This window comes from Roseovarius ramblicola, assembly GCF_042430665.1.
Classification (GTDB): Bacteria; Pseudomonadota; Alphaproteobacteria; order Rhodobacterales; family Rhodobacteraceae; genus Roseovarius; species Roseovarius ramblicola.
Genome location: NZ_JBHMEC010000008.1, coordinates 222,453 through 277,518, shown reverse-complemented (window position 1 = coordinate 277,518; position 55,066 = coordinate 222,453). Strand labels below are relative to the sequence as shown.

The following is a 55,066-nucleotide window of genomic DNA, read 5'->3' as shown; positions in this document are numbered from 1 at the left end:
CAACTCGATCGAGCAATGGGTGGCGGACGGATCGAAGGAGATCACCGAACGCGCCCTCACCCATGCGCGCCGGATGCTCGACGCCTACGAGGAACCGACGCTCGACCCGGGCGTGAACGAGGCGTTGCTCGATTATATCGCCCGCCGTGAACGAGAGATCCCGGCCGCCGACGCGCTCAACCAGGACTACTGAGGCATCCTCCCTGACCTGGCCCGCCCTTCGGGGCTTCATCTTGCCTGAAATATCCCGGGGGAGACGCGCCGAAGGCGCGGCGGGGGCAGCGCCCCCTCTTTCACTCCGCGCCCGCCCGCCATTCCTTCCAGCGCAGCAGCGCATTGGCCCCGATCTCGCGAAAGGGCTGCGGCGGCAGGCGCTTGGGCTCTGCATGGTCGGTGAAATGGCGGGTGATGGGGCTGCTCTCACCACAGGCAAGCTCCGCCGCACCCATCCCCGTCAGCGTGCCGCGCGCGGTGCCCAGCCCATTCTGCACGCAGGCGCTGAATAGCCCCGGCTCGATCTCGCGCATGACCGATACGCCATTCAGGCTCAGGCACAGGTGCCCGGCCCAGGCATATTCCATCCGCATGCCCGCAAGCTGCGGGAAACGCTGGTCGAACTTGCACTGCATCACGCGGACGGCGCGGGTCATGTCCGGGCCGGTCGCGCGCATCCCCGGACGCAGCACGGCGCAGGTGCGGGTGACGATGCGGTTGCCGCCCTGCGCGCTGTCGATCCGGCGCATGGTGGTGCCCATCGGGTCCGACGGCGTGACGCCCCATCGGGATTGGCCACCGAGGCGCGCGAGCATGTCGGTATCGAGGTCGGGCGTCATGGTGGCGAACAGGAAAAGCTGCATCAGCCGCCCGCGCGCGATGCCGAAGCTTTCGAGGTGGCCGTTGACGGTCAGGATCACGCGGCCCGCGCTCAGCCGCCCCTTCGGTGTCTCGACCTGCCACGCCTCGCCCTGACGGCTGAGGGCGGTGACGGGGCTGCCCTCATGCAACGCCACACCCGCGCGTCGCAGCCCGTCCGCCAGCCCGCGCACATAGCCCGCCGGCTGCAACATCACCGTGCCGGGGGTGTAGAGGCCCGAACGGTAATGCGCGCTGCCGGTCAATTGCTGCATCGCCTGCGCGTCGAGCATCTCCGAGGGTTCATCGAGGCTGGCGAGGTGGCGGGCGTAGCTTTCGTTATGGGCATGCGCCACCGCGCTCGCCGCGCCGTTGACCTTGCCTGCCGGGTCGAAATAGGCGGGGTCGATGCCATAGTCCTCGACCGCCGCGCGCCCGAACGCCTGCGCCATGCGGTTGAGCGCGATCATCGCGCGGTCGTCGCCCGTCCCGGCGTAATCCTCGCTGGTCAAATCGTGCGGCAGGTCGATCATGAAGCCGGAATTGCGCCCCGCAGCCCCCTCGGCCACGCCCCCCGCGTCGAGCACCGCGATGCGCGCGCCCGGGGCAAGCTGTGTCAGCCGCCGCGCCGCCGAAAGCCCGGCAAAGCCCGCGCCGATCACCGCGAAATCGGCGGTGGCGTCGCCGTCAAGCGGGGTCGCCGGGTCTTGGGCGGGGAGGATGGCGTTCCACGCCGCTGGCCCAAGATGCGCTGGCAGCCGTCTGGCGCGGTGCGCGTTCATGCCGGTGGCAATCCCAAACGCTCACGCAGGCCGTCGAGGCCCTCCAGAAGCGCATCGGGCGCACCGGCCTGCGCCATGGTGTTGCACAGGCTGTCGTTCAGGCCACCTTCGGTGCCCAGATCGGCCATAAGCGTGTCGATGCCGCCGGACCCGTCCTTGCGCATCGCCGCAAAATAGGCCCCGAACATCGCGGTCACGTAAATCTCGGCCCCGGCCCGGTCCCCGGTCTGCGCGGCGAGCCAGTCGACCCCGGTACGCAGCAACGCCATGACGGGAAGCGACACGGCGCAGGCCCCGAAATGCGCGTTGAGCGCCGCCTCGCTCTCGACGGCGATCACCGGGTTGCGGTCTCCGAAGACCGCCCGCACGCTGCCGGTATCTGGCCAGACCGGCAGCGGGCAGCCGCCCGTCGCGATTGACGGCAGGGGGATGGTCAGGCTCAGATCGGCAACATCCGGGATCAGCGCCGCCAGCCTGTCGCGCGGCATGTCTGCCATCACCGAGATCACCTTGTGACCGGCGCGGAACGGCAGGTCCGGCAGCACCCGCTCGGCGATGCCGGACATCAGGCACAGGATCACGATATCCGACTGCGCGACCACCTCTGCATTGGCAGCGACAGACACACCGGCAAAGTCACGGGCGAGCCGCTGCGCCGTCGCCGCGTTGCGTTCGGACACGAGGATGTCGTGCCCGAGCCCGTCCAGCCCGCGCACCATCGCCTCTGCAATGGCACCCGTGCCGAGAAATCCGATCCGCGCCATCAGGACACCGCCTCATCCGCATCATCGGCCAGATCGAGCCAGATGGTCTTGAGCTGCGTATACTGATCATGTGCATGCAGCCCGTTGTCGCGCCCGCCGAAGCCCGATTGCTTGTAGCCACCAAACGGCGTCGAGATATCGCCCTCGCCAAAGCTGTTGACCGTCACCGTGCCCGCCCGCAGCATCCGCGCGCCGCGGACAGCGCGCTTGGCATTGGCGGTGAAGAGCGCCGCGCAGAGGCCGTAATCGGTGTCATTGGCCACCGAAATGGCCTCGTCAAAGCTGCTGACCTCGATCACGCTGAGGACAGGGCCAAAGATTTCCTCGCGCGCAAGCGGGTGGTCGTTGCCGGGCAGCATCACCACCGTCGGCGCGACAAAGCCCTTGTCAGCCGTCCCGCCGAACATGATATTCTCCGCCTGATCGAGATAGCCGCAGACCTTCGCAAAATGCCCCTCGCTCACCAGCGCGCCGACGCGGGTCTCGGGATCGAGCGGGTCGCCCACCACCCATTCGCGGGCATGCGCCTCGATCCGTGACAGCAGCGCCTCCTTGACGTCGCGATGCACGATCAGCCGCGAGGTGGCCGAGCAGTTCTCGCCCATGTTCCAGAACGCGCCCTGCACGATATGCGCGGCGACGCGGTCGAGGTTCTCGGCGTCGTCCATGACGATGGCGGGGTTCTTGCCGCCCATTTCGAGCACGATTTCCTTGGCATTGCTCTCGCCCGAATAGCCCAGGAATCGCTTGCCGGTGACGGTGGAGCCGGTGAAGCTCACCATGTCCACGCCCATGTGACGGCCCAATGGCTCGCCCACCTCCGGCCCGCCGCCGGGCAGCACATTGAGCACCCCGCGCGGCAGCCCCGCCTCATGCGCCAGTTCGGCCACGCGCAGGGCGGTGAGGCTGGTCTCCTCCGCCGGTTTCACGATCACCGAACAGCCCGCCGCCAGCGCCGGGCCGATCTTCCACGCCAGCATCAGGAGGGGGAAGTTCCATGGCAGGACGAGGCCCACCACGCCGATGGGCTCGCGCAGGATCATGGCGATATGATTGTCCGAGGCGGGAGCGACCTGATCGTAGATCTTGTCGATCGCCTCGGCGTGCCATTTCAGACAATGGATGGTCTCGGGCACGTCGACCGTCTCGCAATCGTAGATGGTCTTGCCCGAATCGAGGCTTTCCATCACCGCCAGTTCGCGCGCGTTGCGGGTCATCAGCTTGGCAAACCGGATCAGCACCTCCTTGCGCGCGGAGGGGTGCAGGCGCGACCAGCGGCCATCGTCAAACGCCTCGCGCGCCTTTGTAACCGCGAAATCCACGTCCTCGGCGCCACAGGCGGCGATTTCCGCCAGCGTCTCGCCGGTGGCGGGGTTCACGGTGGAAAACGTCTTGCCCGAGATCGCCGGGCGGTAGCCGCCGTCGATGAACGCCCCGGTGGGCAGGTCGAGCGTCGCGGCGATGGCCGCATATTCGTCGCGTGTCAGCAAGCTCATGGCTCAGCCCTCCGCCGTGATGGTTGCGATGGTGGTTTTCAGCACGCGCACCACCTGTTCCAATGCGCGCTTGTCGTCCTTGTTGAGCGATTTCAGGGGCGGGCGCACGGCGCCTGCGTCGATGCCCGCCATGGTCACGCCGTGCTTGATCGTCTGGATGAACTTGCCGCCCTGTTCGAGCACCCGCATCAGCGGCAGCATGGCCGACATGATGCGCCGCCCCTTGGCGAAATCGCCCTCGATGACGCAGGCGTTGTAGAGCGCGATATGCTCTGCGGGCAGGAAGTTGGAGCCACCGCAGACCCAGAACGGCGCGCCCCAGGCGAAGAATTCGAGCGCCTGATCGTCCATGCCGCAGCCCATCTGGATATGGGGGTAATCGCGGGCCAACAGGTGGACGCGGTTGATATCGCCCGAGCTTTCCTTGATGCCGCAGAAATTGCGACTGCGCCCGACCCGGTCGAGGAACTCCTCGCCCATCATCGTGCCGGTGCGGTCGGGGTAGTTGTAGAGCATCACCGGCAGGTTCGCCGCGCGGTCGATGGCGAGCGCGTTGAGGGCGTTTTCGCGATCCGTGGGTACGGCATAGGGTGGCGAGGCCAGCAGGATCACATCCGCCCCGATCTCGCGCGCGGCGTGCGCCAATGCGATGGAATCATCGGTCAGCATCGCGCCCGTGCCCATCACCAGCGGCACGCGGCCCCGGATCATGTCATGCGTGAGCCGCGCCAATTCCACCCGCTCGGCCGCGGTCTGGGCATAGTTCTCACCGGTCGAACCGCCGGTGATGATCCCGTGCACGCCGCTGGCGATCAGGTGCTCGATCACCGCGCCTAATGCGTCACGGTTCACCGTGCCATCCTCGTGATAGGGGGTGATGACCGGGGTGTAGATCCCGTCAAAGCGAAAAAGTGGGGTCATGGCGGTCCTCATGCGGGGCTGGAGCGGGAGAGGCGGCCCATCGGCACGTCGAGGGCCGTGGGCATCACGAAACGTTCGATCTCGTGGCGTGAGAGGTTCCAGTGTTCCTCGGCCAGCCCTGCCGCCGCGCCCTCGTCGCGGGCGGCGATGGCCTCGATGATGGCGTCATGCTGACGGCTGGCCTCGGCCACATTGTCGGCCATGGTGGCGTTTTCCGGGCGGTAGAAGGTCATGGAAATGCGCGCGTGATCAATCAGCAGGCGATGGAACGACGGCAGGAGATAGATATTGCCCGCCATTTCGCCGGTGATCTCGTGAAACCGGTTGTTGGCCAGCGTGCGGTCCGGGGTCGATCCGTCGCGCAGGGCGGCACGGAACCTGTCTTGCGCGGCGCGCAGCGCCTGTATCTGCATGTCGGTGGCGTTACGCGCGGCAAGCCGCAGGATCGCGCCATAGATCATCGGCGCGGCGAGGAAGAAATCGCGCAGCGTGGTGTGCGACAGGTCCGCCACGCGCGGCCCGCGATTGTCGCGCAGATCGACATAGCCAAGCCCCGCCAATTCACGGAACACCTCGCGTACGGGGGTACGCGAGAGGTCGAACTCGGCGCAGATCGCGGCCTCGTCGAGATCGGCACCGGGCTGCCGCGCGGTGGTGAGAATCGCGTGTTTGAGATGCGTTGCGAGCGTGCTCTTGCGGTCTTTGGCGGCCATGCCGGGGCCTCTCTCGGTGTGAATTATCGCTTGCCTCTTAAAGAATACAAATTGTATACGCAATGGATAAATCCTGACTCCCAGATCTTCCAGTGCGGGCAGGATGCCTTTCGCCGATGGACCCGCCATGACAGCGACGCAGCATTTCACCTTTGTCCTTGTCGAGGAGTTCTCGCATCTCGCGTTTTCCTGCGCGGTGGAGCCGCTGCGGATCGCCAACCTTTTGAGCTGCGAAACGCTCTATCGCTGGTCCTTCGCCTCGGAGGACGGGACGAGCGCCACCTGCTCCAACGGGTCGGTGACGCTGGTGCATCACGGGATCGATGACCTGCCCGGCTGCGACCGGCTGTTCATCCTGTCGGGGATCAACATGCGTCGGCACGTCACCCGCCCGCTGCTGTCCATGCTGCGGCGCGCGGCGCGGCACGGCACGCCCATCGGGGCGCTGTGCTCGGGCGCGTGGGTGCTTGCCGAGGACGGGTTTCTCGATGGGATGAAGGCGGCGATCCACTGGGAATTCCACGACAGCTTCATGGAGCGGTTTCCCGAGGTGAACCTCGTGCGCAACGTGTTCGTGGCCGATGAACGCCACCTCACCGCCTCGGGCGGCACGGCGACGGCGGACCTGATGCTGCACCTCATCGACCGCGACCACGGCCATGACCTGTCGATGGCGGTGGCCGACCAGATGGTCTATAGCGCGGCGCGTGAGGCGACGGCGGCGCAGCGCGTGTCGCTGCAATCGCGCAACGGCATCCGCAATGCGCACCTCACCCACGCGATCGGGCGGATGCGCGAGACCATCGAGGAGCCGATCAGCCCTGCGGCCATCGCCGCCGAGATCGGGATCTCGACGCGCCAGTTGGAGCGGCTGTTCGGCAAGTTCCTCAACACCTCGCCCAAGAAATACTACATGGAGTTGCGGCTCGATCGGGCGCGGCACCTGCTGATCCAGACCGAGGCGTCGGTGATCGACGTCGCGCTCGCCTGCGGCTTCGAAAGCTCCGGCCATTTCTCGCGGGTCTATCGCGCCGCCTATGGCGTGGCCCCCACGCAGCAGCGCGGACGGCTGAGCTGACTCAGATGTCGTAGTACTCCCGGTACCAGTCCACGAAACGCCGCAGCCCCTCGCGGACCGGGGTCGCGGGGCGGTAGCCGGTGAGGGTCTGCAGCAGCGTCGCATCGGCCCATGTGGCGCGGACGTCGCCCGTTTGCATGGGCATGTGGTTGCGGATCGCCGGACGCCCGGTGGCGGCCTCGATGGCGTCGATGAAGTCGAGCAGCCGCACGCTGTCGGAATTGCCGATATTGACCACGCGAAACGGCGCCGCCGGGCTGAGGCTGTCGCCCGCCACCGCCGTCTCCGGCCCGCCGGGCACTGCGTCGATCAGCAACCGGATCGCGCGCACAAGGTCGTCCACGCAGGTGAAATCGCGCCACATCTCGCCGTTGTTGTAGACGTCGATGGGCCGACCTTCGAGGATCGCGCCCGTGAACTTGAAATAGGCCATGTCGGGCCGCCCCCACGGCCCGTAGACGGTGAAGAACCGAAACATCGTGACCGGAAGGTCATGGATATGCGCCCAGGCATGGCCCATCGCTTCATTGGCCTTCTTGGTGGCCGCGTAGATGGTGAGCGGCGTGTCGGCCTTCTGCGTCTCGACGAAGGGCATGTCCTCGCCCGCACCGTAGACCGAGGAGGTCGAGGCCATCAGCAGGTGCCGCACGCCCGCGGCGCGCGCGGCCTGCATCACGTTGAGCGTACCCACGACATTGGCATCGACATAGGCGCGGGGGTTCTCAAGGCTGTAGCGCACCCCCGCCTGCGCGGCGAGGTGCACGATCACATCGGGGGCGAAGGCCGAGACCGCAGCGGAGAGCGCGGTCTCGTCCTCGAGCATCGCCTCGGTGGCGGTAAAGCCCGGATTCTGGTGCAGAATGGCGTGTCGGCGCTGTTTCAGGCGGACATCGTAGTAATCCGTCATCCCGTCGAAGCCGGCGACCTCGTGCCCCTCGGCCAAAAGCAGGCGCGCAAGGTGAAAGCCGATGAACCCGGCGGTGCCGGTGATGAAGACGCGCATCAGCGCCCCACCCCCTCATACCGCTCGAACCCGGCGCGGCGGGCATCCCGCGCGGAATAGATGTTGCGCAGATCGGCCATGCGGGGCGTGGCCATCTTCTTCGCCAGCTTCTTCAGGTCGAGCGCCCGAAACTCGTTCCACTCGGTGAGGATCACCAGCAGGTCGGCGTTGTTCGCGGCCTTGTAGGGATCGTCCGACCAGACCACACCGGGCAGCAGCGCCTCGCCCTCGCGGCGGCCCTGCGGATCGACCACGCGCACCTTGGCGCCGCCGCCCACCAGAGCGGGCACGATGGTCAGGCTGGGGGCGTCGCGCATGTCGTCGGTGTTGGGCTTGAAGGTCACGCCCAGCACCGCGACCGTCTTGCCGTTGAAGCTGTCGCCGCACATGTCGCGCAGCTTGCCGATCATCCGCGCCTTGACGCCCTCGTTGACGCGGATCACCGTCTCGACGATGGTCTGTGGCACGGCATGTTCCTGCCCGATCCGCGCCAGAGCCGAGGTATCCTTGGGAAAGCACGAGCCGCCATAGCCGGGGCCAGCGTGCAGAAACTTGTTGCCGATGCGGCCATCCAGCCCCATGCCCCTGGCCACCTCCTTGACATCCGCGCCCGCCCGCTCGCACAGCGCGGCGATTTCGTTGATGAAGCTGACCTTGGTGGCGAGAAAGGCGTTGGCCGCGTATTTGATCATCTCGGCCGATTCCAGGTCGGTGTAGACGATGGGAAACTCGCGCAGGAACAGCGGGCGATAGACATCGGCCATCACCTCCTGTGCGCGGCTCGATTGCACGCCCACCACAACGCGGTCAGGCTTCATGAAATCCTCGATTGCCGCACCCTCGCGCAAGAACTCGGGGTTCGATGCCACGTCGAACTCGGCCTCGGGGTTGGCCTTGGCCACCGCCTGCTTGACGCGGCGGTTGGTGCCCACCGGCACGGTGGATTTGGTGACGATCACGGCATAACCGGTCAGCGCGCGCGCCACCTCTTCGGCGGCGGCCATGACATAGCTGAGGTCGGCATGCCCGTCGCCGCGCCGCGTGGGCGTGCCCACCGCGATAAAGACCGCGTCGGCCCCGTCCACCGCTGCCGCGAGGTCGGTGGTAAAGGAAAGCCGCCCGGCCTCGACATTTTTCGCCATCAGCGCGTCGAGCCCCGGCTCGTAGATCGGCACCTTGCCGCGCTCCAGCATCGCGATCTTTTCGGGCATCCGGTCGACGCAGATCACGTCATGCCCGAAATCCGAAAAGCACACCCCCGAGACGAGCCCGACATAGCCCGTGCCGATCATCGCGATTTTCACAATCCTGCCTCCCCGAAATCCGCACCAGCCGGAAAAGGCCCGCCGCGACAGGGCCTGTCCCGTGTCTTACACACCCGTCCGGGGCTTGAGAAGGCAGGAGGGGCGCAGGCCGGCACAAATGCGGCCCGGCGCGCGGCTCAAAGACCGAGTCGCGCCGTCACGATCTCGTTCACCGCCTTGGGGTTGGCCTTGCCGCCGGTGGCCTTCATCACCTGGCCCACGAACCAGCCTGCGAGTTTCGGGTTGGCTTGTGCCTTTTCGACCTGCGCGGGGTTGGCGGCGATGATCTCGTCGACGGCCTGCTCAATCGCGCCGGTGTCCGTCACCTGTTTCAGACCTTCTCGAGCCACCACTTCTCGTGGAGTTCCCCCATTGAAAAAGGAGATTTCAAACACCTCTTTCGCGATCTTTCCCGAGATTTCATCAGACGAAGTCATCTCTACAATCTCAGCATTTGCTGAAGGCGAGAACGAAGAATAGTGAACGACGTCTCCGCTCGGAAGTGTTGCGGTACTATCATACGACAGAATGCCGCTTTGTACCGCATCGATAGTGTTTTTTGAGCCAAAGTGCTTTGTTAGTTTTCCAAAAACTTCATTGATTATCCAATTGGCCATTTGTTTTCCGGCCTTTTTATTATTCGCTGCGGTGCCGGATTTCATTTGTAGCTCTTTAAGAGAATCCTCAAAATAATGTGCAATCCATACCTCTGCGGTCAGCACGCTGGCGTCGTATTCGCTGAGGCCAAACTCCAGCACGAACCGCGCCTTCTTGGCGTCGGGCAGTTCGGGCAGGTTGGCCTCGATCCCGTCGACCCATTCCTGCTCGATTTCCAGCGGCAGCAGGTCGGGATCGGGGAAATAGCGGTAATCATGCGCCTCTTCCTTGGAGCGCATGGAGCGGGTTTCGTTGCGGTCGGGGTCGTAGAGACGGGTTTCCTGCACCACTTCGCCGCCGGATTCCACAATCGCGATCTGGCGGCGCGCCTCATAGTCAATCGCCATCTGGATAAAGCGCATGGAGTTCATGTTCTTGATCTCGCAGCGGGTGCCAAGATGCGCGAAATCCTGGCTTTCCATGTATTTCTCATACTGCCCCGGACGGCAGACCGACACGTTGACATCGGCGCGCAGGTTGCCGTTCTGCATGTTGCCGTCGCAGGTGCCCAGGTAGCGCAGGATCTGGCGCAACTTGGTGACATAGGCGGCGGCCTCTTCTGGCCCGCGAATGTCGGGGCGGCTGACGATCTCCATCAGGCAGACGCCGGTGCGGTTGAGATCGACAAAGGACATCGCCGGGTCCATGTCGTGGATGCTTTTCCCCGCGTCCTGTTCCATATGGATGCGTTCGATCCGCACCAGCCGCGCGATGCCCGGCTCCATGTCGACAAGGATCTCGCCCTCGCCCACCAGCGGGTGATAAAGCTGGCTGATCTGGTAGCCCTGCGGCAAGTCGGGGTAGAAATAGTTCTTGCGATCAAAGGCCGACCACAGGTTGATCTGCGCCTTCAGCCCCAGCCCGGTGCGCACCGCCTGCTCGACGCAGAATTCGTTGATCACCGGCAGCATCCCGGGCATCGCCGCATCGACGAAGGCGACGTTGGAATTGGGCTCGGCCCCGAAGCGGGTCGAGGCACCGGAAAACAGCTTGGCGTTTGATGCCACCTGCGCGTGCACCTCCATGCCGATGACGAGTTCCCAATCGTGCTTCGCCCCGGCGATCACCTTTGGTTTGGGCGCTTCATAGGTAAGGTCCAGCATGGCGCGGCTCCGATCTCTGCATCGGCCTGCGTTCTACGCGGCGGGCCGCGGCGGGGCAAGAGGGCCTAACGCCCGAAGCCGAGGCCCATGTCCCAGAACCCCACCTCCAGCCGGGTCGCGGTGGTGAAGCGGTGGCAGAGCCGGTCCCATCCGGGGGTGGCCGTCGGGTTGTTGCCCAGACGGCGCGCCACCGCCCCGTCGAAAAGCGCACCCGCATCGCGGCAGACCTGTTGATAGTCGTCGCCCGCGTAGATGGCGATCCAGTCTGCATAGGGGTGATCGTCGGGCACCGGCCCCAGCCGCGCGCCGATCTCTCCATATCCAAGGACGCAGGGCGCGAGCGCCGCCAGCAGATCGAGGAAATCGCCCGAATGTCCGGCATCGAGCACGTAGCGCGTATAGGCGAGGTTGGCGGGGTGTTCCTCGGCATTGAAGAGGTCTGCCTCGCTCAGCCCAGCCTCGGCGCAGGTCTTCACATGCAGGCTGAGTTCGTGATTGACGAGAGCGTCCACCGTGGCGGCACAGGCGCGCATTTCCTCCAGCGCGTCAGCCTTGGTCACGGCCAGCGCCCAGGCCCGGGCGAAATGGATCAGGAACACGTAATCCTGTACGAGGTAGCCGAGAAACGCCTTGCGCGGCAGCGTGCCGTCGCGCAGCCCCTCGACAAAGTCGTGATGGGTGTAGTCCGTCCAGACCGTCCCCGCCGCATCGCGCAGGCGGGGGAAGGTGGTGCCGTAGCCCTCCGTCATCGCGCGTTCACGTCGACGGCAAGGCCTGAAACGGGCGTCCCGGTCTCGATCAAGCCCGCATCCAGCAGGAAACGCTCGAACGTCCGGTAACGCGCGTGATCGAGCGCGGCGGGCCGCGTGGCGAAGCGCGGGAAGGTATCGACCCAGGCTTTCTCGTTCAGCTCGTCCTGCAACTCGGCCGAGGTGCCGGCGAAAATCTCCCAGCTCTCTTGCGGATGGTTCATGATGTATTGCACCGCACGCTCGGTGGCGTGCAGGAAGCGGCGGATCATGTCCGCATTCATCGTCTCGGGATTGGCCACGTAGATCAGCTCGTCATAGGCGGGTACGCCCTCTTCCTCGACATAGAAGCAGCGGCCCGGCACGCCCTCGATCTGCATCTGATTGAGTTCGAAATTGCGGTAGGCCCCGATGACGGCATCGACCTGCCCCGACATGAGCGAGGGCGAGAGCGACCAGTTGACGCTGACCAGCTCGATATCGTCGAGCGTCAGGTCGTGCTGCCCGAGGATGGCCGACAGCAGCGCCTCCTCGACCCCGGCGACGGAAAACCCGATCTTGCGTCCCTTCAGGTCTGCGGTGGATTCGACGGGGCCATCCTCCAGCACCAGCAGGCAGTTGAGCGGCGTGGCGATAAGCGTGCCCACCCGGCGCAGCGGCAGGCCCTCCTCGATTTGCAGGTGAAGCTGCGGCTGATAGGCGATGGCGAGGTCGGCCTTGCCGGCGGCGACCATCTTGGGCGGATCGCTCGGGTCGGCGGGGGCCACCACCTCGACCTCCAGCCCGGCGTCGTCGAAATAGCCCAGCTCCTCGGCGAGGATGATCGGACCGTGGTCGGGGTTCACAAACCAGTCGAGGATCAGGGTCATCTTGTCCTGCGCCATGGCCGGGGCGGCCAGAAGCGCGAGGATCAGGGTCAGGGTTCTCATGGGTATGTCTCCTGTTGAACGTCGCCCAGGGCGATCAATGCAATCTCTCCGTCCCAATGGCCGCGAAGCCGTGTCGCGGCCTGCCAAGAGCGCAGACCCGAGCGGCAGGCCAGCACGGCGCGTGGCCCTTCGGGGCGGAGGGTGTCGAAATCCGGGACGGTGCAGCGCGTGGCGTTTGGCAGGGCGGGGCCGGATTCGTCCTCGGCGCGCAGGTCCACGAGCCAGTCATCGGGCGCAATCTGCGCAGGCGCAATAAACCCGAAGCCGCTCTCGGGCTCGGGCGCGCCGTCGAAACGGAAGCCGCCGACGCGGTGACCAATGGCCTCAAAACTGACGAGTTGACCGAGGGGCTGTGGCTCTATTCCCGCCAAAACGGCCATTGCCATCTGTGCCTGAAGGCTGCCGATCACACCAACGGCGGGACCCAGAACGCCATCTGCATCGCAACTGCCGAGACGGTCCGGCAGATCGGGGAATATCGCGCGCAATGACGGCGCACCACCGCAGAACCCGCCGCAATAGCCCAATGTGCCCACCACCGAGGCGCTGATGAGCGGCGTGCCCTGTTCAAGGCAGGTGTCGGAGAGGATATAGCTCGCCGCGAAGCTGTCGGCGCAGTCGAGAACCAGATCGGCGGCGGCGACGTGATCGGGGGCATTGCTTGGATCAAGCGGCTCTAAAACGGCGGAAATCTCGGATTCTGGGTTGAGTGTGGCCATATGAACGGCGGCGACCTCCGCCTTGGGCAGGCCGATGTCAGACATGCGAAACAGCGTCTGTCGGTGCAAGTTGCTCAAGGACACCCGGTCGCCATCCATCAGCGTCATCCGCCCCACGCCTGCGCCCACAAGGTATTGCAACACGGGCGCAGCAAGCCCGCCTGCACCAACAACCAGCACATGCGCCGCCGCCAGCCGGTCCTGACCGGCTTGCCCGAATTCGGGCAGGGCGATCTGACGCGCGTAGCGGGTCATTTCGTGGCCTCGATCCATTGCCGCACCCGCGCCTCGGGGTCGGTGTTCAGCGTGATATCGGTCACGGCAGAGACCACATCGGCCCCCGCCTCGAACGCACCTTGCGCCCGCTCCACCGACATGCCGCCGATGGCGATGAGGGGGATATCGCCGATAAGCCGCTTCCACTCGGCCACCTTCTCCAGCCCCTGTTCGTGCCATTTCATTTTCTTGAGGATGGTCGGGTAGACCGGGCCGAGGGCAACATAGTCGGGATCGTGCGACAGCGCGCGATCAAGTTCGGCATGATCATGGGTGCTGACGCCCAGCCTGATCCCGGCGCGGCGGATGGCGGGGATGTCGGCGGTGTCCAAGTCCTCCTGCCCGAGATGCACCCAATCGCAGCCCGTATCTATCGCTGCCTGCCAGTGATCATTGACCACAAGGATCGCACCAGTCTTGCGACACAGGCTCTGGGCTAGCGCAATCTGCTGTTTCAGCGTTTCACCGGACAGGTCCTTGATCCGCAATTGTACCAGCCCCACGCCAAGGGGAAGCAGACGCCGCAGCCATTCGGTATTGTCGAATATCGGGTAGAAACGCGGCAAGGCCATCAGATAAACGCCCTCCCCAGCACCGGCGTCGAGGGGGCGGCCATGTCGCGCGGCTCCATTGGGTCTGCCTCGAGCCCCAGACGACCGGCTTCCAGCGCGCGGGCGAATCCTTCGGCCATCGCCGCCGGATCGCCCGCCTTGGCGACAGCGGTGTTGAGCAGCACGGCGTCGTAGCCCAGTTCCATCGCGTGGGCGGCCTGCGACGGCAGGCCCAGCCCTGCGTCGATCACCAGCGGCAGGTCGGGAAAATGCGCGCGCAAGCTGCGCAGTCCGTAGATATTGTTGAGCCCCAGCCCGGTGCCGATGGGCGCTCCCCAGGGCATCAGCACCCGGCACCCGGCCTCGACCAACCGCTCGCAGAGCACGAGATCCTCGGTGCAATAGGGAAACACCTGAAAGCCGTCATCGGTCAGGATGCGCGCCGCCTCGACCAGCCCGAACGGGTCGGGCTGCAACGTGTCGGCATGGCCGATCACCTCCAGCTTGATCCAGTTGGTGTCGAACAGCTCCCGCGCCATCTGCGCCGTGGTCACGGCCTCGCGCACCGAATGGCAGCCGGCGGTGTTGGGCAGGACATGAACGCCCAAGTCACCGATCATGTCCCAGAACGCCTGTCCCGCGCGCTCGCCCCCTGCCTCGCGGCGCACCGAAACGGTGGCAATGCCCGCGCCGGAGCGTTTGAACGCCTGCGCCAGGATCTTGGGCGAGGGGTATTGCGCGGTGCCCAGCATCAGGCGCGATGCGACCTCGGTGTCGTAATATGTCGGCATGTCAGCCCCCTTGCCGGGGGGTCACGATCTCCACGCGGTCCCCGTCATTCAGTCTCTGTTCCGGCCTGAGAGCGGCAGGAACGAAAGTCTCATTCAGCGCCGTCGCGACCTTGGCCTCGCCGTAGCCCAGCTCGATCAGCAGCGCCTTGAGGGTCTCGGCGGCGGTCTCCTGTGCGGTTCCGTTAACCGTGATCTTCATGGACAAACTCCGGTTTTTCATTGTCGCGCGTCATCAGCCCGACGGTCATCCGCGCCACCGCAGGTGACAACAGGAAGCCGTGGCGAAAGAGGCCGTTGACATGAATGGTCTCGCCCCTGCGGATGACGCGCGGCAGGTTGTCGGGAAAGGCCGGGCGCGCGTCCGCTCCGATCTCCAGCACTTCGGCCTCGCCAAAGGCCGGGTGCAGCGCATAGGCCGCCGAGAGCAGTTCCATCACCGACCGGGCCGAGGCGCGGTTGCGTTCCTCGCTCTCGATCTGCGTCGCGCCCAGCATGAAAACGCCGTTGCCGCGCGGCACGATATAGAGCGGAAAGCGGGGGTGCAGAAGGCGAACGGGCCGTGTCAGGGTCACATCGCGGCTGCGCAGCACCACCATCTCACCCTTGACGCCGCGCAGGTCGGGCAGGCTGTCTTGTGCGGCGAGGCCACGACAGTCGATCACCGGGCCATCGGGCGCGGCGTCACTCTGCTCGAACCGTGCGCCCGCCTGTTCCAAGCGGTTGCGCAAGTGCATCAGCGCGGCGCGCGGGTCGATATGCGCCTCGTCTCCGAAGTAGAGCGCGCAGTCGTGGCGATCAGCCAGATGTGGCTCTAACTCGGCCAAATCCTTACCTGTGATCAGCCTGTGCCCGGTGGTGCGCCGGGCGAATTGATCGAGTTCGCGGCGGTCGCGCTCCAGCGTCAACACCAGCGAGCCGCGCCGGATCACCTCGACGCCCTGCGCCTGCCACCAATCGGCCGCCTGTTGGCCCAGCCGCACCACAGGCTCTTCGGCGGTAAAGCCCTCGCAGAAGGGCGCGAGCATGCCGCCGGCCCACCACGAACAGCCATGCGCGCCCGGCGATGGTGCGGGATCGCGCAGGGTGACGGCGATGCCCCGGTTCATGAGTTCGGTGGCCACGCACAGGCCGACAATGCCCGCGCCGCGAATGGTGACGGTCTCGGTCATGTCCAGACCTCGTGAAAATGATGCACCGGGCCGTGCCCTTGTCCGATCTCCAACGCGTCGGCGGCCAGGATCGCGCGGTGCAGCCAGCCATGGGCGGCCTCAACCGCTTTTGGCAAGGTTAGTCCCTTAGCTAGCCCTGCCGCGATGGCCGAGGAGAGCGTGCAGCCGGTGCCGTGGGTGTTGCGGGTGGCGATGCGGGGGGCGTCGAGGCGCATGATCTCCTCCGTGATGAGCCAATCCGTGCAGGTCTCGCCCTGCCCGTGCCCACCTTTCATCAGCACTGCCCTAGCACCCATCTCGCGCAGCCGCGCGCCTTGATCCTGCATCTCGGCATCATTCAAGGCCTCGGCACAGCCCAACAGCGCCGCCGCCTCGGGCAGGTTTGGCGTCAGCAGGTCGGCACGCGGCAGCAGATGCGCGATCAGTGCCGCGCGCGCCGCATCAGGCAAGAGCCGGGCACCGGATTTCGCCACCATCACCGGGTCGAGCACCACGGGGCCGCGGTATCCCTCGAGCGCCTGCGCCACCGTCTCGATCAGCGCGGCATCGCCCAGCATGCCGATCTTGATGGAATCGACCCTGATATCGCCCAGAACCGCTGCGATCTGCGCCGCGACGGTGGTGTTGGGAATCGGGTGCACATCGGTGACGGCGCAGGTATTTTGCGCGGTCACGGCGGTGATCACACTCGCACTGTAGACGTCCAGCGCCGAGAAGGTCTTGAGATCGGCCTGAATGCCCGCGCCGCCACCGCTGTCGGAGCCTGCGATTGTCAAAGCTGTGGCAACCATCTGCCGTTCCTCTCGGTCTATGCGGGGAACGGACGGGGGGCGCGCGAGGCGTGCGACGGTCCGTTCCCTACGCCGGTCTCAACCGGATCAGGTTCGATGGGTTGGCGCATCGCCTCTCAGCCCGTGCATCCCGGGCACCCCAACGGAGTTACCCAAGAGGTAACAGCGGCACCGGGCGCTCGCAAGGGGGCAAAGCAGGACAGGATATGTCGCAAATCACACGCACACCGTCGGCCCCCACGGGCAGGATGGGACATGACACCCGGAGGTGCGAGCATGTCCAACGTTGCCGACTCGAGCCAGTTCGCGCCCATCGCACGGTTCGCCTTGGATCCCGCCCTGCCAGTGCCCGAAGACGTGTTGGCGCAGACCGCGACGCTGCTCATCGACACGTTGGGCGTGGCGGCAGGCGCGGCCACGCTCGATCCGGGGCGGATCACACGCGACTTCGCCTGCGATTTCCACGGGGCGGTGCGCGAGGATCACCGTGCGACGCTGCTGTTTGACGGGCGGCGCTGTGCCATGCCGGGGGCGGCCTGGGCACTGGCGACGCAGATCGACAATCTCGATGCGCATGACGGGTTGAACGCCACCAAGGGGCATATCGGCTGCGCGCTGGTGCCCGCGCTTTTTGCCTTTGCGGAACAGCGCACCGATCTGACCGGGCGGCAGGCGCTGACCGCACTTGCCATGGGCTACGAGGTGGCGGCGCGCGCCGCTGTCGCGCTGCATGCCACGGTGAGCGATTATCACACCTCCGGCGCGTGGAACGCGCTGGGCGTGGCGGCGTTGGGGGCACATTTGCGGGGCTGTGACGCGGAGGCCCTGCGCCACGCGCTGGGCATCGCCGAGTATCACGGACCGCGCAGCCAGATGATGCGCGAGATCGCAAGCCCCACGATGCTGCATGACGGCTCGGGCATGGGGGCGTTGGTCGGAATTTCGTCTCTGTTACAGGCCGAACGTGGCTTTACCGGCGCACCGGCGATCACCGTCGAGGGGCCGGAAGTGGCGCATGTCTGGGCCGATCTGGGCCGTGACTGGACGGTGGTGCGCAACTACATCAAGCCATACCCGATCTGCCGCTGGGCGCACGGCGCGCTGGAATGTCTTCGGGTGCTGGTCGGGGAACAGGGCGTTAGCCCGGATCAGATCGAGACGCTGGAGGTGGGCACCTTCGCGCAATCCGCCGCGCTGTTTCCGGGGATGCCCGAGACCACGAGCGAGGCGCAGTATTCGCTCGGTTTCGCGTTGGCGGCGTATCTCGTGCACGGTCGCCTCGGGCCGACAGAGATCACCGGCGATGCGCTGCGCGACCCGCGTGTCGCGGCCATGCTTGCCCGCATCACCGTGCGCGGGGAGCCGCGCCATTCCGCGCGGTTCCCCGAGGGGCGGTGGTCTGACGTGACCGCGCGGCTGAAGGGCGGGCGGGTGATCCGTTCGGGCGATTGCAACGCGCGCGGCGGGCCGGAGGCACCGATGCCGGTGGCCGATATCCGCGCCAAGCTGTCGGTGATGGCCGGGAGGGCGCTCTCGGAGGTGCGGATCGGCGCGCTGTGGGAGATGCGCGAGCGGCTGCTTGACCAGGGCGCGGAATTCTCGCAGCTTGCCGGGCTCGTATACCCCGAACCGGACAGGCCATGACCAACGCCCCTCGCATTCTCGTCCACACCAGCGATCCCGCCCCGATGCTTGAACGGCTGGCCGAGGCAGCGCCGGGGATCGAGGCGCGCGGGCATGACGATTACGAGGGGCTGGGTGCGGTGCTGGCGGAGTTCCGGCCCGATATCGCCTATTCCGTCGCCTTCCGCGGGCGCGAGGGCTATCCGCGCGAGGCGCTGCTCGGCGCGCACGGCCCGCGCTGGATCGCCGTGGGCGGGGCCGGGGTGGATCATCTGACGCCGTGGGATGCCGGCGCGGTCACGGTCAGCAACGCCGCCGGGGTCGCCGCCCCGATGATCGCTGAATACGTACTCGGCGCGGTGCTGCATTTCACGCTCGATATCGACGGGATGGCCGCCGACCGCGTTGCGCGACACTGGGAGCGCACGCGGCTGATGACCCCGCTCAAGGGCAAGACACTGCTGATCGTGGGGCTGGGCCATACTGGTCAGGCGGTGGCAGCGCGGGCCAGGGCCTTCGGCATGAAGGTGATCGGTACCCGCGCCCGGCCGCAACCGATGGAGAACGTGGACGAGGTGCACCCCGCCGATGCGCTGCCGGGGCTCTGGGGCAAGGCGGATATCACGGTGCTGTCGGTGCCGCTCGTGCCCGGCACGCGGGGCCTCGTGAACGCGCGCGCCCTGATGGCGATGAAGCGGGACGCGATCCTCGTGGACGTGTCGCGCGGCGGTGTCCTGGACGGCGCGGCGCTGGTGAATTCCATGCGCACGGGGCATCTGCGCGGGGCCGCGCTCGACGTGTTCGAGACCGAGCCGCTGCCCTCGGACAGCCCGCTCTGGGGCCTCGACCGGGTGATCCTGTCGCCGCATTGCTCGGCGGTGTACGAGGGCTGGGCGATGCGCTCCTTCGCGCTTTTTCTCGACAACCTCGGCCATTGGCTGAGGAATGAGCCGCTTTTCAACATCGTCGATCCGCAACGCGGCTATTGAGACCGAAAAAACGCCCCGCCACGAGGGGCGGGGCAAGGCAATGGCGCCCGGTCAAGTCAGGCCCCGGGCACCGGCGGAAAAGGAATTCAGTTGGGCCGTTCGGCCATCTCGGCGCGGATCTGCTGGCGCAGCACGTCGATGGGCACGGTCTTGCCATCGCGGCGGAAACACCAATAGGTCCAGCCGTTGCACGACGGCGCCCCCTCGAGATGCGCGCCCACCTTGTGAATCGAGCCGTTGATCCCGTCGGCCACGAGCGTGCCATCGGCGCGCACCTTGGCGGCGGACTTGCCGTTCATCGAGGTGAGCACCTCGCCGGGACGGAGCATGCCGCGCTCGACCAGCGTGCCGAAGGGCACGCGCGGCTCGGCGCGCCTTGAGGTCGAGACCTGAAGCGAGTCGCGGTCATACTTGCGGATACCCGCGAGCCGCTTTTCTGCCACGCGACGATAGCTTTCCTCGCGTTCGATCCCGATATAATCGCGACCCAGCATGCTGGCGACCGCGCCGGTGGTGCCGGTGCCGAAGAACGGATCGAGCACCACGTCGCCGGGATTGCTCGAGCCGACAAGCACGCGGTGCAGCAGGCTCTCGGGCTTTTGCGTGGGATGCGCCTTGTCGCCATTCTCGTCCTTGAGCCGTTCGTGACCGGTGCAGAGCGGCAGCACCCAGTCGGAGCGCATCTGGATACCGTCGTTGAGCGATTTCAGCGCCTCGTAGTTGAAGGTGTATTTCGCGCCCTCTTCCTTGCTGGCCCAGATCATCGTCTCGTGCGCGTTGGTCAGCCGCTTGCCGCGGAAATTCGGCATGGGGTTGGACTTGCGCCACACCACGTCGTTGAGAATCCAGAATCCCGCATCCTGCAGCGCCGCGCCGACGCGAAAGATGTTGTGATACGAGCCGATCACCCAGATCGCACCGCCCGGCTTGAGCAGGCGCCGCGCCGCCGCAAGCCATTTCCGCGTGAACTGATCGTAGGCGGCGAAGCTGGCAAAGCTGTCCCACGCGTCATCGACCGCGTCCACCTGGCTGTTGTCGGGGCGGTGCAGATCGCCCCTGAGTTGCAGGTTGTAGGGCGGGTCGGCAAAGATCAGGTCGATGCTGGCCTCGGGCAGGCCGTTCATCACCTCGATGCAGTCACCGGAGAGAATCGTATTGCGGGGGAGCGCGGCGGCGCGCCCGGTCTTGGTGCTGGTTCTCATTTTCTGCCTCTGTTCCGGCGCATTGGGCGCTCTGTGACTTGACAAAACAATGAGTCAAAGCCGATTCGCGGTCAATTTCTTTTTTGAATCAGGGGGTTAGTTATTTTTCTTGATACAAGATATTGTGTACCGGTCTGAACGAACGCCTATGGTGAGGGGTGACACCGAGATTTAGGAGCGCTTCGCGATGCGCCTTGGACGGGTAGCCGGCATTGCGCTCCCATCCGTAGCCGGGAAACTGCTGTGCCAAGTCCCGCATGAGGCGATCGCGGCAGGTTTTCGCCACGATGGAGGCGGCGGCAATCGACAGCGAGACGGCATCGCCCCGCACGATGGCCCGCGCCGGGAGCGTCAGGCCGAGCGGCACCATGTTGCCGTCGATCAGTGCCATGTCGGGGGCCGGGTCGAGCGCGGCGACGGCCCGTTCCATGGCGAGATGCGCGGCGCGCAGGATGTTGATCTCGTCGATCTCGGCGACGGTAGCATGGGCAATCGAGACCTGCGCCGAGGCGAGGATCGCCTCGGAGAGCGCCTCGCGACGCCGCGCGCTCAGTTTCTTGGAGTCGTTCAGCCCATCGGGGATGGCGTCGGGGTCGAGGATCACCGCAGCCGCGGTTACCGGCCCGGCGAGAGGGCCGCGACCGACCTCGTCCACACCGGCGATCCGAGTGTGACCCGCCTGCCGTGCGGTGTGTTCGTGACCGAGATCGGGAACGCTCATGCGCCTTGATGGCATGGCGTGCCGCGAATGCAAAGGGAGGGGCGCACCGGCCCCTCCCTGCCTGCCCGATGATCCCGGGTTCAGTAATAGCCATACCGGTTGAGGCAGCCGTCGCGATAGATCGTCCGGTGATGCCCGCCCACCCGGATCGCGCAGGCCGAGGGAAGCGCGGAATAGCTGTAGTTGTGACGACCGAGGCAATGCCCGGAATAGCCCGAGCGATGGCCGTTATAGACGCGGCAGGCCCCGGGAAGGTTGACACGGCGATGCTTGTATCCGTCATGACCCCGGTGGCCGCGGTTGTAGCGCTTTTTGTGGCCACGGTGGTGTCCCCGCTTGTGGCTCCGGTGTTTCCCGCGGCCATAGACGTCATAGGCGTCATGGTGCCGGCGCGAGACATGGCCGCGGTTGTGCCTGCGATTGTCGTTGTTGTCGGCGATGGCTGCGCCGATGATTGCACCGATGGCGAGCCCGCCGATGATCTTGGCGGCGTCATTGTCGGCGCGAAGCTGCGTCGGGGTGATCGTCGTGGCAAGCGCAAGCGCGCCGACCATGAGGGTTGTGGTTAACTTCGTGAACATGGGTCTGATCCTTTCCGTCACTGATACTGCCGCCCCGGTCGCGCGCAGTCTGGTTAGTTGTCGTGGTATTTGATGTAGAGGTTGTCATGCCGTGCATCGTGGCGCTGACCGGGCACGTAAACCGCATGACCGCCGGTGTCCGGGTAGCCCTGGTAATAGGCGCCGTGATAGCCCCAATGGCCCGGCGGATAGTAGCGCCGGATGTGATAGTAAGCGCCCCCGCCATGGGTGAAGCGGTGTTGGATACGGGCGCGGTGAAAGACCGTGTGGCCCCGGTGAAAGCCGTGCCGGAACCGATTGCCATCGAGACCGTGAAAGCGGAGCCGCGTGCCGCCTCGGCCACGGAAATGGCCGCGGGCGCGGCGATACCGGACGCGGGTGATTTTCGGGCCACGGGTCGATGCGCCCTGGATCGCCTTCGTGCTGAAGGCGGGCAACGCGCGGATCGTCTGGGCGGCATTGGTCTCGTGTGTGCCACCGATACCGAAGGCCACACCAAAAGCGACACAGGAAATCTTGCGGAACATGATGTATCCTTTCAGGGTTTCCGTGGCATCGCGTTACGAGAGCCTGATCAGCCCGCCGTGAGCGCAGGTCGTGCCCCGGACTGTGCGCCTGGTCCCGGAGGACAGGCAATATCGCCCCCATGATATCCGATAACGCACGATTTCAGGGTCAACTCGCGTAACGGGTTATTGAATAGCCGCGTGGGCTGGCGCATCCTGACCGCATGACACGTCTTATGCGCACCCTCGCCCCGGCTATCGTTCTCGTCCTCTCCGCAGGCGCGGTGGCGGCGGCCTGCGAGATCGAATACAAGGCCAAACGCGACACCCCGTTTGAGCTGTTCTATAACGTGACCACGGTCAACGCGCCGTGTCCGCAGGCCGAGGCGGCGCTGAGGGCGCAACTGTCGCAGCGAGGTCTGACATTGCTCAAGATAATGTCGAAAAAGGAAAAATAACGTGGCCTTGCAAGCATCATGACGCCGGGCGGACAGGACGCAACCGCCGCTGACATGCGCCGTTCGGGGCAACGCGTCGTGGTGGTCGGCGTGTTCGCCATCGTCGTCATTCTCACCATCGCCGCAGTGTTCCTTTTCCTGAGCCTCCCCGACGCCAACGCGTTCAACGCGCGGGTGGAGCGCATCTTTGTCGAGAACGACGCGCTCACCGGCGAAGGTGAGATCAAGCTGCTGGAAATCCTCGCACTGTCGGGCACCGCCTTTTCCGAGACACTGGTCAGTTACCGGATGGTGATCTTCGTGCTGCTGGTGTTTTCCACGGCGCTCCTGGTGGCGTCGCTGGTGTTCCTGGTGATGCTGGTCGCGCTCAACCGCAGGATGGCGGAGATCGAACGGACGGGCATACAGGTCTCGTCGTTGCATATCAGCCGGGACGAGCGAATGGTCTATCTCAACGACATGGGGTTCAAGCTGACCGATGCCGCGCTCGAGACGCTGAGCGTGCTGGCCGAGGCGCGTCTCGACGATGACGTGCTCAGCGGGGCGGAGATCGAGGCGGTGATCTCCGGGCGGCAACCGGAGGATTGCGAGGAGGCCGCCGGGGCCACACGGATAAAGCGGCTGCGCGATACACTGGGCAATCAACTGGTGAGCGAAATGCTGGTCAAGACCATCGCGCGGCGCGGATATGTGTTGCTGGTGGACAAGACGGCGATCCGGGTCCAATGACCGGTCCGCGCCGGTACGATCCAAACGGGGGATGCCAGCCCCATTGGCCGACACCCCCCGTCACCCCACGTGCTCCCTACGCACCACACGTGTTACTCTTTGGAAGGTCCCGGCCATCCTGGCCATGACCTCTCGACCTTACACAAAATGCGCGGCTCCGCCAAACCCGGAGTGCCGCCCATTCGTCTCAAATTTTCAAGGCCGACCGAGGCGGGGGAGGCGGAGATCCCCGGATCAAGTCCGAGGATGACGCGCGCGCTGCCCCATCATCCGGCCTGACCGGATGATCCCGCGCTCAGGCGGCCTTTTGAGGGAACTTCGCCACCGCGCCCTCGATCAGCACACGGTGCAATGCGGTGATTCCCGCGTCCATGTCCCTGGCCCCGAGGACGAACTGCACGTCCACGCCGCGCGGCGTCTGGTGCGCGGCGATCACGTCGATCCCCACGTCTTCAAGCGCGGCGAGGCCACGGCTGAGCACCTTGAGGCCGTGCAGGTTGCGCCCGATGGGCGATACCAGCGACAGCGTGCGCGCCGAGACAGTGGCCGAGGAAAACTGCGCCTCCAGATCGCGGGCCACCCGGCGCACCGTCTTGAGCGATGCGTGCACGTAGTGGGTGATGGTGTTGGCGTTCGAGGTCTTGGACACGATCCAGACATTGTGTCGCTTGAGCGCCTCCAGAATGGCCGCGTCATAGCCCTTGACGCCCACCATGTCCTGCTCGAACAGCTCCAGCGCCACGACCTTGAGGCCGGTGACGATCTCGACATTCGCCTCCTCGGCGGGCTGATCGTCGATCAGCGTGCCGGGATCGCCGGGGTCGAACGCGTTGGTCACGCGCAGCGGCACCTCGGCCTGACGCAGGGTCTTGGCCGCCTTGGGGTGGATCGCCTCCATCCCCAGATTCGACAACTGATCCGCCACGTCGTAATTGGTGTGCCCCAGCTTGCGCACCGCATCCTCGCCCACGAGCTTCGGATCGGCCGAGGACAGGTGGAATTCCTTGTGAATGATCGCCTCCGCCGCGCCGGTCCAGGCCGCGATGCGGGCGAAGGTCACCTCGGAATAGCCGCGGTCGAACTCGCGCATCAGCCCCTCGGTGCATTGCGCATAGCCGGTGACGATGGGCAACTCGGTGGCGACATCGACGTCGCCAAGCCCCTGCGCGATGCGCTCCGAGAGCGTGTGCTCAGCCTCGTCGCGCCAGCCGCTGAGGTCGATGAACCGCGCGTTGACGCCCGCCCGCTGCAACAGCAGCGTGGTGACAAACGCCGAATGCGCCTCGCCCAGCCCCGACAGCAATTCGCGGATGACCAGCATGTGATCGCCCAGCCGGAAATGCCCGTATGAGCACAGGCGCTGCAGGTCGAAGAGGCACGAGCGCGCGCCCTCGATCCGTTCGCGCACGAACTCGTCGGCCATGCTGCGATCGCCGGGATGGTCCAGGATGTCGCCATGCGCCTCACGCATGGCGTGGCCCACCTCGGTCAGCGCATCGAGCCAGCCGTGATCATCATCGTCGTTGGCAAAGAGCGCGTAGACCCCGGGCGTACCGGACTTCTTGTGCTCCAGCAGCTTGTTGGTGATCCCACCAAAAGCGGAAACCACGAAGATGCGGTGATAGAGCCGCGCGCCCTCGCGGTCGCCGATGAAGAGCGTGTCCAGAAGCTCGGCCACGCGGGTCATGGATGTGCCGCCGATCTTCTCGACGGTGTGCTGTGGAAATGTCATATCCCTCTTTCCGGGGAGCTTGGTCCCCGGACCTTTTTCAGCCGTCTTCCAGCGCGTAGGAGCCGTCTTCCTGGTGCACCTCATTGCCGGTCACCGGCGGGTTGAAGCAGCAGGCCATCACAAGCTCTTCCTTGGCGCGAAGGATGTGGCGGTCGTGTTGATCGAGCGCATACATCACGCCCGGCTTGATCTCATGCGTTTCGCCGGTGGCGATATCGGTGATCGAGCCCGACCCTTGCATGCAATAAACGCTCTCGAAGTGGTTCTTGTACTCGAACGTGTGCTCGGATCCCGGCTCCAGGAACGTGATGTGGAACGAAAACCCCATCCCGTCATCGGCCAGAAGCATCCGCACGCTCGACCACTGCGCATCCGAGACGACTCGGTCGCGCTCTTGCTCGATGATCTTGTTGAAGTCTCTGACGATCATATCTGTTACTCCGCTGCGAATTTGGTTGTGGCCATCGCGTCGCGCGTGGCCTCGACGAGGATATCCAGTCCCTTGCGGAACATGTCCTCGGGCGTGGTGAGGGGGGCCAGGACCTTGACCACCTCGTCATGCGCGCCCGAGGTCTCGATGATCAGGCCCTTCTCAAAGGCGCGGGCGCAGATATCGCCCGCCAGATCGCCATTGCCGACATCGACCCCCTGCATCATGCCACGGCCCTTGAGCCGCGCGCCGGGGATCGCGTCCGCGATCCGCTCCAGCGTTTCGCGCAGCATCCCTGCCTTGGTCGCGATCTCCTTCTGGAACGTGTCGTCTTTCCAGAACTTCTCCAGCGCGACGCGCGCAGTGACAAAGGCGTGCGTGTTGCCCCGGAACGTGCCGTTATGCTCGGCCGGGCCCCAGATATCGTGCTCGGGCTTGATCAGCAGCGCGGCGAAGGGCAGGCCCATGCCGGAAAAGCTCTTGGCCATCGGGATCATGTCCGGCTCGATGCCCATGTCCTCGAAGCTGAAGAAGGTGCCGGTGCGCCCGCAACCCGCCTGAATGTCATCGACGATCAGCAGCGCGCCGTGATCCTTGGCGAGCTTGGCAATGCCGCGCATGAACTCGGGCGACGCGGCATTCAGGCCGCCCTCGCCCTGCACCGGCTCGATGATGAACGCCGCAGGCGCATCGACGCCGCTCGATGGATTGCCGAGCATTTGCTCGATGATCTTGAGGCTGTCCACATCGGGTCCGAACGCACCCTCGAACGGCATATGCGTGGTGCCGCAGAGCGGTCCGCCGCCGGCACCGGCGCGTTTGCCGGCATTGCCGGTGCAGGACAGCGCACCCATGGTCATGCCGTGAAAACCGTTGGTGAAGGCGATGATGTTCTGACGACCGGTGACCTTGCGCGCGAGCTTCATCGCCGCCTCGACGGCGTTGGTGCCGGTCGGGCCGGTCATCATCACCTTGTAGTCCATGTCGCGCGGGCGCAGGATGATGTCCTCGAACGCGGTCAGGAAGTCGGCCTTGGCATCGCTGTGCATGTCGAGACCATGAGTAATCCCGTCGGCATTGAGATGCTCGATCAGCGCCGCTTTCATGTCCGGGTCGTTGTGCCCATAGTTGAGCGACGAGCATCCGGCGAGAAAGTCGATATAGGTACGGCCCGTTGCATCCGTCAGCTCCGAGCCCTGCGCCTTGACGAAGGACGTGGGAAAGCTGCGGCAATAGCTGCGCGCTTGCGATTCGCGGCGCGCATAGATTTCAAGATCGGCTGACTTGTCAGTCGGCATAACGTTTTCCTTCATGTGATCGGGTATGGGCGCGGGCGGCGGCCAGTCTCAGGCCGCCTTTTTCGTCCGCGCCTTGTCGAGCGAGATCGTCACCATATACTCGGTATCGTGCAGCTCGTCAAAATGATCGTCTTTCGAGAAGTAGGGCGCGCTCGACAGCGCGGCATCGCTCATCTCGGTGAACTTGCGGAACAGTGCCCAGCTTGCGGCGTTGTCGCGGGTGATCGTGGTCTGAACGCGGGTCACACCCTTGCAGATGTCACGCGACAGCAGGCCACGCAGCATCAGCGTGCCGAGGCCCGTACCGCGCGCCGTTTCCGACACGGCGACCTGCCAGACAAACAACGTCTCGGGATCGTCGGGCAGCTTGTAGCCCGAGACCCAGCCTACCAACTCGCCATCCATCTCGGCGACGATGCAGGTGTCGCGGAAATGATCGCACTGCACGAGGTTGCAATACATGGAGTTCTCGTCGAGCGGCTTGCAGGCGCGAACGAGCCGCCAGATGTCGGCCCCGTCCTCGGCTGCGGGCTTGCGCAGCGACGGCATGGCTTTTCCGAAAATTTCCCTTGCATGGCGCATGGATCATTGGCCCTCTTTTGTTTCGATTGACTAAATATAATACTTAGCCTATGAAATCAACCTTGATCCAGAAATTTTGTCGTAAATGACATAATGCCGCTTATAACACCGTAAAGTCCGAGTAAAAATTATTAGTTTTATTGACCAATAACGGCCGCAAGAACGAAGGAGGGAAGAATTTGCAATTGAGTGACAGCTTTGCCACCATCGCATCCATAACCGGGGGAGACCGCATGGATCGCACCGATCAGAGCCTTATCGCGCTCCGGCGCATCCTGCGCGCCACCGAGATTTACGGGCGCAAGCTGGCCGGTGCCGCCGGGCTTACCGCCGTGCAGTTCCGCGTGCTTCAGATCGTGGCCGAACGCGGCAACAGTACCGCGACCGAGATCGCCCGCCGGATGCGCGTGAGCCAGGCGACCGTGACCTCGCTGGTCGATAAACTGGTCAAGCACGGCATGGTCAACCGCGAGAAATCGCAGACCGACCGGCGCCAGATCAACATCCTCATCACCGAGCGCGGGCGCGAGACGATCAGCCACGCGCCCGACGCGCTCCAACAGCGTTACGTGCGCAAGTTCGAAGCGCTGGAGGACTGGGAGCAGGCACAACTCGTCGCCTCGCTCGAACGGGTGGCGGCAATGCTCGACGCCGACGATATCGACGCCTCTCCGGTGCTCGATACCGGCGATCTGCGCAGCGCGTCCTGAGCGGCTGCGCAAACGCCCGCCACCGGGGACGGGCGCTCTCGTGATACTGGCAAACGGTCAGCCGTAGACCGATTCCCTGCCGAAATGCCTGGTCAGCATGTAATAGACCACGGCACGATACTTGTTGCGCTCCGAGCGGCCATAGGTCTCGATCACCTGGTTGATCGCATCCATCAGCCCGGGGCTGTCGGGCAGGCCCAGCTTCTTGACGAGAAAGTTGGTCTTCACGGTTTCGAGCTCGCCGGGCTGACCCGCGGCCACCGTGGCGGCGTCGGCATCGTAGATCGCCGGGCCGCAGCCGATGGTCACCTTGGTCAGCAGGTCCATGTCGGGCTCCATCCCGCACTTGTTGCGCAGGTCGTCCGCGTAGCGCGCAATCAGATCGTCACGTTTTCCCATGAAATATCTCCCAAAAACCCGGCGACCGCGTCGGCCCCTCGTTTCACCAAGCCCCGAAAACGGTGCCCGCAAAAGATAGCGGCTGTCTTTCCCGGCAGGAAGGAAAATCTTCCGTGCGCCCCCGCGGGACAAGAGCGTCTGCCCGTTCCGAATCACAGCCAGTCGCGAAGGATCGGGATGAGCGGCAGGTCGGCGGGGGGCATGGGGAAGGCGCGCAATTCACCGGCGCGCACCCACTTGAGCGCCTGCCCCTCGCGTCCCTGCGGGATGCCTGCCCACTTGCGGCAGGCAAAGAGCGGCATCAGCAGGTGGAAATCATCGTAGGAATGGCTGGCAAAGGTCAGCGGCGCGAGGCACGACGCCCAGGTGTCGATGCCCAGCTCTTCCTGCAATTCGCGGATCAGCGCGTGTTCAGGCGTCTCGCCGGGCTCGACCTTGCCACCGGGGAACTCCCACAACCCGGCCATGGATTTGCCCTCGGGGCGTTGCGTCAGCAGGATACGCCCGTCCACGTCGATCAGGGCCACCGCTGAGACAAGAACAGTCTTCAAGACCGGTAATCCGCGTTGATGTCGATATAGCCATGGGTGAGATCGCAGGTCCAGACCCGCGCCGTTCCGCCACCCAGGCCGAGATCGACATGGATCACGATCTCCTCGTTTGTCATATAGGTCGCGGCCTTGTTCTCGTCGTGATCGGGGCTGACCTGACCCTCGCGCGCGACCTCCAGATCGCCGAACCAGATCGACAGCCGGTCACGGTCGGCGCGCGCGCCGGATTTGCCCACCGCCATGACGACGCGGCCCCAGTTGGGGTCCTCGCCGGCGATGGCAGTCTTGACCAGCGGTGAATTGGCGATCGATTTGGCGTGGACGCGCGCCTCGGCATCCGAGGCGGCCCCGGTGACCGAGATCTCGACGAATTTCGTCGCGCCCTCGCCGTCCCGCACCACCTGGTGCGCGAGGTCGAGCATCACCCGGCGCAGCGCCTCCATGAAACCGACATTGGTCTCGGTCACGCGAATGCCCGAGGTGCCGGTGGCGGCCATCAGCAGCGTGTCGGAGGTGGAGGTGTCGCTGTCCACGCTGATGCAGTTGAACGTGGACCGGTTGAGCACGCTCAGCATGTCCTGCAACACCGGCTGCTCCATCGCCGCGTCGGTGAAAATGTAGACCAGCATGGTCGCCATGTCGGGGGCGATCATCCCCGATCCCTTGGCAATTCCGGCGATTCGCACATGCTGCCCGTCGATTGTCACGGTCTCGGTCGCGCCCTTGGGAAAGGTGTCGGTGGTCATGATCGCGCGCGCGGCATCGGCAAGTCCACCGGGGGTCAGGCGCGCGGCGAGATCGTCGAGGCAGGCGGTGATCCGGTCGTGCGGCAGCGGCTCTCCGATGACGCCGGTGGACGCGGTGAACACCCGCTCCGCCGGGATGCCGAGCCGGTCGGCTGTGGTCTTGCTCACGGCCGCGACCGCATCCGCGCCGCGTCTTCCGGTAAAGGCGTTCGCATTGCCGGAATTGACGAGGATCGCCGCGCCCTCCCCGGTGGCACCTCCGATCTTGGCCTGACAGTCGAGTACCGCCGCCGAGCGCGTGGCCGAGCGGGTGAACACCCCGGCCACCGTCGTGCCCGGCGCGAGATGGGCCAGCATCACGTCGGCGCGGCCCGCATAGCGCACCCCCGCCTCGGCGGTGGCGATCCTCAGGCCGCCGATTTCCGGCAGGTCGGGGAAGCTATCGGGCGCGAGCGGCGAGACCGGCAGGGATTTGCCCATCGGCTCAGTTCTCCAGAAGGTCGAACCGGTTGACCAGCGCCGGGTCGAGGTCGTCGCTGCCCGAGCGGTCCACCTTTCGCCGGGCCTCGAGTTTTGCCACATGGGCATCGAGCGCCTGCCGCCGCAGGGTGTCGGCCAACTCGCCGCGCACCTCGGCGAGGTCGGGCTGCGCCTTCTTTCGGGTCTCGTTGAGCTTGATGAGATGCCAGCCGAATTGCGTTTCCACCGGATCGGAGACCTCACCCACCTCCAGTGTCGTGATCGCGCTTTCGAAGTCCGGCACCATCACCCCCTCGCCGAACCAGCCGAGATCGCCTCCCGACGGGCCCGAGGGGCCGGTGGAATGCTCCTGCGCCAGCGCCGCGAAATTGGCCCCGCCGGCAACTTCCTCTGCCAGCGCCAGGGCCTCCTCCTCGGTCTCGACAAGAATGTGCGAGGCGCGGTACTCGGTCTCGTCGGCCGCGCCGCTGTATTCGCTCTCGTAAGCCTTCTGAAGCGCTTCGTCGGTGACCGCCTCTTCGGTGATCGCGCCGATCACTTCCGCGGCGGCGATGGCGCGCCGCTCGTTGTCAAGCCGCAGTTGCGAGACCTCGGACAGGGCACCCTCGTGGGCCTGGCTCAGCAATTCCTGCTGCACGAGCTGGTCGAGCACGCCCCGGAAAAGCACATCGGCCGGAATCTGGTTGTACTGTTCGGGCAGGGTGATGCGCAGCGCGAGCATGTGGCCGAGCGTGATCTCGCTCTTGCCGACAGTGGCCAACACGGTATCGAGCGCGGGCGCTTCGTCCTGCGCTTCGTCCTGCGCAGCGGCGGGCGCGCCCGCGGCGAGCGCAGCGGCCAGCACCGGGGCCAGCACGGGGGCGAGAAGACGGTGCAACATGATGATCATCCTTTATCCAGATCGCCGCGCGGCCCTTTGGCGCGTGGCGTTGACACTTTTCCGGCGGCCCCTTACATCGCCTTGGTATCAAGGCGCGGCCCACACACTTGCGCTCGTTTTAGGGCGCACGGGCAGGCGGGGCAAGCGATTGCCGCCGCGAGAGCCGAAACACCGGAACGGATGAGACATGCTTGGTATTGGAACGGTCGCGCGCAAGATTTTCGGCACCCCGAACGATCGCAAGGTCAAGGCAACGCGCCCGCTCGTCGCGCGGATCAACGCGCTGGAGCCGGAATTCGAGGCGCTGAGCGATGCTGGGCTGATCGAGAAGACCGAGGAGTTCCGCAAGCGCGTCGCCAGTGGCGAGAGCCTGGATGCGCTGCTGCCCGAGGCCTTTGCCAATTGCCGCGAGGCGGCGCGCCGGGCGCTGGGGCTGCGTGCCTTCGACGTGCAGCTCATGGGCGGCATGTTCCTGCACCAGGGCAACATCTCGGAGATGAAGACCGGCGAGGGCAAGACGCTGGTGGCCACCCTGCCCGCCTATCTCAATGCGCTGTCGGGCAAGGGTGTTCATATCGTCACCGTCAACGACTATCTCGCCCGGCGCGATGCCGACTGGATGGGCAAGGTCTATGCCGCGCTCGGGCTCAGTACGGGCGTCGTCTATCCGCAACAGCCCGAGGCTGAGAAGCAAGCGGCCTATGGTGCCGATGTGACCTATGCTACCAACAACGAACTCGGTTTCGACTACCTGCGCGACAACATGAAATCCTCGCTCGAGGAAATGAACCAGCGCGGACACAATTTCGCGATCGTCGATGAGGTGGACAGCATCCTGATCGACGAGGCGCGCACGCCGCTGATCATTTCCGGACCGAGCCAGGATCGCAGCGATCTCTACCGCACCATCGACACGCTCATCCCCGAACTGAGCGACGATCACTACTCGCTCGACGAAAAGACCCGCAACGTCACCTTTACCGACGAGGGCAACGAATACCTGGAGAACCTGCTCAAGGAGCGCGGCATCCTGCCCGAGGAGCAATCGCTCTACGATCCCGAGAGCACGACCATCGTGCATCACGTCAATCAGGGCCTGCGCGCGCACAAGCTGTTCAACAAGGACAAGGATTATATCGTGCGCGACGGCGAGGTGGTGCTGGTCGATGAATTCACCGGTCGCATGATGGCCGGGCGGCGCCTGTCCGATGGTCTGCATCAGGCCATCGAGGCCAAGGAAGGCTGTGAGATCCAGCCCGAGAATGTCACGCTCGCCAGCGTCACCTTCCAGAACTACTTCCGTCTCTATGACAAGCTGTCGGGAATGACCGGCACCGCCGTCACCGAGGCCGAGGAATTCGGCGAGATTTACGGTCTCGGCGTGGTCGAGGTGCCCACCAATCAGCCGATCGCGCGGGTCGATCAGGACGACGCGGTCTATCGCACCCAGCAGGAAAAATATGACGCCATCGTCGAGGAAATCCGCGAGGCGCATGACAAGGGGCAGCCGATCCTCGTCGGTACCACCTCGATCGAGAAATCCGAGCTTCTGAGCACGTTGTTGACCAGCGCGGAGATCCCGCACAACGTTCTCAACGCGCGCCAGCACGAGAAAGAGGCGCAGATCATCGCCGATGCGGGCAAGCTGGGCGCGGTGACCATCGCCACCAACATGGCCGGGCGCGGCACCGACATCAAACTCGGCGGCAATGTCGATTTCCAGATCATGGAGGCCATTGCCGCCGATCCCGAGGGCGACCCCGAGGAGATCCGCCGCCGCATCGAGGCGGCGCACGCCGCCGACGAAGAGGCGGTCAAGGCCGCGGGCGGGCTGTTCGTACTGGCCACCGAGCGCCATGAGAGCCGCCGCATCGACAACCAGTTGCGCGGCCGCTCGGGCCGTCAGGGCGATCCCGGTCGCTCGGCCTTCTTTCTCAGCCTCGATGATGACCTGATGCGTATCTTCGGCTCCGAACGGCTGGAAAAGGTGCTCTCGACGCTGGGCATGAAAGAGGGCGAGGCGATCATTCACCCCTGGGTCAACAAATCGCTTGAGCGCGCGCAGGCCAAGGTCGAAGGGCGCAATTTCGACATCCGCAAGCAGTTGCTGAAATTCGACGACGTGATGAACGAACAGCGCAAGGTAATCTTCAAGCAGCGCCTCGACATCATGAAGGCCGAGGACCTGAGGGAGATCGTCGGCGACATGCGCACCGAGGTGATCTCGGACCTCGTCGATCAGTACATGCCGCCTAGGACCTATGCCGACCAGTGGGATACCGACGGGCTTCAGGAGGCCGTGCGCGAACGGCTCTCGATGGACCTGCCGATCGTGGAATGGGCCAACGAGGAAGGCGTGGATGACGAGGACATCGCCGAGCGGCTGGAACGGGCCGCCGACGAGATGATGGCCGCCAAGGCCGCGCAATTCGGCCCCGAGACGATGCGCATGGTCGAAAAGCAGGTGCTGTTGCAGACCATCGACACCAAATGGCGTGAGCACCTTCTGACGCTCGAGCACCTGCGGTCGGTGGTGGGCTTTCGCGGCTATGCACAGCGCGATCCGCTCAACGAGTACAAGAGCGAATCGTTCCAGCTCTTCGAATCGATGCTCGATGGGCTGCGCGCCGATGTGAGCCAGAAGCTCGCGCAGATCCGTCCCATGTCCGAGGAAGAGCAGACCGCTCTCATGCGCGATCTGGAGCAGCAGCGCGCGGCGATGGAAGCCGCGGCGCAGCCGGCGACGGCAGAGACCGAACCGGCGTTTCCCGACGCCACGCCCGGCTTTGTCGAATCGGATCCGACGACTTGGGGCAACCCGGGGCGCAACAATCCCTGCCCGTGCGGATCAGGCCGGAAATTCAAGCATTGCCATGGACGCCTGGCCTGAACCGGGCCGGAATTTCCCCGTTTTCCTGACATCGTGAGGCCATTTTCATTGGCTACCTTCCAGTCTTGGACAAGTCCGAGGTCAGGAGGGCATCATGGCCCATGTGAGGCGTTACATCATCGCGGCGGGAAGCATCCTCGCCGCGCTCGGCTATGCGTTTTTCATGCAGGCCGGGGCATCCTCGCCGCCCGGCGCGGAGCGCGCGGCAGGGATTGCGGAACCGGTGCGGATTTCGGGAATCGAACTGACCTCGGCCCCGGCGCTGCCCGCCATGCCGGGCCCGGCGGCCCTTCCCGGTGCGCAGGTGACCCGAGCCGTGGCGCGCGACATCGCCGCGCCCGGCGATCTTCCGTCCGAAGAGCGCGCGCCATCCTTCGACTGCAAGGCCGCGATGACGGCTTCCGTGCGCGAGGCGGCCATCGTGCGCCTCGATCTTTCGGCACCCTGCCACCCGGATTCGAGGGTCACGCTGCATCATAACGGCATGATGGTCTCGGCGCTCACCGACGCGGACGGGCGCGCGCAAGTCGACATTCCCGCGCTCGCCGGATCGGCGGTGTTCATCGCCTCCTTCGAGAACGGCAAGGGGGCGCTGGCCACGGCCACCATCGAGGATTTCGCGGCACATGACCGCTACGTGGTGCAATGGCACGGCGATGCGCACAGCCTGCGGCTCCACGCCCTCGAATACGGTGCCGATTTCGGCCTGCCCGGTCATGTCTGGAGCGGGGCGGAGCAGGACCGCGGCCAGGGTTTCGTGACACGGCTCGGCGATGACGTGCCCGGACCGGCCATGCGCGCCGAGGTCTATACCTTTCCCACGGCCACCGCCACGCGTGAGGGCTCGGTGGCGTTGCGGCTCGAGGCCGAGGTAACCGATGCCAATTGCGGCCGCGATCTCGAGGCGCAGGGCATATCGACCGACGGCGACGGCGCCGCGCTCCGGGTGCGTGACCTCGTACTGCCAATGCCCGGTTGCGATGCGCTGGGCGAGTATCTGATGTTGAAAAATCTGTTCAATGACCTGAATATCGCGCAAAAATGACGCGACGCTTTCAGGGATCGGATCATGGCGGGACTGCGTGCGGCCAGCCTCGCCGCGCTCTTCGTGACACTTTGCGCGGGGCCGCTCGCGGCGCAGGACGTTTTCCTGCGATCGCATGACGGCGCGGTCGGGATCGAGGGCGATCTCCTCGGCTTCGACGGCGAATTCTATCGGGTCGATACGATTTATGGCGAGCTGACGGTCGATGGCTCGGGGGTGACCTGCGAGGGGCCGGGCTGTCCCGATCTCGAGGCTTTCGTCGCCCGCGCGGTTTTCTCCGGCGCGCCGATCATCGGGCGGGTCCTGTTGCCTTCGCTGCTCGAGGCCTTTGCCATTCGCGATGGCTATGTCCTCCGGCGTCACGACAGCACCGGCGACGATCTGCGCCTGACGCTGCACGCGCGCGGCGACGGCGAGACGCTTCTGGCCGATTTCCGGTTCCGGCTGACCACCTCGGACGAGGGCCTCGCCGATCTTGTCGCGGGCGAGGCCGATATCGCGATGAGCCTCCGAGAGGCGCGGCCGGAGGAGCTGGCCCGCGCCCGCGAGGCGGGGCTGGGCGACCTGACGAAACCGGCGCGGATGCGGGTGCTGGCGCTCGATGCGCTGGTGCCGGTGGTGGCCCCCGCAAATCCGGTTCAGAGCCTGAGCCTGCGCGACCTGTCGCGCACCCTGAAGGGCGAGATTGCCAATTGGTCGGCCCTCGGCGGCCCGGATGCCCCCATCGACCTTCATCTCTGGGCGTCCGAGACCGGGATCGGGCAGGCCACCGCCGACCAGGCCATGCTGCCCGACGGCCGCGACCTGCGCGAGGCGGTCACGCCGCATCGTGACGGCGCGGCGCTGGCCCGGGCGGTCGCGGACAATCCGTTCGCCTTCGGTCTCACGCCGCGCTCGGAGCAGGGCGAGGCGTGGGAGCTGCCGCTGACCGGCCCGTGCGGCTTTGCGCTGCGGGCGGACCGGCGGACGGTCAAGACCGAGGATTACCCGCTGACGGCACCGCTGCTTCTCTATCTTCCCGCCCGCCGGTTCCCCAGGCTGATCCGTGATTTCATCTCATATATCGACGATCCGTCCGCGCAGCTCGTGATCCGGCGCGCCGGGTTCGTGGACCAGGCCCCCGAGGAGATCGGCATCGCGCGGCAGGGCGACCGCTTTGCCAACGCCATCGCCATGGCCGGGGACGAGACCTCGCTCGACGAACTCAAGCGCATGGTCGGGCTGCTGGCCCCGTTGCGTCGGCTGACCACGAGTTTTCGTTTCGAGGCCGGATCGGCGCGGCTCGACGTGCAGTCGCGCTCGAATGTCGAGCGGCTCGCCGACGCGCTGCAACTCGGGCTCTTCGACAACCGGCGGCTGGTGTTCGTCGGCTTCTCGGACAGCAAGGGGCCGGCGACGGCCAACCGCGATATCGCGCGGCGCCGCGCGCAGGCGGTGCGCGATGCGGTCGTGGCGATGGCCAAGACCGCCCGGCTCGACCGGGTCGACATCGCCGTCGATGCCTTTGGCGAGGCGATGCCGATGGCCTGTGACGACACTGCCTGGGGCCGACGGGTGAACCGCCGGGTCGAGGTCTGGGTGCGCTGAGCGCTCAGATGTAGCCCTCGGCGCGCAGGCTGGACTCAGTCGATTTGCCGATGATGACGTGATCGTGCAACACGAGGCCAAGCGCCCCGGCGGCGCGCGCCACCTCGGAGGTCATGGTGATGTCGGCCTGCGAGGGGGTGGGATCGCCGGAGGGATGGTTGTGCACGAGGATGAGCGCGCTCGCGTCGAGCAGCAGCGCCCGCTTGACCACCTCGCGGGGATACACCGGAACGTGATCGACGGTGCCGCGCGCTTGTTCCTCGTCGGCGATGAGCACGTTCTTGCGGTCGAGATAGAACACGCGGAACTGCTCGGTGCCGCGATGCGCCATGCTGGCGCGGCAATACGCGATCAGGGCGCTCCAGGACGAGATCGCCGGCCGCCCCATCACCCGCGCCTGCGCGAGCCGATGCGCGGCGGCCTCGACGATCCGCAACTCGGCGATGACGGCAGGGCCGATCCCGTCGATCTCGCCAAGCTGTTCCGACGGGGCCGAGAGCACACCCGCGAAATCGCCGAATCGCGTCAGCAGGGCATGGGCGATCGGCTTGACGTCGCGGCGGGGGATGGCGCGGAACAGCACCAGTTCGAGCATTTCGTAGTCCGGCACCGCCGCGGCCCCACCCGCGAGAAACCGCTCGCGCAGGCGGCGGCGGTGGTCGCGGATGTATGAGGGGTGCTGCGTGGCCGCACCCGGCGCCGCGACAGGGACGGGCGCACCCGCGAAGAGCGGCAGGCAGGCATCGGAAAAGGCGGGCGGGGTATGCATGCCCCACATCATCGCGCGCCCGCCTTACCACCGAGTTAACGACTGACGGAACCCGTCAGCTTTTCATCGAGTCCCAGAAATCCTTGACCGAAGACAGGAAGCTCTTGCTTTCGGGATTATTGTCCTCGCTCATCGCCTCGAACTCGCGCAGCACTTCCTTTTGACGGCTGGTCAGGTTCACCGGTGTTTCAACCGCGAGCTCGATGAACATGTCGCCATGGCCACCGCCGCGCAGCCCCGGCATCCCCTTGCCGCGCAGGCGCATCTGGCGACCGGATTGCGATCCGCCGGGGATCTTGACGCGGCTGCGGCCGCCGTCGATCGTCGGCACCTCGATGTCACCGCCAAGCGCGGCGCGCGTCATCGAGACCGGCACCCGGCAGTAGAGATTGTTCTCCTCGCGCTCGAATATCTCGTGCGGGGCCACCTCGATGAAGATGTAGAGATCGCCCGCCGGACCGCCGCGCATCCCGGCCTCGCCCTCGCCGGACAGGCGGATGCGCGTGCCGGTCTCGACGCCGGCGGGGATGTTGACGCTGAGCGCGCGTTCCTTGGGCACACGCCCCTGGCCCTGGCATTCCTTGCACGGGTTCTTGACGATCTGACCAAGCCCGCCGCAGGTGGGGCAGGTGCGCTCGACCGTGAAGAAGCCCTGTTGGGCACGCACCTTGCCCATGCCCGAACAGGTCGGGCAGGTGCTCGGCTGTGCGCCGCCCTCGGCACCGGAGCCATCGCAGGCCTCGCATGTCGCGGCGCTGGTGACCTTGATGGTCTTCTGTAGCCCGGCATAGGCCTCTTCGAGCGTCACGCGCATGTTGTAGCGCAGGTCCGCACCGCGCGCTGCGCGCTGCCGCCCGCCGCCGCGCCCGCCGCCCATGAAATCGCCGAACAGGTCGTCGAACACGTCCGAGAAGGCAGAGGCAAAATCGCCCTGCCCCGGCGCGCCGCCGAATCCGCCGCCGGGCCGCGGCCCGCCGCCACCGCCCATGCCCCCCTCGAAGGCGGCATGGCCGAACCGGTCATAGGCGGCCTTTTTTTCGGGGTCCTTGAGGACGTCATAGGCTTCGCCGGCTTCCTTGAACTGGCGTTCGGCGTCTGCGTTGTCCTTGTTGCGGTCCGGGTGCAGCTCCTTCGCCTTCTGGCGATAAGCCTTCTTGATCTCGTCCGCCGAGGCCCCCTTGGACAGGCCGAGCACCTCGTAATAGTCGCGTTTGGCCATCTGGGATCTCCTTCAAGCGCGGGCCGGGGCCGCGCGGGCCCCGGCGCAAGGCGTGTCGCCTCAGCGGCGCTTGTCGTCGTCGATGTCCTCGAAATCGGCATCGACGATGTCGTCCTCGCCGGGCCCGTCATCGGCGGACTTGACCTCGTCATCGGCCTCGTCCTGGCTGGCCTTGTAGATGGCTTCGCCAAGCTTCATCGAGGCCTCGGTGACGTTCTGGATGCCCGACTTGATCTTGTCGGCCGTCACGTCCTCCTTGCCGAGGTCTTCCTTGAGCGCGGAGATCGCAAGCTCGATCGCCTCGACGGTGGTCGGGTCGACCTTGTCGCCGTGCTCCTCGAGGGATTTCTCGGTCGCGTTGACGAGGCTCTCGGCCTGGTTGCGGGCCTCGACGAGTTCGCGGCGGGCCTTGTCGGCCTCGGCGTTCTCCTCGGCCTCCTTGACCATGCGCTCGATGTCCTCGTCGCTCAGGCCGCCGGACGCCTGGATGGTGATCTTCTGCTCCTTGTTGGTGCCCTTGTCCTTGGCACTGACATTGACGATGCCGTTGGCGTCAATGTCAAAGGTCACCTCGATCTGCGGCATGCCGCGCGGTGCCGGCGGGATGTTCTCGAGGTTGAACTGGCCAAGCATCTTGTTGTCGGCAGCCATCTCGCGCTCACCCTGGAAAACGCGGATCGTCACGGCGCTCTGGTTGTCCTCGGCGGTGGAAAAGATTTGCGACTTGTTGGTCGGGATCGTGGTGTTGCGGTCGATCAGGCGCGTGAACACGCCGCCCAATGTCTCGATCCCGAGGCTGAGCGGTGTCACGTCGAGCAGCACCACGTCCTTGACGTCGCCTTGCAACACGCCCGCCTGGATGGCGGCACCCATCGCCACCACCTCGTCGGGGTTGACGCCCTTGTGCGGCTCCTTGCCAAAGAACTTGGTCACTTCCTCCATGACCTTGGGCATCCGCGTCATGCCGCCGACGAGCACCACCTCGTCCACCTCCGACGCCGAGATGCCGGCATCCTTGAGCGCGGCCTTGCACGGCTTGATCGACGCAGTGATCAGATCGCTCACGAGGCTTTCGAGCTTGGCGCGGGTCAGTTTGACCACCATGTGCAGCGGCTGGCCGTTGGAGCCCATCGAGATGAACGGCTGGTTGATCTCGGTCTGGCTCGAGCTCGACAGCTCGATCTTGGCTTTCTCGGCGGCCTCCTTGAGGCGCTGGAGCGCCATCTTGTCCTGCGTCAGGTCAACGCCGTGCTCCTTCTGGAATTCCCCGGCGAGGTAGTTGACGATGCGCATGTCGAAATCCTCGCCGCCGAGGAACGTGTCCCCGTTGGTGGATTTTACCTCGAAGAGGCCATCGTCGATCTCGAGGATGGTCACGTCGAACGTGCCGCCGCCGAGGTCATAGACCGCGATCGTGTGTGTGTTTTCCTTGTCGAGCCCATAGGCGAGCGCGGCCGCGGTCGGCTCGTTGATGATACGCAGCACTTCGAGACCGGCGATCTTGCCGGCATCCTTGGTGGCCTGGCGCTGGGCGTCGTTGAAATAGGCCGGCACGGTGATGACGGCCTGCGTCACCTCCTCGCCGAGATAGCTCTCGGCGGTTTCCTTCATCTTGCCGAGGATGAAGGCGGAAATCTGCGACGGCGAATAATTTTCGCCGCGCGCCTCGACCCATGCGTCGCCGTTGCCGCCGTCGATCACGGAGAACGGCATGTTCTTCTTGTCCTTGGCGAGATCCGGGTCGTTCACCCGGCGTCCGATCAGGCGCTTGACGCCGAAGATCGTGTTTTCCGGGTTGGTCACGGCCTGCCGCTTGGCGGGCTGGCCGACGAGCCGCTCGCTCTCGGTAAAGGCGACGATGGAGGGGGTGGTGCGCGTCCCTTCGGAGTTCTCGATCACGCGCGCCTGGCTGCCATCCATGATGGCGACGCAGCTATTGGTGGTCCCGAGGTCGATACCGATCACTTTGGACATGTTTTCGATCCCTTCTGCTTTAGGCGATGTGGCGGAGACCAGACCCGTTGCGGCATCCGGCCCCCGGTTTTTACGACACGGGAAGCGACACCTGCCGCCTCCCGTTTCGAGCGCTATATAGGGAGGGTGGATCACCCCTGCAAGCATTCCGCCCCGCGCAGTCCGGTCAATTCGACCCGATTGCCACAGGGGCGGGTTGCGTGCGATGCCGGACAGCGGAATGACCGACCCGACCCTCACCCTGCGCGGTGCCGCGCTCTACCGAGGCTGGCTCGATCCGCGGGCACAGGCGCGGCTCGCCGACGAGGTGCGCGCGGTGGTCGCCGCGGCGCCGCTGTTCCGTCCGGTCACGCCCTCGGGCAAGGCGATGAGCGTGCGCATGACCTCGGCCGGGCGGCTGGGCTGGATCACCGACCGCAAGGGCTATCGCTACGAGCCGCGCCACCCCGGCGGCATGGCCTGGCCACCGCTGCCGGACACCGCGCTCGGCGTGTGGCGGGCGCTGGTGGAGGGCGGGCGCGATCCCGATTGCTGCCTGGTGAATTTCTACGAGCCGGAGGCGCGCATGGGCATGCATCAGGACCGTGACGAGGCGGATTTCGACTGGCCCGTGGTGTCGGTCTCGCTCGGTGACGAGGCGCTGTTTCGCGTCGGCAACACCACGCGCGGCGGCAAGACCGAATCGGTCTGGCTGCAATCGGGCGACGTGATCGTGCTGGGCGGCGCGGCGCGGCTGGCCTATCACGGGGTTGACCGGCTCCGCCCGGGATCGTCGCATGTGCTGCGCCGCGCCGGGCGCATCAACCTGACCATGCGCGTGGTCACCTGAGCGCACGCCTCAGCGCCGCGCGCTCCACGACAGCGAGGCGTGACGTCGCGTGTAGAATTCGCCGATCAGCCCGAGCACGACGAGGCAGATGCCGACATAGATCGGGTACATCAGCGATGTCTTGTGCGGGAAGTAATTGATGAACACAAACCCGCGCGCCTGGTCGATATTGTGAAACAGCGGGTTCCACGCGAACATGTTGTACATGGTGGGCGGCAGCATGTTGACCACGAACATCTTGCCCGAGGCGATCATGTTCGCGCGCTGGTAGATCGTGGTAAAGAGGCTGACGAAGGTCGGAAACCACGGCTTGAGCGCGAGCAGCACGAGCCCGGCACCGACGCCGGTGAACCACGCCAGAAGAACCATGCCATAGGCATAGGCCGGCTGGTAGATGGTGATCGGCTTGAAGCCGACATGGTAGACGAACAGCACGATGAACAGCGACAGCGTCTGGATATAGAGCGCCCCGAGCGCCGCCGAGGTTATGCTGATCGCGGTGTTCATCGGCGCGTGCTGCATCATCGGCGATGCGGGCCCCTCCGAGGCCACGACCGCGCCGACCGCCTTGATATGCGTGATGTAGAGAAAGATTCCCGACATCATGAACAGCAGGAAATCGCCGCGCAGCTTGACCGATTTGATCCCGAGCACGCTGAAGAACAGGTAGAAGGCCATCACCATGATGATGACCGTCAGGATGTTGAGCCCGAGCGCCACCACCGCGTTGCCGTGCTGCGCGCGGATGCTGCGCACGGTGTTGTGGTAGATCAACTCGAGGATCACGATTGCCGAACGCAGCGGAGACGAAGGACGAACGGTCTTGAACATGCGCTGTTGCCTCGTTCCCGGCGCGCCTGCGCCCGGCTCCTTGCCGATCCGCGGCGAAGCTAGCATAAGGGGTGTCGATTGATCCATCCACTAGTGCCTTAAAGTGGCGCAAATCAGGCAGGGGAACGACGATTTGGAGCAGGAACGTTTGATCGCGGAAATGCGTCGGCTGGCGATTGCCGCGGGCGCGCGGATCATGGAGATCTACGAGGGCCCGGATTTCGAGGTAAAGGTGAAATCGGATGCGAGCCCCGTCACCGAGGCCGACGAGGCGGCGGATGCGCTGATCTCGGCGGGGCTGCGCGCGGCGTTTCCCGATGTGGCGCTCGTGACCGAGGAACAGGCCGCCTCGCACGGGCAGAGCGTGACCAGTTTTCTCATTGTCGATCCGCTGGACGGGACCAGGGAATTCATCAACCGGCGGGGCGATTTCACTGTCAATATCGCCTGGGTCGAGGATTGCATGCCGGTGCGTGGCATCGTCTATGCGCCCGCGCGGGGCCGCATGTTCTATACCCTGCCCGATGGCCGCGCGGTCGAGGAGGCGGGGCCGTTCGATCCCGACACGCCCGGCGCACAGACCCCGCTGCGCGTTTCGCAGCCAGACAATGCCGCGCTGATGGTGGTGGCGTCCAAGTCGCATCGCGATCAGGCCACCGACGATTATATCTCGCGCTACAATGTGCGCGACATGACGAGCGCGGGGTCGTCGCTCAAGTTCTGTCTCGTGGCGAGCGGCGAGGCCGATCTCTACCCGCGGCTTGGCCGCACCATGGAATGGGACACCGCCGCCGGCCACGCCGTGCTGGCAGGCGCCGGGGGGCGCGTGCTGCGGTTTGACGACCTGACGCCGCTCGCCTATGGCAAGCCCGGTTTCGAGAACCCGTTCTTCATCGCCTGCGCGCCGGGCGTCGATCTGGTGGCGGGGCCGGAATGAGCACCCTCGTCGTCATCCCCGCGCGCTACGCCTCGACGCGCTATCCCGGCAAGCCGCTGGTGCCGCTGCGCGGGGCCACCGGCGAGTCGCGGACGCTGATCGAACGCTCCTGGCAGGCGGCGCGCGCCGTGCCGGGGGTGGACCGGGTGGTCGTGGCCACCGATGACGCGCGCATCCGCGACGCGGCCGAGGGGGTCGGCGCAGAGGTGGTCATGACACCAGAGACCTGCGCCAACGGCACCGAGCGCTGCGCTGCGGCCCATGCCGCGCTGGGCGGTGGATACGAGATTGTCGTCAACCTTCAGGGTGATGCGCCGCTTACCCCGCCGTGGTTCGTGTCGGACCTCGTGGCCGGGCTGCGCGCCGATGACGGCGCGGAGGCCGCGACGCCGGTGCTGCGCTGCGACGGGCGCGCGTTGAACGGCTTCCTTCAGGACCGCGCCGGGGGCCGCGTCGGCGGCACCACCGCCGTGTTCGATCGCTCCCGCCACGCGCTCTATTTCTCCAAGGAGGTGATCCCCTTCACGCCCGCGCGCTACGACGATACCGATGCCACGCCGGTGTTTCACCATGTCGGGGTCTATGCCTATCGTGCAGCGGCACTTGCGGCCTATCCGGGTTGGGCGCCGGGGCCGCTCGAGGGGCTGGAGGGGCTGGAACAGTTGCGCTTTCTCGAAAACGGACGCGCCATGCTCTGCGTCGAGGTGGAGGCGCGCGGGCGGCAGTTCTGGGAGCTCAACAACCCCGAGGACGTGCCGCGCCTCGAGGCGATGATGCAGGAGATGGATATCGCCTGAGCGCCGCGACGCGCCGGGCCAAGCGGGGGAGAGGCCACGCCATGACCGACCGGACCTATCACGCGCCCGGGGGCGGGCTGCCGCCGCAGACCCGGCTGATGACCGGGCGCGCGGTGTTCACCGAGGCTTATGCCGTGATCCCAGGCGGCTGCCTCAGCGATATCGTCACGAGCCTGCTGCCATTCTGGGAGGGCGCGCGGTTCTGGGTGCTGGCGCGGCCGATGTCGGGCTTTGCCGAGACCTTCTCGCAATATATCGCCGAAATCGCCCCCGGCGGCGGCAGCGACCGCCCCGAGACCGGGGCGGGCACGCAGGCGGCGCTTTTCGTGCTGGATGGTGCGATGCGGCTCGATATCGGCGGCAAGGCGCATGATCTCGGGCCGGGCGGCTACGCCCATATCCCGCCCGATACCGAATGGCGTCTGCGCAACGCGGGCGAAGTGCCGCTGCGCTTTCACTGGTTCCGCAAGCGCTACGTCGCGGTCGAGGGGCTGGACCCGCCGCCGCCCCTTGTGTGCAACGAGCGCGATATCCCACCCGACCCGATGCCCGACACCAATGGCGTCTGGGCGACCACCCGGTTCACCGACCCCGCCGATCTGCGCCACGACATGCACGTCAACATCGTCACCTTTCAGCCCGGCGGTGTGATCCCCTTCGAGGAAACGCATGTGATGGAGCACGGCATCTACATCCTCGAGGGCAAGGCGGTCTACCGGCTCAACCGCGATTGGGTCGAGGTGGAGGCGGGCGATTACATCCGGCTGCGCGCCTTCTGTCCGCAGGCCTGTTATGCCGCCGGGCCGGGGCCGTTCCGCTATCTCCTCTACAAGGATGTCAACCGCCACATGCCGCTGGCAGAGCCATGTCGCATCAGGTGACAAGAAATACCCACAGTTTCTCCTTAACCTGATGCAAATATGCGCGCAGTTATGTATTGTGGCGCAAAAATTCGAGTGGGAGCAGTTCATGCGTAAACGAGTGACCAAGGCGATCTTTCCGGTGGCCGGGCTCGGGACACGGTTTCTTCCGGCGACGAAATCGGTGCCCAAGGAAATCATGACGCTGGTCGATCGGCCGCTGGTGCAATACGCTATCGATGAGGCGCGTGCCGCCGGGATCAAGGAATTCATCTTCATCACCTCGCGCGGCAAGAACGCACTCGAGGATTATTTCGACTGTGCCCCGCAGCTCGAGCAGGAGCTGCGCAAGAAGGGCAAGGAAGAGCTTCTCGACATCCTCAAGTCCACCAACATGGACTCGGGCGAGATCGCCTACATGCGACAGCACAAGCCGCTGGGCCTTGGCCACGCGGTGTGGTGCGCGCGCCGCTTCATCGCCAACGAGCCGTTTGCCGTGATCCTGCCCGATGACGTGATCGCTGCGGAAAAGCCCTGCCTGCAACAGATGGTCGAGGCGTTCGAGGAGACCGGCGGCAACATGGTCGCCGCGATGGAGGTGCCCGACGAGCGGACCAATGCCTACGGTATCCTCGACGTGCGCGAGGACATGGGCAGCATCGTCTCGACCAAGGGCATGGTGGAAAAGCCCGAGGCAGGCACGGCCCCGTCCAACCTCGCGGTGATCGGGCGCTATATCCTCACACCGACGGTGCTTCAGAAACTCAACAGGAAACAGACCGGCGCGGGCGGCGAAATCCAGCTTACCGACGCGATCGACGCGGCGCGCGAGGATGGCGAGGATGTCTATGGCTTCCGCTTCCGCGGTCAGCGCTTCGATTGCGGGTCCAAGGCCGGGTTCCTGCAGGCGACGGTGGCCTTCGCGCTGGCGCGCGACGACCTGCGCGACGATCTGTGGAATTACATTTCCGACACGGTGCACGCCGACAAGGCCGCACAATAGGGCGTCCCCGGCGCTGCGTCCGTGCACGAAGGGCGGCAGGCCGTGCGCGCGAGCATGAGCGATCTTATCCTCGCCTACCGGCTGCGCCTGCGGCGGCGCAGGCTGCTGGCGCGGGCCGTGGCCAGGCGGCGGCAGTTGCGCACCCTCGCCGACAGAACCGCGGCCATCGGCGCGGGCGACATCCTGTGCTTTGCCACCATGCGCAACGAGGCGGCGCGGATCGGGCATTTCCTCGCCCACCACCGGCGTCTGGGTGTCGGTCACTTCATGATCGTCGACAATAACAGCGACGATGGCACGCGCGACCATCTCGCCGCGCAAGGCGACGTGTCGCTCTGGACCACCGGCCACAGCTACAAGCGGTCGCGCTTCGGCATGGACTGGCTGACATGGCTGATGATGCGGCACGGCCACGGGCACTGGTGCCTGACGCTCGATGCCGACGAATGCCTCGTCTATCCCTATCACGAGACGCGGCCACTGGCCGCGCTCTGCGACTGGCTGGAGCGGCAGGGCCGCGCCTCGATGGGCGCGCTGATGCTCGACATGTATCCCGGGGGGCGGCTCTCGGATCAGCCCTGCACGCAGGGAGAGGACCCCTTCAGGGCGCTATGCTGGTTCGACGCGGGCAATTACGCGATGCGCCGCAAGCGCGACTTGCAGAACCTCTGGATTCAGGGCGGGCCGCGCGCGCGCCTGTTCTTCGCCTCCGAGCCGCGCCGCGCGCCCACGATGGGCAAGGTGCCGCTGGTGAAATGGCACTGGCGCTATGCCTATGTCAGTTCCACCCACAGCCTGCTGCCCCGGTGTCTCAACCATGTCTATGCCACCGACGGGGGCGAGCTTACCTCCGGCGTGCTGCTGCACTCGAAATTCCTCGCCACGGCGGTGACCCACGCGGCCGAGGAAAAGCACCGGCAGGAGCATTTCGCCAACAGCGCGCTCTATGACGGCTACTACGACGCGCTCACCGCCGACCCGGACCTGTGGTGCCCGCGCTCCACCCGGCTCACTGGCTGGCGACAGCTCGAGGCGCTGGGCCTGATGTCGCGGGGGGGGTGGATCTAATCCAATTCCGCCATCAGCGCCGCGTGCCGCGCGAGATAGGCCGCGCGCGTCTCGACCGGCGGGCGCAGGGTCAGGGTCAGGCCCTCCATCACCGTCGCGTCGGGCTTGCCGAAGAAGCGGTCGGCCTCGGGGACCGTAAAGCCCGCGATCTGCGTGGCCTCCATCCAGGCGCTGATCCGGTCGGCGCGCTTGATCTGGCGCTTGACCTGCGCGGGCAGGGTGGCGGGCAGACCAAAGCGGATATGCACCGCCGCCGCGAGCCGCTTGTCGAGCTCGTCATAGCCCGGCCCGACCGCGGTCTTCACCGGTGAGATCATGTCGCCGATCACGTATTCGGGCGCATCGTGCAACAGCGCCGCGAGCCGCCATTTCGCGGGGGCACGCGGGCTCAGGCGGGCATGAAGCCGTTCGACCAGCAAGGAATGCTCGGCCACCGAATAGGGAAAATCCCCCTCCGTCTGCCCGTTCCAGCGCGCGACGAAGCTGAGACCGTGGGCGATATCCTCGATCTCGACATCGACGGGGGTCGGGTCGAGCAGGTCGAGCCGGCGACCCGAGAGCATCTTTTGCCAGGCGCGGGGTGTGGGCATTGGGTCTCCGGTCTCGTGACCGGCCCTGATTAGCCGGAGCTCGGGTGATTTGCAAAGCGTGTGGCGATTGCGCTCAGAAGCGGCGAGTCGGCCCGCGCGGCGACGAAATTGTAGCCCTTGCAGGGATCGCGCTTGAGGGCGCGGATGGTGGCCACATCGGGCATCGGCTGCAGCCCGTTTTCGCAGGAATAGAGCCGCATTTCCGGCATCGCCAGCAGATGCGCACTGACCGTGCAGGCCGGGTCATTGCCATGATCCTCGTAGATCAGCACCGCGCCGTCGGCAAGCGCGCGGGCCCCGCCGCGCATCGCCGCGATCTCGGCCCCTTCGACATCCAGCTTGACGAGTGCCGGGGGGCCCGCGGGCACAAGGTCGTCAATGGCCAGCGTGGTCACGGTCTCGGTGCGGTCCTGCGCGCGCAACGGCGCGTCGCCCGCCAGCCGCGCGGAGGCGTGGCTGAGATGCGTGTTGACGAAACCGAGCGCCTCACCGGTGCGCGCGTGGATCGCGGCGCGGTGCAGGGTGACATTGGCCAGATGCCCGGCATTGGCGTGCAATGCGGCGAAGGTCTCCGCCGACGCCTCCACCGCGATCACCCGGTCAATGAGCGGCGCGGCGCGGGTGGTCCAGTATCCCTTGTTGGCCCCGAGATCGCAAAAGAGCGGCGTCGCCCCGGTGGCGGCGCGCAGCACGGCGGCAACCTCCGGCTCATAAGGCGCGCGCCACAGCGCGAACCGCGTCCAGTACCCGTCGTCGAGCGCAATGCGATAGGGCGGCGCGCCGTCCTCGTGCAGCCAGACCGCGGTGCCGGACGGAAACAGCCGCCCCAGCCCCCGCGCAAAGCGGCCATAGAGACCGCGCGTCACCGCGACGCGAAACAGCGTCATCAGGAGCATGTATTGCAGCCGCGCGATGGGGCCGGAAAAGGTCAGGTGGCGTGTCATTCACCCGAGGTAGCGCCTGCGCGCGTGCGGCACCAGAGGCACACGCCGGCCTCGCGCGGTTGTGCGCCGAATTTTAGTGCCGGACCCCGCTGCCATCCCCGGATTCAGGGCAGAGGCGGCGCGCCCCCTGCGTCCCGCCCCGCATCAATGGAGGATACCATGTTCAAACGTCTTTGCTCCACTGCGCTCATCTTCGGTGCCGCGGCCCTCGCCCCGCCGCTTGCGGCGCAGGCGCAGGGCGTGGCCTGCCTGCCGCGCGACGCGCTCGTCGAGCGGCTCGAATCCCGCTACAAGGAGAGCCTCGCCGGAGGCGGATTGCAGAGCCCGCAGCAGATGATCGAGGTCTGGGCCTCGCCGGAGGCCGGCAGCTTTACCGTCTTCATCACCCGGCCCAATGGCGTGGGCTGTGTCGTGGCGACCGGCCGGCACTGGACCGGAGCCACCATTGCCAACGCCGAGGGTGTGGCCGGGTAATCGCACGTTGCCCATGTGGGGGCCGGGTGCTATCTGCCTTGCAAAATTCTCTCGCAAGGAGCCGCCTCCACATGGCACAGGATTACATCGTCAAGGACATCTCGCTCGCGGGTTATGGCCGCAAGGAACTCGATATCGCCGAAACCGAGATGCCCGGCCTGATGGCGCTCCGCGCCGAGTATGGCGAGGCCAGGCCGCTCAAGGGCGCACGCATCGCGGGCAGCCTGCACATGACCGTCCAGACCGCCGTGCTGATCGAGACGCTGGCCGAACTGGGCGCCGATGTGCGCTGGGCGTCCTGCAACATCTTCTCCACCCAGGATCACGCCGCGGCGGTCATCGCCGAGGGCGGCACGCCGGTCTTTGCCATCAAGGGCGAGACGCTGGAGGAATACTGGGACTACTGCGACCGGATCTTTCAGTTTCCCGAGGGCGGCGCAAACATGATCCTCGACGATGGCGGTGACGCCACGCTCTACATCCTGATGGGGGCCCGCGTCGAGGAGGGCGAGACCGACCTGATCGAGACGCCCACCTCGGATGAGGAAGTGGCGCTCTTTGCCCAGATCCGCAAACGCATGGCCCAAAGCCCCGGCTGGTTCGTGAAACAGCGTCACATGATCAAGGGTGTCAGCGAGGAAACCACCACCGGCGTGCACCGGCTCTACAAGATGATGGAAAAGGGCCACCTGCCGTTCCCGGCGATCAACGTCAACGACAGCGTGACCAAGTCGAAATTCGACAACAAGTACGGCTGCAAGGAAAGCCTCGTCGACGGCATCCGCCGCGCCACCGACACGATGATGGCGGGCAAGGTCGCCGTCGTGATGGGCTATGGCGACGTGGGCAAGGGCTCTGCGGCGTCATTGCGCGGCGCCGGTGCGCGCGTCAAGGTGACCGAGGTCGATCCGATCTGCGCGCTTCAGGCGGCGATGGACGGCTTCGAGGTGGTGACGCTCGAGGATGTGGTCGAGAGCGCCGACATCTTCATCACCACCACCGGCAACAAGGACGTGATCCGCATCGAGCATATGCGCGCGATGAAGGACATGGCGATCGTCGGCAATATCGGCCATTTCGACAACGAGATCCAAGTCGCCAACCTGAAGAACCACAAATGGACCAACATCAAGGATCAGGTGGACATGATCGAGATGCCCTCGGGCAACCGCATCATCCTGCTCAGCGAGGGGCGCCTGCTGAACCTCGGCAACGCCACCGGGCACCCCAGCTTCGTGATGTCGGCCAGCTTCACCAACCAGGTGCTGGCGCAGATCGAACTCTGGGTCAGGGGCGAGAACTACGGCAATGAGGTCTATGTCCTTCCCAAGCATCTCGATGAAAAGGTCGCGCGCCTGCATCTCGACCGCATCGGCGTCAAGCTGACCGAACTGCGCCCCGATCAGGCGGAGTATATCGGGGTGACACCGGAGGGGCCGTTCAAGCCCGAACATTACCGCTACTGAGCAACACCGCGCGCCGGCCCGCCCGGCGGCGGGCTTCTGGCAGGCCCGCCTTAGTTGGTCGTCGTGGTCGAACTGCTGCTGCCGCCACTCGCGGCGGCGGCCACGGCGGCGGCCGCGGCGATGCCAAGCCCGACCGCACCGGCCACGCCCAAACCACCGGCCAATCCTGCGGCTGTGCCTGCACCTGCCGCACCGGACCCCGCAGCACCTGCGGTGCCTGTCCCCGCGCTTGCGCTGCCCGTGCCGGTGCCTGCGGCACCTGTGTTCGCCGACCCGCTGCCGGAGGCCGGATCAGCCTGCGCCAGGACCGGCGATGCGAGCATCGTGGACATCGAGACCGCCGCGGCGATGGTTGCAATCTTTTTCATGGCAAACCCCGGGATTGTTACACACGTTCCAAAGACATCATACACGCTTTGGTTGTTTGTGAAAACGGTCGATTCACCGGCCCCGGCAGATCTCAACCGGCGTCGTAATAGCCCTGTCCATAGGCCCCGTAGGCCCCGTACTTGCCACCATAGCCATAGCGGCGCATCCCCTTGGGATCGATCTGCGCCAGGGCGATGCCGGTGATCCCAAGATTGGCCGATTCGAATTCGCGCAGGGCGGCCAGGACCTGGCCGCGCTGCGTGCTGTCCCATGCCACGCTGAACAGGATCGCGTCGGCATGCTGGCCGATGACCCGCGCGTCGGGCACCACGAGCACCGGCGGCGTGTCGATGATGACGAAGTCATAGGCTTCGCGCGCCCGCGCGAGGAACGCGCGGAACTTGTCCGAGGAAAACAGGTCGGCGGCGTTGGCGCGCGACTTCTCGCCCATCAGGATGTCGGCGCCAAGGCGCTCGTCGTGAAAGACAACCTCGTTGAGCGGCACCTCGCCCGACAGCGCGGTCAGCACGCCGCCCGCCGGCACATCGCTGAAATACTGCGCGAAGGTGCGCCGCCGGATATCGCCCTCGATCAGCAGCACACTCTTGTCGAGCCCCGCGAGGTTCTGGGCGAGGGCGACCGCCTGCGTGGTCTTGCCCTCGCCGGGCAGGGCCGAGGTGGACATGATGATCTGCGGCGGATGGTCGATATCCGACAGCAGGAGCGAGGTGCGCAGGTTGCGGATCGCCTCCGCCGGGGCCGAGGTGGGCCTGTCCTTCAGATACCCGATCAGGTCCTTGCGCTCCCGGACCGGCATTTTCGGGATCTGGCCCAGCACCGGAAGCCCGGTCGCGGCCTCGATGTCCGCGGCCGCGCGGAACGTGTCGTGCAGGAATTGCCGGACCAGCACGATCGCCGCCCCGGCCATCAGCCCAAGCACCATCGACAGCGCCAGGATGAGGCTCGTGCGCGGGGCCACCTTCTCGCCGGGGATGGCGTCCGACAGTACGCGGCTGTCGGCCTGCTGAAGCCCGCGCTGCACCGTGGTTTCCTTGAGACGGGTCAGGAATGTCTCGTAAAGGGTGCGCGTGGTTTCGACCTCGCGCCTCATCTGCTCGATCCGTACCAGATCGGCGGATTGCCGTTCGATCCGCTCCTGCAAGGTCCGGTAGGATTCGGCCAGCGCGTTGACCTGGCTGAGCTGCCGGTCATAGCCACTCGCGGCGCGGCTCACCAGCGCCTCCAGCCGCTGATCGAACATCCCGCCCGCGTCCGTTTCGCCCTCGCGCAGCGATTGCAGCAACCGCCGCAACGTGGCATCGCCCGTCGCCTCGACCGCGGCGGCACGGTTCCCCGCCGCGCGCAACTCTGTCAGCCGGTCGAGCTCGGCCTGCGCCGCCTCCACGCCCGCGCGCATCTCCTCAAGCCGCTCGCGCAGGGTCTTGGCCTGGAGGTTGAGACCCTCCAGCGCCTCGGGGCTGATCAGTTCGGTCTCGGCCCGCGCGGCCTTGAGCGTGTCCTCCTTCTCGCGCAGGTCGGCCTCGAGCTCGGTCACCCGCTTGGACAGCCACGCCACCGCCTGTTCGGTCGCCTCGAACTTCACCGCGATCTGTTCCTGAAGATAGAGATCGGCCAGCATGTTGAGGATGCGCGCCGATTTCTCCGCGTCCCCGGTCGTGGCGCTGATGTTGAACACGTAGGTGTCGCGCTGCACCGAGGCCGAGAGCCTTTCGCGCAGCGCGTCGATGGCCCTGTCACGCGGGGATTTTTCGTATCCGCCTTCCGCGGCCCCGGCCCCGTCCGCCCCGGTCAGCATCCCCGCGAGCGCGCCCTTGATCCGCGCCAGCGCCGATGGCGGCTCCAGCGCGGTGTTGAACTCCGGGTCCTGCGCCAGGTCGAGCGTGTCCACCAGCTTGCCCAGGATGCGGCGCGACGTGATGATCTCGATCTCGGTGTTGAGCGCGGCCTGCTCGGTCGAGACGCCGGTCATCACGCTCTCGAGATCGACCACCTGGCCGGTGCGAACCTCCAGCGTCAGTTGCGCGGTGGCACGGTATTGCGGCTCGGCCACGCCGACCGCGTAATACCCCCCGAGGACCAGCGCCACCAATGCCGACAGCGCAATGAGCCATTTGCCGCGCCACAGCGCGCGGAAAAGCTCCATGAGGTCGATCTCGTCATCGTCCCCGGCGGTCTGCGTGTGGTGTGCGGGCACGCGTGGCTGCAAGACGGCATCTTTCATGGTGACAATCCGGGATCACTGGTGCGCTCGGGGCCACTGCTTAGCCAAGAAAGCAAGCCGGGTAAATCGCCTAATGCGCGAGTTTCGCCCGTATCAGTCGCGCCCTGTCTGCAGGAACGCGGCCCCGTCGCGCGTGATCAGCGCGGCGCTCAGACGCCCGGTGGCGTAGGCACCGGTATCCACCGCGACGCGCCCCGCGCGGGCCTGCGGCTCCGCGACAACGGTATGCCCGTGCACCACCCATTGACCGTCGGCGCGCGGCTGCCGGTGGAACGCGGCATGCCCCCAGAGCAGCGTATCCGCGGTCTGCTCCGCCATCGGCAGGTCGGGGTCCGCCGCGGCATGGACCGCCCAGACGTTGCCGCTGCTCCACGTCAGGGGCCGCGCCCGCAGCCACGCGATCATCTCCCCCCCCATGGCCTGCGACAGCCTTTCGCGCAGCTCGCAAAGGGCCTCGCCGCCAGGGCGTTCCCGCATGGGCGGCGCGATGCCGAAACCGGCCAGCGTCTGCAGCCCGCCGTTGCGCAGCCATCGCGGCCCGGCCTGTTCGGGGCGGTCGAGGAAATCCAGCAGCATGCGTTCGTGATTGCCCATCAGGCAGGTCACCGGCGGCTCGCGGTCGGACGGCACCGACATCAGCAGCTCCAGCACCTCGCGGCTCTCCTCGCCACGGTCCACGTAATCGCCGAGGAACACCACCGGCCATTCCGCGCAGCTTGCGGAGACCAGCCCGTCGATCTCGCGCAACAGGTCGGCGCGGCCATGCACGTCGCCGATTGCAACAAACGACCGCTCCGGCCGCAGCGGTTCCTCCCGCACGCCCAACCGGTCCGGGGCCGGGTCGCGCCGGTTGAAAAACTTCTTCAAGACGGTCTTCATGGTTGCTATGTCGACCTTGCGGTGCCGGTTGGCAAGGCCCTCCGCGGGGCGCCTCCCGAATTCCGGGAACCCGGTTTCAGACGGCGGGGCAGGGCCGGTCGCGGGGTGCCGGATGGCGGCGCCGGGGTTGCCGGCCTGCATTGGAAGAACCGTCTTGACTGCTGCCTCAGCGCAACGAATCGAATGAAAACCGGGTCTTCCGCAACATTTCTGTTGACTGTACGGTCCTCACGTAACATTGAAGAGTTGAAAAGAAGTCTTCAGAGCCGGACGGATTCCGGGAGATTTCCAGTGGCGAGAGAACAGGAGCGGATTGTGGGCAATTCAGCAGCAGTGAGGTTCGCGGTGATCGTGGTGGCATTGACCGCATCGACCGGCGGAGTTTTCGCGAACGGACTCGGCGAGAACCGCTCGTGGCAGTTCGATACCAGCGCGGACAAGGCGAACAAGGCGTTTGTGGCGGATCTGATCGAGCGCCAGAAGGGCGGTTTCTTCGACGGGTTCGACAACAACTTTATCACGAACAACGACAACACGACCAACATCGGGACGCAGATCAACTGCACCAACGCGGCGAACGCCACCGGCAACATCGCCGACAATCAGCAGGCCGGGCCGACCACGGTCTCCAACAGCGACCCTGACGTGATCGCCGACAGCACCGGCAACATTGCCGACAATCAGGCGAATTCCGACGGCGCATCAAGCGGCGCCGACCCGAGCGTCGGCGGGTCGCAGGACAATTCCGGCAATGTCGACTCGTCGGTCTCCAACAGCGATATCAACAGCGGGGTGAGCGGTGTCTCGAACGGTGACACCGACCAGACGCTGACCAACAACCAGGACAACTCCGGCAACCAGAACGCCGGTGTCGATGGCAGCACGGCGTGTAACATGGACAACTCGACCATCACGGGGGAGGTTGCCACAGGCAGTGGCCCGCTGAACGCGGGTGACAACGGAACCCAGAATTAATCTTGAAGTCGAACGGGGCGGAGAGCTTTCATGTATATTAAATTCAAGGCGGC

Annotated in this window: 57 protein-coding genes and 1 riboswitch (2 of these 58 only partly in view); of the genes, 20 read left to right on the top strand and 37 right to left on the bottom strand. The window is 65.8% G+C overall.

Annotated elements, in window-relative coordinates; translation table 11 throughout:
- A protein-coding gene (locus ACFFU4_RS04860; protein WP_377067616.1) for a trimethylamine methyltransferase family protein crosses the window boundary here: on the top strand, positions 1-193 show its end. Its footprint begins 1,361 nt before the window's first position; the window shows 193 of its 1,554 coding nt (coding positions 1,362-1,554); the start codon falls outside the window, past its left edge; the stop codon is at positions 191-193.
- Between the two features lie 100 nt (positions 194-293).
- Here the strand turns inward: ACFFU4_RS04860 and ACFFU4_RS04855 are convergent, their stop codons facing one another.
- The 5 genes from ACFFU4_RS04855 to ACFFU4_RS04835 are packed head-to-tail and all read right to left on the bottom strand — an operon-like array spanning position 294 to position 5,528.
- Entirely contained in the window at positions 294-1,634 is a 1,341-nt protein-coding gene (locus ACFFU4_RS04855; RefSeq protein ID WP_377067614.1) for an NAD(P)/FAD-dependent oxidoreductase, read from the bottom strand.
- Positions 1,631-2,398: an NAD(P)-binding domain-containing protein gene (locus ACFFU4_RS04850; RefSeq protein WP_377067612.1), complete on the bottom strand. Its 768-nt coding sequence runs from the start codon at positions 2,396-2,398 to the stop codon at positions 1,631-1,633. The genes ACFFU4_RS04855 and ACFFU4_RS04850 overlap by 4 nt, the downstream gene beginning before the upstream one ends.
- Positions 2,398-3,894 carry an aldehyde dehydrogenase gene (locus ACFFU4_RS04845; protein WP_377067610.1) on the bottom strand — a complete coding sequence of 499 codons (1,497 nt, stop codon included), beginning with the start codon at positions 3,892-3,894 and terminating at the stop codon, positions 2,398-2,400. The genes ACFFU4_RS04850 and ACFFU4_RS04845 overlap by 1 nt, the downstream gene beginning before the upstream one ends.
- Positions 3,895-3,897: 3 nt before the next feature.
- Positions 3,898-4,815 (bottom strand): dihydrodipicolinate synthase family protein, encoded by a 918-nt coding sequence (locus tag ACFFU4_RS04840; RefSeq protein ID WP_377067609.1) that lies wholly within the window; start codon positions 4,813-4,815, stop codon positions 3,898-3,900.
- 8 nt (positions 4,816-4,823) lie between these two features.
- Positions 4,824-5,528, bottom strand: a complete 705-nt coding sequence (locus ACFFU4_RS04835; protein ID WP_377067607.1) for a GntR family transcriptional regulator — start codon at positions 5,526-5,528, stop codon at positions 4,824-4,826.
- 127 nt (positions 5,529-5,655) lie between these two features.
- On the opposite strand from ACFFU4_RS04835, the gene ACFFU4_RS04830 reads away from it, so the two are divergent.
- Positions 5,656-6,606 carry a GlxA family transcriptional regulator gene (locus tag ACFFU4_RS04830; protein WP_377067605.1) on the top strand — a complete coding sequence of 317 codons (951 nt, stop codon included), beginning with the start codon at positions 5,656-5,658 and terminating at the stop codon, positions 6,604-6,606.
- 1 nt (position 6,607) lies between these two features.
- Here the strand turns inward: ACFFU4_RS04830 and ACFFU4_RS04825 are convergent, their stop codons facing one another.
- From ACFFU4_RS04825 to thiD, 11 genes are all read right to left on the bottom strand, one after another.
- A complete protein-coding gene (locus ACFFU4_RS04825; RefSeq protein ID WP_377067603.1) occupies positions 6,608-7,609 on the bottom strand; it encodes an NAD-dependent epimerase/dehydratase family protein in 1,002 nt (333 codons plus the stop codon).
- Positions 7,609-8,913 carry a UDP-glucose dehydrogenase family protein gene (locus tag ACFFU4_RS04820; RefSeq protein WP_377067601.1) on the bottom strand — a complete coding sequence of 435 codons (1,305 nt, stop codon included), beginning with the start codon at positions 8,911-8,913 and terminating at the stop codon, positions 7,609-7,611. The genes ACFFU4_RS04825 and ACFFU4_RS04820 overlap by 1 nt, the downstream gene beginning before the upstream one ends.
- A 137-nt stretch (positions 8,914-9,050) precedes the next feature.
- Entirely contained in the window at positions 9,051-10,595 is a 1,545-nt protein-coding gene (gene gatB, locus ACFFU4_RS04815) for an Asp-tRNA(Asn)/Glu-tRNA(Gln) amidotransferase subunit GatB (protein ID WP_377067821.1), read from the bottom strand.
- 143 nt (positions 10,596-10,738) lie between these two features.
- Positions 10,739-11,422, bottom strand: coding sequence for a thiaminase II (tenA, locus tag ACFFU4_RS04810; protein WP_377067599.1), 684 nt, complete (start codon positions 11,420-11,422; stop codon positions 10,739-10,741).
- Positions 11,419-12,351, bottom strand: coding sequence for an ABC transporter substrate-binding protein (locus ACFFU4_RS04805; RefSeq protein ID WP_377067597.1), 933 nt, complete (start codon positions 12,349-12,351; stop codon positions 11,419-11,421). The genes tenA and ACFFU4_RS04805 overlap by 4 nt, the downstream gene beginning before the upstream one ends.
- Positions 12,348-13,325: a ThiF family adenylyltransferase gene (locus tag ACFFU4_RS04800; RefSeq protein WP_377067595.1), complete on the bottom strand. Its 978-nt coding sequence runs from the start codon at positions 13,323-13,325 to the stop codon at positions 12,348-12,350. Before ACFFU4_RS04800 ends, ACFFU4_RS04805 begins: the two co-directional genes overlap by 4 nt.
- Positions 13,322-13,918 carry a thiamine phosphate synthase gene (locus tag ACFFU4_RS04795; protein ID WP_377067593.1) on the bottom strand — a complete coding sequence of 199 codons (597 nt, stop codon included), beginning with the start codon at positions 13,916-13,918 and terminating at the stop codon, positions 13,322-13,324. The genes ACFFU4_RS04800 and ACFFU4_RS04795 overlap by 4 nt, the downstream gene beginning before the upstream one ends.
- A complete protein-coding gene (locus ACFFU4_RS04790) occupies positions 13,918-14,688 on the bottom strand; it encodes a thiazole synthase (protein ID WP_377067591.1) in 771 nt (256 codons plus the stop codon). The genes ACFFU4_RS04795 and ACFFU4_RS04790 overlap by 1 nt, the downstream gene beginning before the upstream one ends.
- Position 14,689: 1 nt before the next feature.
- Positions 14,690-14,887 carry a sulfur carrier protein ThiS gene (gene thiS, locus ACFFU4_RS04785; RefSeq protein ID WP_377067589.1) on the bottom strand — a complete coding sequence of 66 codons (198 nt, stop codon included), beginning with the start codon at positions 14,885-14,887 and terminating at the stop codon, positions 14,690-14,692.
- Positions 14,871-15,857: an FAD-dependent oxidoreductase gene (locus ACFFU4_RS04780; protein ID WP_377067587.1), complete on the bottom strand. Its 987-nt coding sequence runs from the start codon at positions 15,855-15,857 to the stop codon at positions 14,871-14,873. The genes thiS and ACFFU4_RS04780 overlap by 17 nt, the downstream gene beginning before the upstream one ends.
- Entirely contained in the window at positions 15,854-16,648 is a 795-nt protein-coding gene (gene thiD / locus ACFFU4_RS04775) for a bifunctional hydroxymethylpyrimidine kinase/phosphomethylpyrimidine kinase (protein WP_377067585.1), read from the bottom strand. The genes ACFFU4_RS04780 and thiD overlap by 4 nt, the downstream gene beginning before the upstream one ends.
- 47 nt (positions 16,649-16,695) lie before the next feature.
- Positions 16,696-16,800: riboswitch (TPP riboswitch) on the bottom strand.
- Between the two features lie 124 nt (positions 16,801-16,924).
- Here thiD and ACFFU4_RS04770 point away from each other — a divergent pair.
- A complete protein-coding gene (locus ACFFU4_RS04770; RefSeq protein WP_377067583.1) occupies positions 16,925-18,292 on the top strand; it encodes an MmgE/PrpD family protein in 1,368 nt (455 codons plus the stop codon).
- Complete coding sequence (locus ACFFU4_RS04765) at positions 18,289-19,260, top strand: D-2-hydroxyacid dehydrogenase (protein WP_377067581.1); 972 nt, start codon at positions 18,289-18,291, stop codon at positions 19,258-19,260. The genes ACFFU4_RS04770 and ACFFU4_RS04765 overlap by 4 nt, the downstream gene beginning before the upstream one ends.
- Positions 19,261-19,346: 86 nt before the next feature.
- On the opposite strand, the gene ACFFU4_RS04760 is transcribed toward ACFFU4_RS04765, so the two are convergent.
- The 4 genes from ACFFU4_RS04760 to ACFFU4_RS04745 all read right to left on the bottom strand — a co-directional run bounded on the left by ACFFU4_RS04760 (position 19,347) and on the right by ACFFU4_RS04745 (position 22,291).
- The gene (locus ACFFU4_RS04760) at positions 19,347-20,462 is read right to left on the bottom strand and encodes a site-specific DNA-methyltransferase (protein WP_377067579.1); all 1,116 of its coding nucleotides are present in this window, start codon (positions 20,460-20,462) and stop codon (positions 19,347-19,349) included.
- 100 nt (positions 20,463-20,562) lie between these two features.
- A complete protein-coding gene (rnhB, locus tag ACFFU4_RS04755; RefSeq protein ID WP_377067577.1) occupies positions 20,563-21,183 on the bottom strand; it encodes a ribonuclease HII in 621 nt (206 codons plus the stop codon).
- 80 nt (positions 21,184-21,263) lie between these two features.
- On the bottom strand, positions 21,264-21,764 hold the full coding sequence (locus ACFFU4_RS04750; RefSeq protein ID WP_377067575.1) for a hypothetical protein: 501 nt from the start codon (positions 21,762-21,764) through the stop codon (positions 21,264-21,266).
- 53 nt (positions 21,765-21,817) lie between these two features.
- Complete coding sequence (locus tag ACFFU4_RS04745; RefSeq protein WP_377067573.1) at positions 21,818-22,291, bottom strand: hypothetical protein; 474 nt, start codon at positions 22,289-22,291, stop codon at positions 21,818-21,820.
- A gap of 215 nt (positions 22,292-22,506) precedes the next feature.
- On the opposite strand from ACFFU4_RS04745, the gene ACFFU4_RS04740 reads away from it, so the two are divergent.
- The gene (locus tag ACFFU4_RS04740) at positions 22,507-22,728 is read left to right on the top strand and encodes a hypothetical protein (protein WP_377067571.1); all 222 of its coding nucleotides are present in this window, start codon (positions 22,507-22,509) and stop codon (positions 22,726-22,728) included.
- A gap of 18 nt (positions 22,729-22,746) precedes the next feature.
- Entirely contained in the window at positions 22,747-23,457 is a 711-nt protein-coding gene (locus ACFFU4_RS04735; RefSeq protein ID WP_377067569.1) for a winged helix-turn-helix domain-containing protein, read from the top strand.
- Between the two features lie 295 nt (positions 23,458-23,752).
- On the opposite strand, the gene ACFFU4_RS04730 is transcribed toward ACFFU4_RS04735, so the two are convergent.
- Genes ACFFU4_RS04730 through ectA form a run of 4 tightly spaced genes read right to left on the bottom strand, consistent with a single transcriptional unit; the run spans position 23,753 to position 27,499 of the window.
- Complete coding sequence (locus ACFFU4_RS04730) at positions 23,753-25,189, bottom strand: aspartate kinase (protein ID WP_377067567.1); 1,437 nt, start codon at positions 25,187-25,189, stop codon at positions 23,753-23,755.
- Positions 25,190-25,226: 37 nt separating this feature from the next.
- Entirely contained in the window at positions 25,227-25,619 is a 393-nt protein-coding gene (locus tag ACFFU4_RS04725) for an ectoine synthase (protein WP_377067565.1), read from the bottom strand.
- 5 nt (positions 25,620-25,624) lie between these two features.
- Positions 25,625-26,917 carry a diaminobutyrate--2-oxoglutarate transaminase gene (gene ectB / locus ACFFU4_RS04720; protein WP_377067563.1) on the bottom strand — a complete coding sequence of 431 codons (1,293 nt, stop codon included), beginning with the start codon at positions 26,915-26,917 and terminating at the stop codon, positions 25,625-25,627.
- Between the two features lie 48 nt (positions 26,918-26,965).
- Positions 26,966-27,499 (bottom strand): diaminobutyrate acetyltransferase, encoded by a 534-nt coding sequence (ectA, locus tag ACFFU4_RS04715; RefSeq protein WP_377067561.1) that lies wholly within the window; start codon positions 27,497-27,499, stop codon positions 26,966-26,968.
- A 233-nt stretch (positions 27,500-27,732) separates the two neighbouring features.
- Here ectA and ACFFU4_RS04710 point away from each other — a divergent pair, with 233 nt between their 5' ends.
- Positions 27,733-28,209: a MarR family winged helix-turn-helix transcriptional regulator gene (locus tag ACFFU4_RS04710; RefSeq protein ID WP_377067559.1), complete on the top strand. Its 477-nt coding sequence runs from the start codon at positions 27,733-27,735 to the stop codon at positions 28,207-28,209.
- A 57-nt stretch (positions 28,210-28,266) separates the two neighbouring features.
- On the opposite strand, the gene ACFFU4_RS04705 is transcribed toward ACFFU4_RS04710, so the two are convergent.
- The 4 genes from ACFFU4_RS04705 to ACFFU4_RS04690 form a co-directional block, all read right to left on the bottom strand.
- Positions 28,267-28,608, bottom strand: coding sequence for a DUF2853 family protein (locus ACFFU4_RS04705; protein ID WP_377067557.1), 342 nt, complete (start codon positions 28,606-28,608; stop codon positions 28,267-28,269).
- Between the two features lie 152 nt (positions 28,609-28,760).
- Positions 28,761-29,159 (bottom strand): 8-oxo-dGTP diphosphatase MutT, encoded by a 399-nt coding sequence (gene mutT / locus ACFFU4_RS04700; protein ID WP_377067555.1) that lies wholly within the window; start codon positions 29,157-29,159, stop codon positions 28,761-28,763.
- Entirely contained in the window at positions 29,156-30,385 is a 1,230-nt protein-coding gene (gene argJ, locus ACFFU4_RS04695) for a bifunctional glutamate N-acetyltransferase/amino-acid acetyltransferase ArgJ (protein ID WP_377067553.1), read from the bottom strand. Before argJ ends, mutT begins: the two co-directional genes overlap by 4 nt.
- A 4-nt stretch (positions 30,386-30,389) precedes the next feature.
- Positions 30,390-31,265, bottom strand: coding sequence for a peptidylprolyl isomerase (locus tag ACFFU4_RS04690; protein WP_377067551.1), 876 nt, complete (start codon positions 31,263-31,265; stop codon positions 30,390-30,392).
- A gap of 187 nt (positions 31,266-31,452) precedes the next feature.
- On the opposite strand from ACFFU4_RS04690, the gene secA reads away from it, so the two are divergent.
- From secA to ACFFU4_RS04675, 3 genes are all read left to right on the top strand, one after another.
- A complete protein-coding gene (secA, locus tag ACFFU4_RS04685; RefSeq protein ID WP_377067549.1) occupies positions 31,453-34,155 on the top strand; it encodes a preprotein translocase subunit SecA in 2,703 nt (900 codons plus the stop codon).
- A 94-nt stretch (positions 34,156-34,249) separates the two neighbouring features.
- Positions 34,250-35,200 (top strand): hypothetical protein, encoded by a 951-nt coding sequence (locus ACFFU4_RS04680; RefSeq protein WP_377067547.1) that lies wholly within the window; start codon positions 34,250-34,252, stop codon positions 35,198-35,200.
- Between the two features lie 24 nt (positions 35,201-35,224).
- A complete protein-coding gene (locus ACFFU4_RS04675) occupies positions 35,225-36,787 on the top strand; it encodes a substrate-binding domain-containing protein (RefSeq protein ID WP_377067545.1) in 1,563 nt (520 codons plus the stop codon).
- Between the two features lie 4 nt (positions 36,788-36,791).
- Here ACFFU4_RS04675 and radC read toward each other — a convergent pair whose 3' ends face one another.
- The 3 genes from radC to dnaK are packed head-to-tail and all read right to left on the bottom strand — an operon-like array spanning position 36,792 to position 40,749.
- On the bottom strand, positions 36,792-37,556 hold the full coding sequence (gene radC / locus ACFFU4_RS04670) for a RadC family protein (RefSeq protein WP_377067543.1): 765 nt from the start codon (positions 37,554-37,556) through the stop codon (positions 36,792-36,794).
- A 55-nt stretch (positions 37,557-37,611) separates the two neighbouring features.
- Positions 37,612-38,775 carry a molecular chaperone DnaJ gene (gene dnaJ, locus ACFFU4_RS04665; RefSeq protein ID WP_377067541.1) on the bottom strand — a complete coding sequence of 388 codons (1,164 nt, stop codon included), beginning with the start codon at positions 38,773-38,775 and terminating at the stop codon, positions 37,612-37,614.
- 60 nt (positions 38,776-38,835) lie between these two features.
- Positions 38,836-40,749, bottom strand: a complete 1,914-nt coding sequence (gene dnaK, locus ACFFU4_RS04660; RefSeq protein WP_377067539.1) for a molecular chaperone DnaK — start codon at positions 40,747-40,749, stop codon at positions 38,836-38,838.
- 220 nt (positions 40,750-40,969) lie between these two features.
- On the opposite strand from dnaK, the gene ACFFU4_RS04655 reads away from it, so the two are divergent.
- Positions 40,970-41,578: an alpha-ketoglutarate-dependent dioxygenase AlkB family protein gene (locus ACFFU4_RS04655; protein WP_377067537.1), complete on the top strand. Its 609-nt coding sequence runs from the start codon at positions 40,970-40,972 to the stop codon at positions 41,576-41,578.
- 9 nt (positions 41,579-41,587) lie between these two features.
- Here the strand turns inward: ACFFU4_RS04655 and ACFFU4_RS04650 are convergent, their stop codons facing one another.
- A complete protein-coding gene (locus ACFFU4_RS04650) occupies positions 41,588-42,409 on the bottom strand; it encodes an ABC transporter permease (RefSeq protein ID WP_377067535.1) in 822 nt (273 codons plus the stop codon).
- Positions 42,410-42,542: 133 nt separating this feature from the next.
- On the opposite strand from ACFFU4_RS04650, the gene cysQ reads away from it, so the two are divergent.
- From cysQ to ACFFU4_RS04625, 5 genes are all read left to right on the top strand, one after another.
- Complete coding sequence (cysQ, locus tag ACFFU4_RS04645) at positions 42,543-43,346, top strand: 3'(2'),5'-bisphosphate nucleotidase CysQ (protein ID WP_377067533.1); 804 nt, start codon at positions 42,543-42,545, stop codon at positions 43,344-43,346.
- Complete coding sequence (locus tag ACFFU4_RS04640; protein WP_377067531.1) at positions 43,343-44,143, top strand: 3-deoxy-manno-octulosonate cytidylyltransferase; 801 nt, start codon at positions 43,343-43,345, stop codon at positions 44,141-44,143. The genes cysQ and ACFFU4_RS04640 overlap by 4 nt, the downstream gene beginning before the upstream one ends.
- Positions 44,144-44,184: 41 nt before the next feature.
- Positions 44,185-45,024 (top strand): bifunctional allantoicase/(S)-ureidoglycine aminohydrolase, encoded by an 840-nt coding sequence (locus tag ACFFU4_RS04635; RefSeq protein ID WP_377067529.1) that lies wholly within the window; start codon positions 44,185-44,187, stop codon positions 45,022-45,024.
- An 88-nt stretch (positions 45,025-45,112) separates the two neighbouring features.
- On the top strand, positions 45,113-46,006 hold the full coding sequence (gene galU / locus ACFFU4_RS04630; RefSeq protein ID WP_377067527.1) for a UTP--glucose-1-phosphate uridylyltransferase GalU: 894 nt from the start codon (positions 45,113-45,115) through the stop codon (positions 46,004-46,006).
- A gap of 54 nt (positions 46,007-46,060) precedes the next feature.
- Complete coding sequence (locus tag ACFFU4_RS04625; RefSeq protein WP_377067525.1) at positions 46,061-47,074, top strand: glycosyltransferase family 2 protein; 1,014 nt, start codon at positions 46,061-46,063, stop codon at positions 47,072-47,074.
- On the opposite strand, the gene ACFFU4_RS04620 is transcribed toward ACFFU4_RS04625, so the two are convergent.
- Entirely contained in the window at positions 47,071-47,664 is a 594-nt protein-coding gene (locus ACFFU4_RS04620) for an HD domain-containing protein (protein ID WP_377067523.1), read from the bottom strand. The genes ACFFU4_RS04625 and ACFFU4_RS04620 overlap by 4 nt on opposite strands.
- Positions 47,665-47,693: 29 nt before the next feature.
- Positions 47,694-48,608, bottom strand: coding sequence for an FkbM family methyltransferase (locus ACFFU4_RS04615; RefSeq protein ID WP_377067521.1), 915 nt, complete (start codon positions 48,606-48,608; stop codon positions 47,694-47,696).
- A gap of 159 nt (positions 48,609-48,767) precedes the next feature.
- Here ACFFU4_RS04615 and ACFFU4_RS04610 point away from each other — a divergent pair, with 159 nt between their 5' ends.
- Together ACFFU4_RS04610 and ahcY are read left to right on the top strand one after the other, a co-directional pair.
- Entirely contained in the window at positions 48,768-49,082 is a 315-nt protein-coding gene (locus ACFFU4_RS04610; RefSeq protein WP_377067519.1) for a hypothetical protein, read from the top strand.
- A gap of 71 nt (positions 49,083-49,153) precedes the next feature.
- Entirely contained in the window at positions 49,154-50,548 is a 1,395-nt protein-coding gene (gene ahcY, locus ACFFU4_RS04605; RefSeq protein ID WP_377067517.1) for an adenosylhomocysteinase, read from the top strand.
- 50 nt (positions 50,549-50,598) lie between these two features.
- On the opposite strand, the gene ACFFU4_RS04600 is transcribed toward ahcY, so the two are convergent.
- The 3 genes from ACFFU4_RS04600 to ACFFU4_RS04590 form a co-directional block, all read right to left on the bottom strand.
- Positions 50,599-50,916 (bottom strand): hypothetical protein, encoded by a 318-nt coding sequence (locus ACFFU4_RS04600; protein WP_377067515.1) that lies wholly within the window; start codon positions 50,914-50,916, stop codon positions 50,599-50,601.
- Between the two features lie 92 nt (positions 50,917-51,008).
- Entirely contained in the window at positions 51,009-53,159 is a 2,151-nt protein-coding gene (locus tag ACFFU4_RS04595; RefSeq protein WP_377067513.1) for a GumC family protein, read from the bottom strand.
- Positions 53,160-53,252: 93 nt separating this feature from the next.
- Positions 53,253-54,038, bottom strand: coding sequence for a metallophosphoesterase (locus tag ACFFU4_RS04590; RefSeq protein WP_377067511.1), 786 nt, complete (start codon positions 54,036-54,038; stop codon positions 53,253-53,255).
- 291 nt (positions 54,039-54,329) lie between these two features.
- Here ACFFU4_RS04590 and ACFFU4_RS04585 point away from each other — a divergent pair, with 291 nt between their 5' ends.
- Both ACFFU4_RS04585 and ACFFU4_RS04580 read left to right on the top strand, forming a co-directional pair.
- Entirely contained in the window at positions 54,330-55,013 is a 684-nt protein-coding gene (locus tag ACFFU4_RS04585; RefSeq protein ID WP_377067509.1) for a hypothetical protein, read from the top strand.
- Positions 55,014-55,043: 30 nt separating this feature from the next.
- A protein-coding gene (locus tag ACFFU4_RS04580) for a CsgG/HfaB family protein (RefSeq protein ID WP_377067507.1) crosses the window boundary here: on the top strand, positions 55,044-55,066 show its start. It continues 979 nt past the right edge of the window; only the first 23 of its 1,002 coding nucleotides appear in the window; it begins with the start codon at positions 55,044-55,046; the stop codon falls past the right edge of the window.

Bases quoted from the DNA above. Each gene is read 5' to 3' on its own strand.
- ACFFU4_RS04855 (WP_377067614.1), bottom strand. From the start codon at position 1,634: ATGAACGCGCACCGCGCCAGACGGCTGCCAGCGCATCTTGGGCCAGCG.
- ACFFU4_RS04850 (WP_377067612.1), bottom strand. From the start codon at position 2,398: ATGGCGCGGATCGGATTTCTCGGCACGGGTGCCATTGCAGAGGCGATG.
- ACFFU4_RS04845 (WP_377067610.1), bottom strand. From the start codon at position 3,894: ATGAGCTTGCTGACACGCGACGAATATGCGGCCATCGCCGCGACGCTC.
- ACFFU4_RS04840 (WP_377067609.1), bottom strand. From the start codon at position 4,815: ATGACCCCACTTTTTCGCTTTGACGGGATCTACACCCCGGTCATCACC.
- ACFFU4_RS04835 (WP_377067607.1), bottom strand. From the start codon at position 5,528: ATGGCCGCCAAAGACCGCAAGAGCACGCTCGCAACGCATCTCAAACAC.
- ACFFU4_RS04830 (WP_377067605.1), top strand. From the start codon at position 5,656: ATGACAGCGACGCAGCATTTCACCTTTGTCCTTGTCGAGGAGTTCTCG.
- ACFFU4_RS04825 (WP_377067603.1), bottom strand. From the start codon at position 7,609: ATGCGCGTCTTCATCACCGGCACCGCCGGGTTCATCGGCTTTCACCTT.
- gatB (WP_377067821.1), bottom strand. From the start codon at position 10,595: ATGGAGGTGCACGCGCAGGTGGCATCAAACGCCAAGCTGTTTTCCGGT.
- tenA (WP_377067599.1), bottom strand. From the start codon at position 11,422: ATGACGGAGGGCTACGGCACCACCTTCCCCCGCCTGCGCGATGCGGCG.
- ACFFU4_RS04805 (WP_377067597.1), bottom strand. From the start codon at position 12,351: ATGAGAACCCTGACCCTGATCCTCGCGCTTCTGGCCGCCCCGGCCATG.
- ACFFU4_RS04800 (WP_377067595.1), bottom strand. From the start codon at position 13,325: ATGACCCGCTACGCGCGTCAGATCGCCCTGCCCGAATTCGGGCAAGCC.
- ACFFU4_RS04795 (WP_377067593.1), bottom strand. From the start codon at position 13,918: ATGGCCTTGCCGCGTTTCTACCCGATATTCGACAATACCGAATGGCTG.
- ACFFU4_RS04790 (WP_377067591.1), bottom strand. From the start codon at position 14,688: ATGCCGACATATTACGACACCGAGGTCGCATCGCGCCTGATGCTGGGC.
- thiS (WP_377067589.1), bottom strand. From the start codon at position 14,887: ATGAAGATCACGGTTAACGGAACCGCACAGGAGACCGCCGCCGAGACC.
- ACFFU4_RS04780 (WP_377067587.1), bottom strand. From the start codon at position 15,857: ATGACCGAGACCGTCACCATTCGCGGCGCGGGCATTGTCGGCCTGTGC.
- thiD (WP_377067585.1), bottom strand. From the start codon at position 16,648: ATGGTTGCCACAGCTTTGACAATCGCAGGCTCCGACAGCGGTGGCGGC.
- ACFFU4_RS04770 (WP_377067583.1), top strand. From the start codon at position 16,925: ATGTCCAACGTTGCCGACTCGAGCCAGTTCGCGCCCATCGCACGGTTC.
- ACFFU4_RS04765 (WP_377067581.1), top strand. From the start codon at position 18,289: ATGACCAACGCCCCTCGCATTCTCGTCCACACCAGCGATCCCGCCCCG.
- ACFFU4_RS04760 (WP_377067579.1), bottom strand. From the start codon at position 20,462: ATGAGAACCAGCACCAAGACCGGGCGCGCCGCCGCGCTCCCCCGCAAT.
- rnhB (WP_377067577.1), bottom strand. From the start codon at position 21,183: ATGAGCGTTCCCGATCTCGGTCACGAACACACCGCACGGCAGGCGGGT.
- ACFFU4_RS04750 (WP_377067575.1), bottom strand. From the start codon at position 21,764: ATGTTCACGAAGTTAACCACAACCCTCATGGTCGGCGCGCTTGCGCTT.
- ACFFU4_RS04745 (WP_377067573.1), bottom strand. From the start codon at position 22,291: ATGTTCCGCAAGATTTCCTGTGTCGCTTTTGGTGTGGCCTTCGGTATC.
- ACFFU4_RS04740 (WP_377067571.1), top strand. From the start codon at position 22,507: ATGCGCACCCTCGCCCCGGCTATCGTTCTCGTCCTCTCCGCAGGCGCG.
- ACFFU4_RS04735 (WP_377067569.1), top strand. From the start codon at position 22,747: ATGACGCCGGGCGGACAGGACGCAACCGCCGCTGACATGCGCCGTTCG.
- ACFFU4_RS04730 (WP_377067567.1), bottom strand. From the start codon at position 25,189: ATGACATTTCCACAGCACACCGTCGAGAAGATCGGCGGCACATCCATG.
- ACFFU4_RS04725 (WP_377067565.1), bottom strand. From the start codon at position 25,619: ATGATCGTCAGAGACTTCAACAAGATCATCGAGCAAGAGCGCGACCGA.
- ectB (WP_377067563.1), bottom strand. From the start codon at position 26,917: ATGCCGACTGACAAGTCAGCCGATCTTGAAATCTATGCGCGCCGCGAA.
- ectA (WP_377067561.1), bottom strand. From the start codon at position 27,499: ATGCGCCATGCAAGGGAAATTTTCGGAAAAGCCATGCCGTCGCTGCGC.
- ACFFU4_RS04710 (WP_377067559.1), top strand. From the start codon at position 27,733: ATGGATCGCACCGATCAGAGCCTTATCGCGCTCCGGCGCATCCTGCGC.
- ACFFU4_RS04705 (WP_377067557.1), bottom strand. From the start codon at position 28,608: ATGGGAAAACGTGACGATCTGATTGCGCGCTACGCGGACGACCTGCGC.
- argJ (WP_377067553.1), bottom strand. From the start codon at position 30,385: ATGGGCAAATCCCTGCCGGTCTCGCCGCTCGCGCCCGATAGCTTCCCC.
- ACFFU4_RS04690 (WP_377067551.1), bottom strand. From the start codon at position 31,265: ATGTTGCACCGTCTTCTCGCCCCCGTGCTGGCCCCGGTGCTGGCCGCT.
- secA (WP_377067549.1), top strand. From the start codon at position 31,453: ATGCTTGGTATTGGAACGGTCGCGCGCAAGATTTTCGGCACCCCGAAC.
- ACFFU4_RS04680 (WP_377067547.1), top strand. From the start codon at position 34,250: ATGGCCCATGTGAGGCGTTACATCATCGCGGCGGGAAGCATCCTCGCC.
- ACFFU4_RS04675 (WP_377067545.1), top strand. From the start codon at position 35,225: ATGGCGGGACTGCGTGCGGCCAGCCTCGCCGCGCTCTTCGTGACACTT.
- radC (WP_377067543.1), bottom strand. From the start codon at position 37,556: ATGCATACCCCGCCCGCCTTTTCCGATGCCTGCCTGCCGCTCTTCGCG.
- dnaJ (WP_377067541.1), bottom strand. From the start codon at position 38,775: ATGGCCAAACGCGACTATTACGAGGTGCTCGGCCTGTCCAAGGGGGCC.
- dnaK (WP_377067539.1), bottom strand. From the start codon at position 40,749: ATGTCCAAAGTGATCGGTATCGACCTCGGGACCACCAATAGCTGCGTC.
- ACFFU4_RS04655 (WP_377067537.1), top strand. From the start codon at position 40,970: ATGACCGACCCGACCCTCACCCTGCGCGGTGCCGCGCTCTACCGAGGC.
- ACFFU4_RS04650 (WP_377067535.1), bottom strand. From the start codon at position 42,409: ATGTTCAAGACCGTTCGTCCTTCGTCTCCGCTGCGTTCGGCAATCGTG.
- ACFFU4_RS04640 (WP_377067531.1), top strand. From the start codon at position 43,343: ATGAGCACCCTCGTCGTCATCCCCGCGCGCTACGCCTCGACGCGCTAT.
- ACFFU4_RS04635 (WP_377067529.1), top strand. From the start codon at position 44,185: ATGACCGACCGGACCTATCACGCGCCCGGGGGCGGGCTGCCGCCGCAG.
- galU (WP_377067527.1), top strand. From the start codon at position 45,113: ATGCGTAAACGAGTGACCAAGGCGATCTTTCCGGTGGCCGGGCTCGGG.
- ACFFU4_RS04625 (WP_377067525.1), top strand. From the start codon at position 46,061: ATGAGCGATCTTATCCTCGCCTACCGGCTGCGCCTGCGGCGGCGCAGG.
- ACFFU4_RS04620 (WP_377067523.1), bottom strand. From the start codon at position 47,664: ATGCCCACACCCCGCGCCTGGCAAAAGATGCTCTCGGGTCGCCGGCTC.
- ACFFU4_RS04615 (WP_377067521.1), bottom strand. From the start codon at position 48,608: ATGACACGCCACCTGACCTTTTCCGGCCCCATCGCGCGGCTGCAATAC.
- ACFFU4_RS04610 (WP_377067519.1), top strand. From the start codon at position 48,768: ATGTTCAAACGTCTTTGCTCCACTGCGCTCATCTTCGGTGCCGCGGCC.
- ahcY (WP_377067517.1), top strand. From the start codon at position 49,154: ATGGCACAGGATTACATCGTCAAGGACATCTCGCTCGCGGGTTATGGC.
- ACFFU4_RS04600 (WP_377067515.1), bottom strand. From the start codon at position 50,916: ATGAAAAAGATTGCAACCATCGCCGCGGCGGTCTCGATGTCCACGATG.
- ACFFU4_RS04595 (WP_377067513.1), bottom strand. From the start codon at position 53,159: ATGAAAGATGCCGTCTTGCAGCCACGCGTGCCCGCACACCACACGCAG.
- ACFFU4_RS04590 (WP_377067511.1), bottom strand. From the start codon at position 54,038: ATGAAGACCGTCTTGAAGAAGTTTTTCAACCGGCGCGACCCGGCCCCG.